Source organism: Streptomyces sp. NPDC050738 (assembly GCF_040654175.1).
GTDB lineage: Bacteria > Actinomycetota > Actinomycetes > Streptomycetales > Streptomycetaceae > Streptomyces.
On sequence record NZ_JBFAHN010000009.1, the window covers coordinates 57,672 to 115,342 of the forward strand.

Here is a 57,671-nt window from a genome sequence, read left to right on the forward strand (position 1 = left end):
GGTGCTCGACGGTCTCGTTCAGCGGCGCGACAAGCCGGACCCGGCCACGTACATCGGCTCCGGCAAGGCGCAGGAGCTGCGGGACATCGTGCTCGAGTCCGGCGCCGACACCGTCGTGTGCGACGGTGAGCTGAGCCCCGGCCAGTTGATCCACCTCGAAGACGTCGTCAAGGTCAAGGTGGTCGACCGGACCGCACTGATCCTGGACATCTTCGCCCAGCACGCCAAGTCCCGTGAGGGCAAGGCGCAGGTCTCGCTGGCGCAGATGCAGTACATGCTGCCCAGGCTCCGCGGCTGGGGTCAGTCGCTGTCCCGGCAGATGGGCGGCGGCGGGTCGAGCGGTGGCGGCGGTATGGCCACCCGCGGTCCCGGTGAGACCAAGATCGAGACGGACCGGCGCCGTATCCGCGAGAAGATGGCGAAGATGCGCCGGGAGATCGCGGAGATGAAGACCGGCCGCGACATCAAGCGCCAGGAGCGCAAGCGCAACAAGGTGCCTTCGGTGGCCATCGCCGGTTACACCAACGCCGGAAAGTCCTCGCTGCTCAACCGCCTCACGGGCGCGGGAGTGCTCGTGGAGAACTCGCTGTTCGCCACCCTCGACCCGACCGTGCGCCGGGCCGAGACGCCGAGCGGCCGGGTCTACACCCTGGCCGACACCGTCGGTTTCGTACGGCATCTGCCGCACCACCTCGTCGAGGCGTTCCGCTCCACCATGGAAGAGGTCGGGGATTCCGACCTGATCCTGCACGTGGTGGACGGCTCGCACCCGGTGCCCGAGGAGCAGCTCGCGGCGGTCCGTGAGGTGATCAGGGACGTCGGCGCGACCGATGTGCCCGAGCTCGTGGTGATCAACAAGGCGGACGCGGCCGATCCGCTCGTTCTGCAGCGGCTGCTGCGCACCGAGCGCCACGCCATCGCTGTCTCGGCCCGTACGGGCGCGGGGATCGCGGAGCTGCTCGCGATCATCGACGCCGAACTGCCGCGCCCGCAGGTGGAGATCGAGGCGCTCGTGCCGTACACGCACGGTGCACTGGTGGCCCGGGCCCACACCGACGGCGAGGTGATCTCCGAGGAGCACACCCCGGAGGGCACGCTGCTCAAGGCGCGGGTGCACGAGGAACTGGCGGCCGACCTGGCACCGTACGTGCCGGCGAAGCACTGACCTCTCCGCTGCTCCTGCACAACCCGAAGGCCCGCACCCTCTCAGGGGGTGCGGGCCTTCGGCGCTTCAGGGCGAGTCCTACTGGTTGGCGAACTTCTGGCTCTCCGCCTCGTAGACGTCCTTGGCTTCCTTGCCGAGGCGAGGACCGGCCAGCCAGCCGGCCGTCACCGGGCCGATCGAGGTGTTCGACACCAGCGTGGGCTGTCCGTCCTGGCCCGTGGTGAGCCAGCCGCCGCCGGAGGAACCGCCGGTCATCGTGCAGCCGAGGCGGTACATCGTCGGGTCGTTCTGCTGGATGGAGAGACGGCCTGGCTTGTCGACGCAGCGGAACAGCTTCTGGCCGTCGAAGGGCGCGGCCGCCGGGTAGCCGTTGGCCGACATGCTGGCGATCTTCGGAACGGCAGGAGCGTTGAAGTCCACCGCGACGGCCGAACCGGTCGTCTCCTCCAGGGACTTGGTGGAGCCCTTCTCCGGGGTCATGTGCAGCACCGCGAAGTCGTACGGAGCGCCCTGGCCGCCGGTCGGGCCGCCACCCTGGATCCACTGGTCGGAGGTCAGGGCTCCGTTCGCCCAGAAGACGCCGTACGGAGCGAGCTGCTTCCGGGTCGCACCCGCCAGCTGGGCGGCGGTCTTGCCGCTGTCGTTGTACGACGGGACGAAGGCGATGTTGCGGTACCAGCCGCCCTTCGCGCCGGCGTGGACGCAGTGACCTGCGGTCCACACCAGGTTGGACTTGCCGGGGTGGGCCGGGTCCTTCACCACGGTGCCCGAGCAGACCGCCGAGCCCTCGGGGGTGTCGAAGAGGATCTTGCCCAGCGCGGGAAGGCTCTGGTGGTACGGCGACTGGAGGGCCTGCGCGTTCACCGGCGCCGGGGTCGGGTCGGTCACACCCTTGTCACCCGAGATGTCGTTGGCGACGGGCTTCTGCGGCTGCTTGTCCGCACCCTTCATCCGGTCCGGGTCCCAGAGGCCGTCGATGATCGGGTTGATGAAGTCCTGGGCCTCACGGAGCCACTTGTCCTTGTCCCAGTTCTTCCAGTCGCCGTTCTTCCACTTGTCCAGGTCGAAGCCGTGTTCCTTCAGCCGGTCCTTGATGTCGTCCGGGATCTTGATCTTCCCGTCCGACGAGGAGGAGGCCGCCGAACTGCTCGGCTCGCCCCCGGCGTTGTCGTCGCCCGGGCCGCACGCGGTGGCGGCCAGAGCCAGTACGGCAGTCAGGCCGACTGCTGCCAAGGCTGGGCGTATCGGTCGCATGTCTTGTTCCCCCTGGGACTTCGTTTCGTCTGAACTCCGGCACCACGATGCCGAATTGCGGGCTCCACTATGCCGTGCCGTTGGGGACGGCGTGCGGCAGGGTCGCGGTTCCGTTGCCGCAAGGATCTTCCGACTTACCCGTGATCCCACGACGCCCGGGTCGTTGGTACGTACGGGGGAGCTCCGGGCTGTGTTCAGGTCGGAGAGCAACGGGTGTACGACAGGACAGTTACAGCGGGAGGACCAAAGCCGTGGCCGTGACCGAGGGGATCGCGCACGAGGGAATCCTGCGGCGGCAGTCGCTGCGCGAGTCGGCTGCGCGCACGTATGCGCGGTCACTGCCCATCGTGCCCGTGCGGGCGCGCGGACTCACGATCGAGGGTGCGGACGGGCGGCGGTATCTCGACTGCCTCTCCGGGGCCGGGACCCTGGCACTGGGCCACAACCATCCCGTGGTCCTCGAAGCGATCAAGAAGGTCATCGACTCGGGCGCCCCGCTGCACATCCTGGACCTGGCCACGCCCGTCAAGGACGCGTTCACCACCGAGCTGTTCGCCACGCTGCCGCCCGGACTCGCCGACAACGCGCGGGTGCAGTTCTGCGGACCGGCGGGTACGGACGCGGTCGAAGCCGCGCTCAAACTGGTCCGTACGGCGACCGGGCACAGTGGACTGCTCGCCTTCACCGGTGCCTACCACGGCATGACCGAGGGAGCCCTGGCCGCATCGGGGGGCGCACCGGATGTCCGGGTGACACGGCTGCCGTATCCGCAGGAGTACCGCTGTCCCTTCGGAGTCGGCGGTGAGCGCGGCGCCGAACTCTCCGCCCGCTGGACCGAGAGCCTCCTCGACGACCCCAAGAGCGGGGTGAGCGCACCGGCCGGGATGATCCTCGAACCGGTGCAGGGCGAGGGCGGTGTCATTCCCGCGCCCGACGACTGGCTGCGGCGGATGCGCCGGATCACCGCGGACCGCTCGATCCCGCTGATCGCCGACGAAGTGCAGACCGGAGTGGGACGCACCGGCGCCTTCTGGGCGGTCGAGCACAGCGGGATCGTCCCCGACGTGATGGTGCTCTCCAAGGCCATCGGCGGCTCCCTCCCCCTTGCTGTCGTCGTCTACCGCTCGGAGCTGGACGGCTGGGAGCCCGGCGCGCACGCCGGTACCTTCCGCGGCAATCAGCTCGCCATGGCGGCAGGCGCCGCCACCCTCGGCCACGTCCGCGAGAACCGCCTGGCCGAACGCGCCGCCACCCTGGGCGCCCGGATGCTCGGCCGTCTCCAGGGACTGGCCGCCGACCACCCCTGCATCGGTGACGTCCGTGGCAGGGGCCTCATGATCGGCGTCGAGCTCGTCGATCCGGAGGCCGAGGATCTGACGGCCGCCGGACCGCCCCCCGCCGACCCGGCTCTGGCCGCCACCGTGCAGCGGGAGTGCCTGGACCGAGGCCTCATCGTCGAACTGGGCGGCCGCCACAGCAGCGTCGTACGCCTGCTCCCTCCCCTCACCATCACCGACGAACAGGCCGAGGCCGTACTGGACCGGCTCGCCGACGCCCTGGCCGCCGCCGAACGCATGCACCGCCGCCACGAGACCGGGCCCTCGCACTGACCCCGGACCACCTCACAAGGAAGCCCTCCGTGAACCCCACCCCCGCACCCGATGCGCCCGAGGCAGACAGCCGCCCCACCGCCCACGGCCCACGCGCGGTCGATCCGGCGGTGGTACCGCGCCAGAAGACGGGGTCCCAGCTGCCGACCGGACCCGGGGATCCGCTTGACGACCCGGATCCGCACCAGGCGGCAGAGGCGGCGGCCGTCGAGAACCTGCTGCGCTGCTGGGTACGGGAGAACGACCTCGCCCGCCCGGACGGCACCACCCTGCGCATCCCGCTCCCCGCCAGCGGCAGCGCACTGCTCGTCCCCGTCCGCTACTGGTCGGCCACCGGATGGCACCGCTTCGGCAGGCCCGCGCTGGAGGGCGCCCCGCACAGCGCCCCGGCCGCCGACGCCGTCACCGTCGCGGCCCTGCTCGGCCGTGAGGCGGGCCAGGCGGAGAGCTCCGATCTGGTGGGCCGGGTCGCCGATTCGGTCAACTGCACCACCGCCTTCATCACCGACCGGCGCGCCGGCCCCTGCCCCGCCGCGGAGGCCGATCTCTTCCTCGCCGCCGAGCAGTCCCTCCTCCTGGGTCACCCTCTGCACCCCACGCCCAAGAGCAGAGAAGGTCTCTCCGAGGCCGAAACGCGCCTCTACTCCCCCGAGTTGCACGGCTCTTTCCCCCTGCACTGGATGGCGGTGGACCGGTCGGTACTGGCGCAGGACTCGGCCTGGACCGAGCGCGGCCGCACCGTCCCCGCCGACCAGCTGGCCGCCCGTCTCGCGGGGGACCTCCCGCTCCCCGCCGGTACCGTGCCGCTCCCTCTGCACCCCTGGCAGGCCCGCGAACTGGCCCACCGCCCCGCTGTGACCGCGCTCCTCGAAGCGGGGCTCCTGCACGACCTCGGCCCGTACGGAGACGACTGGCACCCCACCTCATCGGTCCGCACCGTCCACCGGCCGGGCGGTCAGGCGATGCTCAAGCTCTCGCTGGGCCTGCGCATCACCAACTCCCGCCGGGAGAACCTCCGCAAGGAACTCCACCGGGGCGTCGAGGTGCAACGCCTGCTGCGCGGCGGACTCGCCGAGGAGTGGCAGTCCGCCCACCCCGGTTTCGACATCGTCCGCGACCCGGCCTGGCTCGCCGTCGACACCCCGGACGGAGAACCGCTCCCCGGTCTGGACGTCGTGCTGCGCCACAACCCCTTCGGCCCCGGCGACGACGCCGTCTGCATCGCCGGACTGACCAGCCCCCGCCCATGGCCCGGCCGTACCGCGATGCACTCGCGCCTCGCCGACATCGTGACCGGACTCGCCGCCCGCACGGGCCGGTCCACCGGCGCCGTCGCCGCGGAGTGGTTCCTGCGCTACCTCGACCACGTCGTGCGCCCCGTGCTCTGGCTCGACGGCACAGCGGGCATCGCGCTCGAAGCCCATCAGCAGAACACCCTGGTCATTCTCGACCCCGACGGCTGGCCGGCCGGCGGCCGATACCGCGACAACCAGGGCTACTACTTCCGGGAATCCCACCGCGACTCCCTCGAACAACGCCTCCCCTCCATCGGCGCGGACAGCGACACATTCGTCGCCGACGCCGTCACCGACGAACGCTTCGCGTACTACCTCGGCATCAACAACGTCCTCGGACTGATCGGGGCGTTCGGCGCCCAGGACCTTGCCGACGAACGTCTGCTGCTCGCCGCATTCCGCCGGTTCCTCACCAAGGCGACCGCCCTCGGATCCCCCTTGCCCGCACTCCTCCTCGACAGCCCCGTGCTTCGCACGAAGGCCAATCTGCTGACCCGGCTGCAGGGACTCGACGAACTCGTCGGCCCCGTCGACACCCAGTCGGTCTACGTCACCCTCACCAACCCCCTTCACTCCACCGGGACATGACCCCACCCGACATCAGCACGTGAAATGAGGAACGTCGCCGTGCCTCCCACCGATGCGAGCACCGACACCGGAACCAACCCTCAGCCAGGGGGTCCCGAGGACACCCTGGACCTCAAGCTGCCCGAGGAACTGCTCTCCCTGCTGCGAGACCCGGACCCGGCGACCGCGCCCTGGCCCGCCCGCCCCGCGCCACCCCAGGACGACCTGCTCGACAACCCCTCGGCATGGGGCCCCGTCACCACCACAGCCGGAGTTTTCCGCCTCGCCCCCGTCCAGATCGACCGTGATCTCTCGCTCATCAGCCTCTGGATGAACGATCCCGCCGTGGCCGCCTTCTGGGAACTACCGGGTCCCGACTCGGTGACCGCCGCTCACCTGCGCTCCCAGCTCGACGGCGACGGGCGCAGCACCCCCTGCCTGGGCGTGCTGGACGGCACGCCCATGAGCTACTGGGAGATCTACCGAGCGGACCTCGATCCGCTCGCCAGGCACTACCCGGCCCGCCCCCACGACACCGGCCTCCACCTCCTCATCGGTGGCGTCGCCGACCGCGCCCACGGCCTCGGCACCACCCTCCTGCGCGCCGTCTCCGACCTCGTCCTCGACCACCGGCCGCAGTGTGCCCGCGTCATCGCGGAACCCGACCTCCGCAACACCCCCTCCGTCTCCGCCTTCCTCAGCGCCGGTTTCCGCTTCTCGGCGGAAGTCGACCTCCCCGACAAACGGGCCGCGCTCATGATCCGCGACCGTGCCTTCCGCAATCTGATGTGACGGCCCGCTTCATGTACTCCCCATTGATGTGAGCGATCTGCTTGATGTGAACGACCTGCTGCCTTGGATACACCGCTCGTCCCGAATCGGTTCCACCCCGAGGAGTCCCCGTGCCCACACCCCCTGCCACCCCTGACTCCGCAGAGGAAGCCACGGAGGACCCCGTCCTGTTCGCCCCGCCCGAGCTGAACAGTGAGGTCTGGGACCGCGCGGCCGCCCGCCTTCTCGCCAAGATGCTCGGGGCCTTCGCCTACGAGGAACTGATCGAGCCCGTCCCCGAGCCGACCCCGGCCGGCAGCGGCCGGCACACCTTCCGCCTCGACGACGACAGCGTCCTCACCTTCCGTGCCCGCCGCGGCAGTTACGGCCACTGGCACATCGACCCGGACACCATCGAGCTGCAGGGGAGGCCCTTCGGCGACCCTCTGCAGTTCCTCGTCCGCACCCGCCGTCTCCTCGCCCTGGACGGAGCGACCCTGGGCCACCTCGTCCGCGAACTCACCACCACGCTGGCCGCAGACGCCCGCCTCGACCACACGGCCCTCGCCGTGGCAGAACTCGCCGACCTCGGCTACGCCCAGCTCGAAGGCCACCAGACCGGGCACCCCTGGCTGGTCCTCAACAAGGGCCGCATCGGTTTCTCCGCCACCGACGCGGCGCGCTGGACCCCCGAAGCGCGCCGACCGTCACGTCTTCCCTGGATCGCGGTCTCCACCGAGCTCGCCGCCTACCGCGGGGTCCCCGGGCTCTCCACCCCCGACCGCCTCTACAGCCGCGAACTCGATGCCCCCACCCGCGCGTCCTTCGCCGCCGTCCTGCGTGCCCGAGGCCTCGACCCGGACCGGTACCTCTATCTCCCGGTCCACCCCTGGCAGTGGCACGAGACGATCCTGCCGCTCTTCGCCCCCGCCGTCGCGCACGACCAGATCGTGCCGCTGCACGCCGACACGGACCTGCGGATCCCCCAGCAGTCCATCCGTACGTTCCTCAACACCGGCCGCCCGGACCGCCACACCGTCAAACTGCCCCTCTCCATCCTCAACACCCTGGTCTGGCGCGGTCTGCCGACCGAACGCACCCTCGCCGCCCCCGCCGTCACCACCTGGGTCCAGGGCCTCCGCGACGGCGATGCCTATCTCCGCGAGGAGTGCCGCGTCATCCTCCTCGGCGAGGTCGCGTCCGTCGCCGTCCAACATCCCCTGTACGACCAGCTCCCCGAAGTCCCGTACCAGTACCGGGAGCTCCTCGGCGCGATCTGGCGCGAGCCACTGGAGGGCCACCTCGCCCCCGGCGAACGCGCCCGCACACTCGCCTCCCTGCTCCACACCGACCCCCAGGGACGTGCCTTCACCGCCGAGCTCGTCGAACGCTCCGGCCTGGAACCGACCGTCTGGCTGCGCCGCCTCTTCGCCGCCCTGCTGCCCCCGCTGCTGCGCTTCCTCTACCGCTACGGCACCGTCTTCTCACCGCACGGCGAGAACGCCATCGTCGTCTTCGACGACCACGATGTCCCCGTCCGCCTCGCGATCAAGGACTTCGTCGACGATGTGAACGTCAGCGCGGAGCCGCTGCCCGAGCACGACTCCATGCCCGAGGACGTCCGGGGGATCCTGCTCACGGAGGACCCGTCCTTCCTCACCCAGTTCATCCATTCAGGGCTCTTCGTGGGCGTCTTCCGCTTCCTCGCACCGTTGTGCCAGGACCAACTTGGGGTCCCGGAGGGTGAGTTCTGGTCGCTCGTACGGGCGGAGATCCTGCGCCACCAGGCGCGATTCCCCGAACTGAAGGACCGCTACGAGACCTTCGATCTGCTCACCCCCCGGCTGGAGCGACTCAGCCTCAACCGCAACCGTCTCCACCTCGACGGCTACCGCGACCGCCCCGACCGCCCGCACGCAGCCGTCCACGGCTCCGTCGCCAACCCCCTCCATCAGGTGTGATCCCGATTGTCAGTGCCGCACCGTAGGCTGGCCCCGCTATGACTGCTTCCCCACATGCCTCCCTTCCCGAGCTTCTGCACGCCGCCGTCACCGCCGTCGGCGGCACGGAGCGGCCCGGCCAGGCGGCCATGGCCGAGGCCGTCGCCGGGGCCGTCGACGACAGCTCCCATCTGCTGGTCCAGGCCGGCACCGGCACCGGTAAGTCCCTCGGCTATCTGGTGCCCGCCCTGGCCCACGGGGGACGCGTGGTCGTGGCCACCGCCACGCTCGCTCTCCAGCGTCAGCTCGTGGAGCGGGACCTGCCGCGTACGGTCGACGCGCTGCAGCCCCTGCTCCGCCGCAAGCCCCAGTTCGCGATGCTCAAGGGCCGCTCCAACTACCTCTGCCTGCACCGACTCCACGAGGGTGTGCCGCAGGAAGAGGAGGACGGTCTCTTCAACCAATTCGAGCAGTTCGAGTCGTCCGCCCCGTCGAGCAAGCTCGGCCAGGACCTGCTGCGGATGCGTGACTGGGCCGACGAGACCGAGACCGGCGACCGGGACGACCTCACCCCCGGGGTGTCCGACCGCGCCTGGGGACAGATCTCCGTCTCGTCCCGCGAATGCCTGGGCGCCACGAAATGCGCCTATGGGGCCGAGTGCTTCGCCGAGGCGGCCCGTGAGCGCGCCAAGCTCGCCGACGTCATCGTCACCAACCACGCCCTGCTGGCGATCGACGCCATCGAAGGCGCGCCGGTGCTCCCGCAGCACGAGGTGCTGATCGTCGACGAGGCACACGAGCTGGTCTCCCGGGTGACCGGAGTGGCCACCGGCGAGCTCACCCCCGGGCAGGTGAACCGCGCCGTGCGCCGGGCCGCCAAGCTCGTCAACGAGAAGGCGGCCGACGCCCTGCAGACCGCCTCGGAGACCTTCGAGCGCGTCATGGAGCTCGCTCTCCCCGGCCGCCTGGAAGAGATCCCCGAGGACCTCGGGTACGCGCTGATGGCGCTGCGCGACGCGTCCCGTACGGTCATCTCCGCCCTCGGCTCGACCCGCGACAAGTCCGTCCAGGACGAGGACGTCGTACGCAAACAAGCGCTCGCCTCCGTCGAGACCGTCCACGACGTGGCCGAGCGCATCACCCAGGGCTCCGAGTACGACGTCGTCTGGTACGAGCGCAACGATCACCGCGGTGGAAGCGCATTCCGCCAGAGCGGGGCCTCGCTCCGCGTGGCGCCGCTCTCGGTGTCGGGCCTGCTCCGCGAGAAGCTCTTCACCGACCGCTCCGTCGTCCTCACCTCCGCCACCCTCAAGCTCGGCGGCGATTTCAACGGTGTCGGCGCCTCGCTGGGCCTGGCCCCCGAGGGCACGGAGGGGGAGGACATCCCCGTCTGGAAGGGGCTGGACGTCGGCTCGCCCTTCGACTATCCCAAGCAGGGCATCCTGTACGTCGCCAAGCACCTGGCCACCCCTGGTCGCGAGGGCACGCGTACGGACATGGTCGACGAGCTGGCCGAGCTGATCGAGGCGGCCGGCGGCCGCACCCTCGGTCTGTTCTCCTCGATGCGCGGAGCCAAGGCGGCCGCCGAAGAGCTCCGCACCAGGCTCGACAAGCCGATCCTGCTCCAGGGCGAGGAGACTCTGGGCGAGCTGATCAAGAACTTCGCGGCCGATCCGGAGACCTGTCTGTTCGGCACGCTTTCGCTCTGGCAGGGCGTGGATGTCCCCGGCCCGAGCTGCCAGCTCGTGATCATGGACCGGATCCCGTTCCCCCGCCCCGACGATCCGCTGATGAGCGCCCGCCAGAAGGCGGTGGAGGAGGCAGGCGGCAATGGCTTCATGGCCGTGGCCGCCACGCACTCCGCGCTGCTGATGGCCCAGGGTGCGGGCCGACTCGTACGGGCCATGGGCGACAAGGGCGTCGTCGCCGTGCTCGACCCCCGGCTCGCCAACGCCCGATACGGCAGTTACCTTCGCGCCTCGCTGCCCGATTTCTGGTACACCACGGACCGCAACCAGGCCCGCCGCTCGCTGGCCGCGATCGATGCGGCAGCAAAGGCGGACGGCAAGTAGCGCGGACGCGCCGCACAGCGGACAGCGGACACAGCAGGGCCCCTGGAACCGGCGCAGTGGATTCCAGGGGCCCGGTTCATGACCGGCGGGGAGGGATCAGAGCCGCCGGAGCACTGCCACGACCTTGCCGAGGATCGTGGCCTCGTCGCCTGCGATCGGCTGGTACGCGGAGTTGTGCGGGAGCAGCCAGACATGGCCGTCCTCGCGCTTGAAACGCTTGACCGTGGCCTCGCCGTCCAGCATGGCCGCCACGATGTCGCCGTTCTCGGCGACGGGCTGACGGCGCACCGTGACCCAGTCGCCGTCGCAGATCGCGGCCTCGATCATCGAGTCGCCGACGACCTTCAGTACGAACAGCTCGCCGTCGCCGACCAGCTGGCGGGGGAGCGGGAAGACGTCCTCCACCGACTCCTCGGCGAGGATCGGGCCACCGGCCGCGATCCGCCCGACGAGCGGGACGTACGAAGCGGCGGGCTTGCCCGTGGTGTCCGTGGGCTGGCTGGTCGCCTGGTCCGAGCCGCGGACCTCGTACGCCCGGGGGCGGTGCGGGTCGCGGCGCAGGAACCCCTTGCGCTCCAGTGCCATGAGCTGGTGGGCGACCGACGATGTGCTGGAGAGCCCGACGGCCTGGCCGATCTCCCGCATCGACGGCGGATAGCCCCGGCGCTGCACGGAGTCCCGGATCACTTCGATGACCCGCCGCTGCCGGTCGGTGAGACCGGAGCTGTCCGCCCTGATGCCGGGAGGTCGGCCGGGCAGTGAGCGCGCAGGCCTCGAGGGCACGGCCCCCCCTGTGGATTCAGGGTTCGTGGCTGCGTCATTCATGGCATGCACCGGCTCGAGTCGGTTCTGGGCAGTGATGGTGGCGCTGCCTGCGGTCGTGGTCACGTCGGCCCCTCTCGAGATATTCGCTCTCCCTAGCTGCACAACGGTAGTAGCTTTCGAAAGGTTGCGCCAAACACACGTTCGAGTGAAAAACCGTGGAAACCTTCACGTGTGCGTATTCCTGGGTGTATGAGCGAGGCTCGAACCGAATGGCAATTCGGCCTATTACGGTAACCTCCGCCGCTGGAGCCGCACCCCTCGGGGGGTGTGCCGCGCGGCGGGCCGTGCCGACTTCCCAGTGTGTCATCCCAGCGGTCCGGCGGCCCTGACCGCCGGCCTCTCGCGTGTCTCCCGTAACCTCGTGGCGGACCCTTGGTGTTCCGGACCCGCGCGACACGCGCTGTGGTCGAAAGTCGCGCCAAACCCCAGATCTAGTGGTTGGATTGAACCAGCCACCCAGAAGTAGTGGTCCGTGGTCCTCAAGACCCCGGCCATCGCCTATGCTTGGGGCTGCTTCGAGGGCCCCGTGCGGGCCTGTTGAAGCCATTCAGTCGTGCTGTGAAGGAGGGTTGGGAATCATGCACTGCCCCTTCTGCAGGCACCCCGACAGTCGCGTTGTCGACAGCCGGACCACTGACGACGGCACGTCGATCCGCCGACGCCGCCAGTGCCCCGACTGCACCCGCCGTTTCACGACGGTGGAGACCGCCTCGCTGATGGTGATCAAGCGCAGCGGGGTCACCGAACCGTTCAGCCGTACGAAGGTCATCTCCGGTGTGCGCAAGGCATGCCAGGGGCGGCCGGTCACCGAGGACGCCCTCGCCAAGCTCGGCCAGCGGGTCGAGGAGGCGTTGCGCGCCACCGGGAGTGCCGAGCTGACCACTCACGACGTGGGTCTGGCCATACTCGGTCCCCTGCGGGAACTCGACCTTGTCGCGTACCTGCGCTTCGCGTCCGTGTACCGGGCGTTCAACTCGCTCGAAGACTTCGAGGCCGCCATCGCGGAACTCCGTGAAGGACGGCCCCACACTCCTGACTGCGAGTGCGGCGAGACCCTCGAGGTCCCCGTGCCCGCCACTGCTGCCGACTGACCCCAAGGGTCGGGCAGCGCGAGACCTGCCTGTGGTGCTGATGGCTGCACCTCAGGCACAAGACAGACAGACACACACCGTGCCCCGGGAAGAACTGGGCACTTCTGGGCGTTTTCGCCCGTATATGGGAGGCGGCATGACCGAGACGACGAGCGGCCCCGCACGAGGTTCCCGCGCCAAGGGATCCAAGGGCGGCAAGGGTCTGCGCATCGACCGCATCCACACCACCCCCGGCGTGCATCCGTACGACGAGGTGACGTGGGCGCGCCGTGACGTCGTCATGACCAATTGGCGCGACGGCTCGATCAACTTCGAGCAGCGTGGCGTCGAGTTCCCCGACTCCTGGTCGGTGAACGCGGTCAACATCGTCACCAGCAAGTACTTCCGCGGAGCGGTCGGCGCGGACAACCGCGAGAGCAGCCTCAAGCAGCTCATCGACCGTGTGGTGAAGACCTACCGCAAGGCCGGCGAGGAGAACGGTTACTTCGCCTCCCCGGCGGACGCCGAGCTCTTCGACCACGAGCTGACCTACGCGCTGCTGCACCAGGTCTTCAGCTTCAACTCGCCGGTCTGGTTCAACGTCGGCACCGCGCAGCCGCAGCAGGTCAGCGCCTGCTTCATCCTTTCCGTCGACGACTCCATGGAGTCCATCCTCGACTGGTACAAGGAAGAGGGGATGATCTTCAAGGGCGGCTCGGGCGCCGGCCTGAACCTCTCCCGCATCCGCTCCTCCAAGGAGCTCCTGTCCTCCGGCGGCAACGCCTCGGGTCCGGTCTCCTTCATGCGCGGCGCCGACGCGTCCGCCGGAACGATCAAGTCGGGCGGCGCCACGCGCCGCGCGGCCAAGATGGTCGTCCTGGACGTGGACCACCCGGACGTCGAGGCCTTCATCGAGACCAAGGTGAAGGAGGAGGAGAAGATCCGCGCCCTGCGCGACGCGGGCTTCGACATGGACCTGGGCGGGGACGACATCACGTCGGTCCAGTACCAGAACGCCAACAACTCGGTCCGTGTGAACGACGAGTTCATGAACGCCGTCGAGTCCGGCGCGAAGTTCGGTCTGCGCTCGCGCATGACCGGTGAGGTCATCGAGGAGGTCGACGCCAAGTCGCTCTTCCGCAAGATGGCCGAGGCCGCGCACGTCTGTGCCGACCCCGGTATCCAGTACGACGACATCATCAACCGGTGGCACACCTCGCCCGAGACGGGCCGGATCACCGCGTCCAACCCGTGCAGCGAGTACATGCACCTGGACAACTCGTCCTGCAACCTCGCCTCGCTGAACCTGATGAAGTTCCTGCGCGACGACGACCAGGGCAACCAGTCGTTCGACGCCGAGCGCTTCGCCAAGGTCGTCGAGCTGGTCATCACCGCGATGGACATCTCCATCTGCTTCGCCGACTTCCCCACGGAGAAGATCGGCGAGACGACCCGCGCCTTCCGCCAGCTGGGCATCGGTTACGCCAACCTCGGCGCGCTCCTGATGGCGACCGGTCACGCGTACGACAGCGACGGCGGCCGCGCGCTCGCCGGCGCCATCACCTCGCTGATGACCGGCACCTCCTACAAGCGCTCCGCCGAGCTGGCCGCGATCGTCGGTGCGTACGACGGCTACGCCCGCAACGCCGACGCCCACAAGCGCGTCATGAAGCAGCACGCGGACGCCAACACCTCCGCCAAGCGCATGGACGACCTCGACAACCCGGTCTGGGCCGCGGCGACCGAGGCCTGGCAGGACGTCATCCGGCTCGGCGAGAAGAACGGTTTCCGCAACGCGCAGGCCTCCGTGCTCGCGCCGACCGGCACCATCGGCCTGATGATGGACTGCGACACCACGGGCGTCGAGCCTGACCTGGCCCTGGTCAAGTTCAAGAAGCTCGTCGGCGGCGGCTCGATGCAGATCGTGAACAACACGGTCCCCAAGGCCCTCAAGCGCCTCGGCTACCAGCCGGAGCAGGTCGAGGCGATCGTCGCCCACATCGCCGAGCACGGCAATGTCGTCGGCGCCCCGGCCCTCAAGGACGAGCACTACGAGGTCTTCGACTGCGCCATGGGCGAGCGTTCCATCGCGCCCATGGGTCACGTACGGATGATGGCGGCCGCCCAGCCGTTCCTGTCCGGCGCGATCTCCAAGACCGTGAACATGCCCGCGAGCTCCACGGTCGAGGACGTCGAGGAGATCTACCTCCAGGGCTGGAAGCTCGGCACCAAGGCGCTCGCCGTCTACGTCGAGAACTCCAAGGTCGGCCAGCCCCTCTCGGCCAAGACCAAGGACAAGAAGCCCGAGGAGACGGCGGCGCCGAAGGCCGAGAAGGTCATCGAGTACCGCCCGGTCCGCAAGCGTCTGCCCAAGGGCCGTCCCGGCATCACCACCTCCTTCACGGTGGGCGGCGCCGAGGGTTACATGACCGCCAACTCCTACCCGGACGACGGCCTGGGCGAGGTCTTCCTGAAGATGTCCAAGCAGGGTTCGACCCTCGCGGGCATGATGGACGCCTTCTCGATCGCCGTCTCGGTCGGTATGCAGTACGGCGTTCCGCTGGAGACCTACGTCTCGAAGTTCACCAACATGCGCTTCGAGCCGGCCGGTATGACGGACGACCCGGACGTACGGATGGCGCAGTCGATCGTCGACTACATCTTCCGCCGCCTGGCGCTGGACTTCCTGCCCTTCGAGACCCGTTCGGCGCTCGGCATCCACTCCGCCTCGGAGCGTCAGCGCCACCTCGACACCGGTTCGTACGAGCCGAGCGACGAGGAGATGGACGTCGAGGGACTCTCGCAGTCCGCACCCCGCCAGACGGAGGCTCCGAAGGCCGCACCCGCCGCCAAGGCGCAGGAGCCGGAGGCCGCCAAGCCGGCTCCCCGGGAGGCGCACAACTCCACCGAACTGATGGAGATCCAGCTCGGAATGAGCGCCGACGCACCGCTCTGCCTCTCCTGCGGTACGAAGATGCGCCGCGCCGGCAGCTGCTACCTCTGCGAGGGCTGCGGCTCGACCAGTGGCTGCAGCTGATCGCGGTCGCGTACGACGCGTCTGAGGTGAAGTAGCCGCACAGGGCGGTGGGTCCGGAATTCCGGACCCACCGCCCTTCGGCTTCTCCGGGCCACGGGCCTCCACCAAATGGGCACCGGATACCCTCCTTTCACGCACATTCGGTGCGCGGGGCAGGGCGGGGAGCATGACAGACGGTTTGGCCGAAGACATAAGCGGCAAGAAGGCGGCGCTCCAGGCGTTCGCGGCGGTGGCGGTGCTCGGTGCCATCGCGGGCGCTCTGTGGTTGCAGACCCGGTTCGACGACCAGGGGACCGCGCACAGCGGTCCGGCCGTCTGCTCGAGTTCGCACGAGAAGGTCTTGCGGGGACAGGTGTCCGGGGGTGATCTCTGCAAGGCACTGAACCGGCCGGATCTTCCGACGCTCCTCGGTGCGCCGGGCAGTGAGGTGGAGAGCGCCTCGGGCAGCGCGAGCGAGTCGGCCATCGGCGGGATCAAGACGGTCACGCCCGAGGCGACCGTCGACATCGAGGAATACACCGTCAAGCTCTCGGCGACCTACGACCGGCTCGGGGTATCCGACTTCGCGGATCTGGTGGGTGCGAGCGCGCAGAAGAAAACGGTTCTGGGGCACCCGGCAGTCCTCTACATGGACCGGACCATCTCCATCAGGTTCAATCTCGGCGGCGGCAGCGACAAGGCCGAGACCGGGGCCGGCGGTGTCGCCTGGTGTCTGCTGATCGCCAAGGACGTGAAGGACGGCGGCGGTTACTACGAGATCGACATCTACCGTCAGGACAACGTGACCCCCGATCACACGACCCTGATCGGTCTCGCCGAGCGGGTACTGCCGGCCGTCCCGGGGTGGGCCGCGTGACCATGAGCGAGCCCATGTGGGGCGGTGAACAGGTCGATCTCGAGGCGTACTTCGCCCGGATCGGTCATCAGGGTGGCACGGCGCCCACCGTGGCGACGCTCCGGGCGCTGCACCGGGCGCATGTGGCGGCGATTCCCTTCGAGAATCTCGATGTGGCGCTCGGGCGGAACGTCCCGCTCGACATGAAGTCGCTGCAGGACAAGCTCGTGCGGCAGCGGCGCGGCGGTTACTGCTACGAGCAGAACTCGCTTCTCGCGGCGGTGCTCGAGCGGCTCGGGTTCGCGGTGTCGGCGCGCGGTGCCCGCAATCGCACCCGCGGGCCCGGAAGGCTTCCGGTGACGCACGCGCTGCTCGTGGTCGCCGTCGAGGGCGAACAGTGGCTCGTCGACGCGGGGTTCGGGGCCCAGGGCGTGCTGGAGCCCGTGGCCCTGCGCGACAGTGTGCGGGTCGAGCAGGGCGGCTGGACCTTCGGGATCGGGCGGGAGGACGAGGGGATCACCGTACTGAAGTCGCTGCGGCCCGAGGGGTGGAAGGATCTGTACGCCTTCGCGCCGCAGGCCCTGTATCCGGCCGACTTCACCGTCATGAACCACTACAGCTCGACCCATCCGCTCTCGAAGTTCGTGGGGCAGATCGTGGCGCAGCGGCATCTCCCGGGGGAGCGCGTCACCCTGGTGAGGGATGAGCTGACTGTCGTACGCGCGGAGGGATCCAGCGATCAACGGACCGTTTCAGTAAGGGATTTGCCCGGGATTCTTCAGTCTGTGTTCGGTATTGAGCTGGGTCCGGAGGATTCTGCCGAGCTGGTACGGGTGTACTCCGCCGGAGTGTGACCGGCGCCACGTATCGCGCCGTACGATGGCGCGGTGCTGGTCAAGTGGATTCGCTGCACCGTGACGGACCCCCGGGGGTTCGAACGGGGACAGCGGAAGTGGGCGGGGCTGCTCGGCGAGCCGGGCTTCCGGGGGCAGGGCGGCGGATGGAGCCGGGGACGGCCGGGGGTGGCGCATGTCTTCGCCTTCTGGGAGAGCCGGCCCTTCTACGACTCCTTCATGGCGCGCTCGCACGACCGGCTCGCCGCCGGCCAGTCGGGAACGTACAAGGACATCCAGGTCAAGCTCTTCGAGCACCGCTTCGATGTGAAGACGGGATTCGAGCCGCGGTTCACCGACGCGGACGTGGTGCGGCTCGCGCACTGCCGGGTGCACGCGGACCGCGTCGAGCATTTCGCGCTGCAGCAGGCGAAGGTCTGGAATCCGGCGATGGCGGGCTCGCCCGGAATGCTGCGCGGGGTGTTCGGCGAGGCGCCGGGGCACGAATTCCTGGTGCTCTCCATGTGGCAGTCGGCCGCCGAGCGGGGCAAGTACCGGCCCGAGCGGGTGGAGCGCCTCTCGGTGCGCGCCCAGACCGATGCGGACGTGGCGGCGCTGGCGGGCGACGTCGTACAGCTGGAGCCGTCGTGGACCGTGTGAGCGGCCCGGCGCAGCGGGCCGTGACCGTTCGATCTAGGGTTTTGGCATGGCACGACCACGACGCATCGTTCTCGTCCGGCACGGGGAGTCGGAAGGGAACGCCGATGACACGGTGTACGAACGCGAACCCGACCATGCGCTGAAGCTGACCGAGACCGGGCGGCGGCAGGCCGAGGAGACGGGTGTGCGGCTGCGCGAGCTGTTCGGGGACGAGCAGATCAGTACGTATGTCTCGCCCTACCGGCGCACCCATGAGACCTTCCGGGCCTTCGGTCTCGATCCCGCGCAGGTACGGATCCGCGAGGAGCCACGGCTGCGCGAGCAGGACTGGGGGAACTGGCAGGACCGGGACGACGTTCGACTTCAAAAGGCCTATCGGGACGCCTACGGGCATTTCTTCTACCGGTTCGCGCAAGGGGAGTCGGGGGCCGACGTCTATGACCGCGTGGGGGCCTTCCTGGAGAGTCTGTACCGGAGCTTCGAGGCGCCCGATCACCCGCCCAACGTGCTGCTCGTGACGCACGGGCTGACCATGCGGCTCTTCTGCATGCGCTGGTTCCACTGGTCGGTCGCCGATTTCGAGTGCCTGTCCAATCCGGGGAACGCGGAGACCAGGGTTCTGCTGCTGGGGGAGGACGGGCGGTACACGATGGACCGGCCGTTCGAACGCTGGCGCACCCCGGAGCCGTACGGGGTCACCGGATAGAGTGGATGCGCGATGATGACCGCCGATTCCGCTTTTGAACGTGCTGCGGCCAGCCTGCGTGGGCTGTCCGTGGGAGACGCACTGGGCTCCCAGTTCTTCGTCCCCGACAACTACCCCCTGCTGGGCCGGCGCGAGCTGCCGCCCGGGCCCTGGCAGTGGACCGACGACACCGAGATGGCGGCCTCCGTGCTGGCCGTGCTGGGTTCGTACGGCCGGATCGACCAGGACGCGCTGGCCGCGTCCTTCGCCGAGCACCATGATTTCGACCGGGGCTACGGGCCCGCGGTCAACCGGATGCTCCGCCTCGTCAGGGAGGGCGGTGACTGGCGTGAGCTGTCCAGTGCGCTCTTCAACGGACAGGGTTCCTGGGGCAACGGAGCCGCGATGCGGATCGCGCCCCTCGGCGCCTGGTACGCCGGTGACGCCGAGCAGGCCACCCACCAGGCCGAGATCTCCGCGTACACGACGCACCAGCACCGTGAAGCCGTCATGGGATCCATGGCGGTCGCAGCGGCGGCCGCGCTCGCGGCGGATCCCGCGGGGCCGCCCTCGCCGGGCGAGCTGCTCGACGGCGTGATCGCGCTGGTGCCGCGCAGCGCCGTGGGCGCGGGGCTGCGGCGGGCCAGGGACATGCTGGACTACGACGACGCGGGCACCGTCGCCGCGGTCCTCGGGTGCGGGCGTCGCACCAGCGCCCACGACACCGTGCCGTTCGCGCTGTGGTCGGCGGCCCGCGGGCTCGGCGACTTCGAGCAGGCCTTCTGGACGACCGCCCAGGTGGGCGGCGATGTCGACACGACCTGCGCGATCGTCGGCGGGGTGGTGGCGGCCGCGGGGAAGACGGGTGCGCCGCCGGCCGGGTGGCTGGAGCGGACCGAGGCGCTGCCGGAGTGGGTTCCCGCGCGCTGACGCGCCGTTGGGGTTGTCACGGTCCTGCCACAGGCTCCCTTCGTACGGAGGAAGCCGTGCGGTCCGGAGCTAGCCTTTCGGCCACGCCGCCGGTGATCATGACCGGCGCGTCGACGGAGGGGGTTCCGTGTCCGATGCAGAGCTGAACGATGCCGCGCCGGTGAGGGCGCGGGCCGTGCCGGTGCCCGATCCGCACGCGTGGGCGCACCACACGGCGGAGCCGCCGCAGTGGATCGTCGACGTACGTCCCGATCCGCCTGCTGCGGTACGGAGCGCGACGCTCTGGTCCGTCCTGGCCACCGCGGTGCTCAGCGCGCTGCTGCTCGGCGAGGGGGTCGGCCCGAATCTGCTGATCGTGGCGGTGCCCGCGGCGCTCGGCGCGTACTTCGCCGCCAGGGCCGCCGGGCGGAGGCTGCGCCCCTGGACCGTGCTCTGGGCACTCGGGGGACCCGCGCTGCTGGTGATCCCCGCGCTGCGCGACGCGGGCTGGCCGATCTTCCTGGCCGTCGTCTCCGCGATCGCCCTCGGCTCGCTCGCACTGCACGGCAGCCGCTCCTGGCCGGGGGTGCTGTTCGCGCCGCTCGGGCTTCTCGGGTCGATCGGGACAGGGTTCGGCTGGGCGTGGAGCGGGGTGCGCGAGCGGTCGGGCGGCACGCGGGAGCGCTGGGGGCCCGTGGTGCGCACCGTGCTGGTGGCGGCCGTGCTGCTGCTCGTCTTCGGGGCACTGTTCGCCGGCGCGGACGCGGCCTTCGCCGATCTCCTCGGCGGTCTGGTCCCCGACGTCTCGATCGCGGACGGTCCCTGGCGCACCCTGCTCTTCCTGGTCGGCCTCGTCGGGGCGCTCGCCGCCGCGCGCACGGCCGCCGCGCCGCTGCGCTGGGACCGGATGAAGGTACGGCCCGGCCGCGCACGCGGGCGCGCCGAGTGGGCCGTACCGCTGATCGTGCTCGATCTGCTCTTCGCGGCCTTCATCGCCGTCCAGCTCGCCGTGCTCTTCGGCGGGTACGACAAGGTGCTGAAGGAGACGGGGCTGACCTACGCCGCGTACGCGCGCCAGGGTTTCTGGCAGCTCCTCTGGGCCACTCTCCTCACCCTCGCGGTCATCGCACTCGCCCTGCGCTGGGCCCCGCGCGACCGCGCTCTGGTGCGGTCCGTGCTCGGCACCCTGTGCGTGCTGACGCTGGTCGTGGTGGCCTCGGCGCTGCGCAGGATGGACCTGTACGTCGATGCGTACGGCCTGACCAGGCTCAGGATCTCGGTCGCGGCGATGGAGCTGTGGCTCGGGCTGGTGATCGTGCTGATCATGGCCGCCGGGGTGTGGGGCGTGCGGTGGCTGCCGCGCGCTGTGGCCGCCAGTGGCGCGCTGGCGGTGCTGGTGTTCGGGCTGGTGTCGCCCGACGGCCTGGTCGCCGAGCAGAACGTCCGGCGGTACCAGGACACCGGGAAGATCGACATCAACTACTTCCAGGACCTGTCGGCCGACGCGGTGCCCGCGCTCGACACCCTCCCCGAGCCGGAGCGCTCCTGCGCGCTGGCGGGCATCGCCGATCGGCTGGGCTTCGACGGCAGGGGCGGGACCGACAAGCCCTGGTACGCGACCAGCCTTGCCGAGTCCAGGGCCCGGGACGTGCTGCGCGGGCGGCCCGTCGATGTCGACCGGGCGGCCTGCGAGCGGCTGGGGCTGGAAGCGGACGGCGTGGGGCGCGTCGGTCTCGGCGCGTACTGACCGCGCACCCCACGGCACTCAGACCGCACTCAGACCGCGCCACCTCCGCCGGCCGCTGCCGTACCGCTGAGCGCTTCCAGGTCGCTCTTGCGTACGCGGATGACGAAAATGGCGACCAGAATCGCGACCGAGACCAGACCGACCCCGGCCCAGAAGGCCGTCGAGATCCCCTCGGCGAGCACCGTGTGGCCCCAACTGCCAGGCAGCTGGTGGGTCTTGGCGAGCTGCGCCTTCTCCTGCGGTGTGGACTTGGCGAGGAAGTCCGGCATCTGCCGGGTCGCCTCGTTGCGGCTGGCCGTGCCGAACACGGTGACCAGGATGGAGAGTCCCAGCGAACCGCCCACCATCTGCATGGCGTTGAGCAGGCTGGAGGCCGCACCCGACTCGTGCTGGGCGACGCCCGAGACGGCGGTCAGTGTCGCCGTAACGAAGATCATGCCCATGCCGAAGCCGAAGCAGAGCATCGGGCCGAGGAGCCCGCCGAGGTACGAACTGCCCTGGTCGACCTGGGTCAGCCACAGCATTCCGAGCCCGGAGAAGGACGTACCGGCGATCAGGAAGGGCTTCGGGCCGAGGACGGGGAGCAGCTTCGTGGCGAGACCGGCTCCGGTCATCACCAGGGCGGTCACGGGCAGGAACGCGACACCCGACTTGATCGCCGAATAGCCGAGAACGTTCTGCACGAACAGCACGATGAAATAGAACATTCCGAACATGGTGGCGGCGAGCCCCATCATGATCGCGTACGTGCCGGCGCGGTTGCGGTCGGCGAACATCCGCAGGGGCGTGATCGGGTCGGACGCCCGGCGCTCGATGAAGATGAAGCTCGGCAGGAGGATGATCGCCGCGGCGAAGGCTCCGAGGGTGAGGCCGTCCGTCCAGCCCGCATCGGATGCGCGGATGAATCCGTAGACCAGCGAGGCGACTCCGAGTGTCGACGTGAGTGCGCCGGGGAGGTCGAACTTGCCTCGGTGGCGCTCGGATTCATTGATGAACATCGGGGCGAGCAGGGCGATCGCGATGCCGATGGGCAGGTTGACGTAGAAGACCCAGCGCCAGGACAGCCACTGGACGAGCACACCGCCGGCCAGCAGGCCGATCGCCGAACCGCCTGCGGAGACACCGGCGAAGATGCCGAACGCGCGGTTGCGCTCGGGGCCTTCGGGGAACGTCGTGGTGATCAGGGCCAGCGCGGTGGGTGAGGCGATGGCGCCGCCGACGCCCTGGAGCGCCCGGGCCAGGAGTATCTGCCACGGCTCCTGGGCTATGCCGCAGATCAGCGAGGCGAAGGTGAAGAGCAGGACGCCGAAGACGAAGACGCGCCTGCGGCCGAGGATGTCGCCCGCACGGCCGCCGAGCAGCAGCAGCCCGCCGAAGGTGAGGGTGTAGGCGTTGACGACCCAGGAGAGTTGGGTCGTGGTGAAGTCCAGTGCACCCTGGATGTGCGGGAGCGCGATATTCACAATCGTGGTGTCGAGGACCACCATGAGTTGCAGGGCGGCGATGACGGCGAGAGCGATTCCCGGCTTGCCGGGCCTGCGTGCCGCACCCGCCTTCTGTGGAGCAGTCAACTGAGAGGTTGTCACTATGGGTCCCCCACAAGAGAGTTAGTGAACGCAGCCGTTCACTGTGACGTCAACGGTAGAGAGTCCCCGCCAGTGAACGCAAGCGTTCACTAAAGTCCTGTCCCCGATGGAGAGTTGAAGATGGTTACTTCGCGCTGGTCCGCCGTCCCCGCGGCGCATCAGGTCTCGCTGCGCCGCCGGGGGCCCGTGCTGGAACGGGCCATCCTCGAAGCGGCACTCGAGCAGCTGAGCACGGTCGGCTGGAGCGGCCTCACGATGGAGGGGGTCGCGGCCGTAGCGCAGACCGGAAAGGCCGCGGTCTACCGCCGGTGGCCGTCCAAGGAGGACCTGGTCGCCGACGCCCTCCAGGCCGCACTGCCCGACCTCGACGAGGCGGACGACTTCGGGAGCATTCGCGAGGATCTCTATCAGCTGTGCCGGCGGCTCCGGGACGCGATGTTCTCCAGGCCCGGATTTGCGCTGCGCGCCGTCCTTCACGAGTGCGACAACGTGACAGCGGTGCGCTTCCAGGAGGTGATCCTGCAGCATGTGATCGAGCCGTCCACCCGGCTCTTCAAGGACGTCGTGTACCGCGGGATCGAGCGGGGAGACGTACGCCCCGAGGCGACCGGGGATCTGATCTTCGACGTGATCCCGGGGCTGATGATGTACCGCTCCAAGGTGTGCGCGAGCGAATGGGAGGACGGTGACATCGCCCGGATGATCGACCAGGTGATGGTGCCGCTGCTGGTCCGGCACCCGCGCTGAGGACCCGGGGGTGTCGCGGGCGCCGTCAGGCGGCGTACCCTGTCTGGCGCCATGCCGTACGAACCACCCACACACGCCGTCGAGCGCTCGCTGCGCGCGACCACCGGCGCCAGGACCGTCGCAGGTGTCGACGAGGTCGGGCGCGGAGCCTGGGCCGGACCCGTCACCGTCTGCGCCGCCGTCACCGGCCTGCGCCGGCCGCCCGCCGGTCTCACCGACTCCAAGCTGCTCAGCCCCAAACGCCGGACCGAACTGGCCCCGGAGCTCGAAGGCTGGGTCACTTCGCACGCCCTGGGGCACTCCTCTCCGGAGGAGATCGACGATCTGGGGATGACCGCTGCGCTGCGGCTCGCCGCCGTACGCGCGCTGGAGGCGCTGCCGGTGCGTCCGGACGCCGTGATCCTCGACGGGAAGCACGACTACCTCGGGCTGCCCTGGCATGTCCGTACGGTGATCAAGGGCGACCAGTCCTGCATCGCGGTCGCGGCCGCCTCCGTCATCGCCAAGGTCCGCAGGGACGCGATGATGGCCGAGCTCGAGGCGGAATCCGAGGAGTGCGCGGGCTTCGGCTTCGCCGCCAACGCGGGCTACCCCTCGCCCGTGCACCAGGCCGCGCTGGCGGAGCGGGGGCCCACCGCTCACCACCGGATGTCCTGGTCCTATCTGGACGCGCTGCCCCAGTGGCGCCACCTGAAGAAGATCCGTCCGTCGGCGGAGGCCGTCGCGCTGGAAAGCGGGGGCCAACTCGGCTTCGACTTCTGAACTTTCGGTGGATCGGCGGGGAACTTTTCCGTATCGATCGCACTGATGTACCTACCCGCCGATGTGTTCCGCACCGGCATTTGATAGACATCCATCCATGCCTCTCAGCTCCGAGGAGCCTCAGATTCACGTGAGTGCCCAGGGTCCCCGCGTCGCTCCGGCCGCCGGCCGCCCGACACCGACCCCTCGTCCCGTACCCGGTCCGCGTTCCGCTCGTCCCGGGCCTCCGCCCGCCAGGCCTGCCGAGCGCACGGAGAGTCGCTCCGTGCCGCAGATCCAGTTGATTCCCGCGCCGCTGGACGGTGCGCTCGACGCCGCGGAGGAAGCAGTCGACATGCTGCTCGACTCCGGCCGGGCGCCGGGCGACGTCCTGGTGCTGACCACCGGTGAGCAGCACCCGTGGGCGGCGCACGAGCTGTCCTTCGGCGATGCCGCCTACTGGGCCCAGCACGATGCCCGCGACGACGTGTTCTACGCGGACGCCGCTGTCGCGGAGCGTGCCGCGACCCGGCCCGTGGTGATCGTCGCGGTCAACGGCGGCACCGACGACGCCACGGTGCGGGCGCTGCCCGCGGCGATGGCGCGCGCAGGGGCGCTGCTGATCGTGTGCGGCGACCCCCAGCGGGTCAACGCCGTGCTCGGCGCCGGAGTCTGAGCACCGCACCACACGCTCGTACGCCCGGCTCTTCCTCCTGCGGGGGAGGGGCCGGGCGGTGCGGTCAGCGCGCTGCCACGCGCCGCAGTGCCGTCGCCGCACCCGAACGCAGCGGTGCCGCCCCGGAGTCGGCCGCGGCGTCCGCGAGATCGGCGGGCCTGGACAGCGAGTTGGGACGGCGGCCGCCGCGTCCCTCGCCCAGCACCTGCCAGCCGCCCCGCGTCAGCGTGATGTACGCGCCGCAGCGCAGCCCGTGCAGGGTGCAGGCGTCCCGCAGTCCCCACATCCAGGCTCCGTCCTCCTCGGTCCACCGCTCGTCGCCTTCGCGGCAGTAGAGCAGGACGGCCGTACGCACAGGAGTGCGGCGGCGGAGGTCGTGCGGGATGACCCGGCGCAGGTGGGCCAGGAGGGCGTTGCGGAACTCCCAGCCGTCGGCGGGGGCGGAACGGCGGGGGAACGAGGCGCTGGCCGTGAGCCGTTCCTCGTGATCGAGCACGGCGACGACAGCGGTCGCCGGCGACGGCCGGTGGCGGGAATGCAGGCCGCTGACGACCTCACGGGGATTGCGCAGCAGAGGGATTCCCGCCGCGGACCACTCGGAGGGTTCGAGCAGCCTGCCCAGGCGGTTGACGGAGTCGGCGGCGGACAAAGACGTCGAGGAAGTGGTCGGTGCGGCGGTCGGAACGAATCCGAAGGTCACGGTCCTCCCTTCGCGTACGCGCCCGCGGTGGGATGCGGGCAGGGTCGGGTGAGGGCGCACCGCGGCACAGCCCTTGCGGACCACACGCGAGCCGTGCGGGGAGCGTGCCCAATTCTTCCTGGCGTACGGGCAGGCGGCAACGAGCAATTGGCGATGCTGACTGGAATCTGTAGGTATCGCACTCATATCCCTGCCCAGACGTACCCCGGGCGACGCCTGCGGTCGTGTCGGCGAGTTCGCGTGATGTCAGTGCCGTGAGGTTGCATGGGGTCATGAGCGACGTGGAATTGCGTGCCGAGGCAGATGCTGTGCTGGCCCGTCTGGTGGGGGGCGCGGACGGTGCGGCGCGGCTCCGTGAGGATCAGTGGCAGGCGATCGAGGCCCTGGTGGTGGGGCACCGGCGCGCGCTGGTCGTGCAGCGTACGGGCTGGGGGAAGTCGGCGGTCTACTTCGTCGCCACCTCCCTGCTGCGGCAGCGGGGCGCAGGTCCGACGGTGATCATTTCGCCGCTGCTGGCACTGATGCGCAACCAGGTCGAGTCGGCCGCGCGGGCGGGGATCGCCGCGCGGACCATCAACTCGGCGAACCCGGAGGAGTGGGACGCGGTCAGGGCGGAGGTCGCCGCGGGGACCGTGGACGTCCTGCTGGTGAGTCCCGAGCGGCTGAACTCGCCCGATTTCCGTGACACCGTGCTGCCCCAGCTGGCGGCGACGGCAGGTCTGCTGGTGGTCGACGAGGCGCACTGCATCTCCGACTGGGGGCACGACTTCCGTCCCGACTACCGGCGGCTGCGCACGATGCTGGCCGAGCTGCCCGCGGGTGTGCCGGTGCTGGCCACGACCGCGACCGCGAACGCACGGGTGACCGCGGACGTGGCGGAACAGCTGGGCACCGGAGGCGGCGAGGCGCTCGTTCTGCGGGGACCGCTGGACCGGGAGAGCCTGCGGCTCGGCGTGCTGCAACTGCCGGACGCGGCGCACCGGCTGGCCTGGCTGGGGGAGCGGCTGGGGGATCTGCAGGGCTCGGGGATCATCTACACCCTGACGGTGGCGGCCGCCGAGGAGGTCGCGGCGTACCTGCGGCAGCGGGGCTATCCGGTCGCCTCGTACACGGGCAAGACGGAGAACGCGGACCGGCTGCAGGCGGAGGAGGATCTGCTGGCGAACCGCGTGAAGGCGCTGGTGGCGACCTCGGCGCTGGGCATGGGATTCGACAAGCCGGACCTGGGGTTCGTGGTGCACATGGGCTCGCCCTCGTCGCCGATCGCGTACTACCAGCAGGTGGGCCGTGCGGGGCGTGGTGTGGACCACGCGGATGTGCTGCTGCTGCCCGGCAGGGAGGACGAGGCGATCTGGGCGTACTTCGCCTCGGTGGGCTTCCCGCCCGAGGAGCAGGTACGGCGCACGCTGGCGGCCCTCGAAAGCGCGGGGCGCGCTCTGTCGCTGCCCGCACTGGAGCCCTTGGTGGATCTTCGGCGCTCGCGTCTCGAATCGATGCTCAAGGTCCTGGACGTGGACGGGGCGGTCAAGCGCGTGAAGGGCGGCTGGACCGCCACCGGGCAGCCGTGGACCTACGACGCGGAGCGGTACGCCTGGGTGGCGCGCCAGCGGCAGGCCGAGCAGCAGGCCATGCGGGACTACGTGTCGACCACGGGATGCCGGATGGAGTTCCTGCAGCGCCAGCTCGACGACGAGAAGGCGGCCCCCTGCGGTCGCTGCGACACCTGCGCCGGGCCCTGGCTCGATCCCGCTGTCTCCTCCGGCGCCCTCGCGGGGGCGGCCGGCGAGCTGGACAGGCCTGGGGTCGAGATCGACCCGCGGCGCATGTGGCCCACCGGGATGGCGGCGGTCGGCGTCGATCTCAAGGGGCGCATTCCCGTAGGCCAACAGGGGTCTGTGGGGCGGGCGCTGGGCAGGCTGTCCGACATCGGCTGGGGCAACAGGCTGCGCCCGCTGGTCTCGGAGCAGGCCGTGGACGGTCCGGCTCCTGACGATGTGCTGAACGCCGTGGTGACGGTGGTGGCGGACTGGGCCCGATCGCCGGGCGGCTGGGCTACCGGGGCGTCCGACGCGATGGCGCGGCCGGTCGGCATCGTCGCGATGCCTTCGCGTACCCGGCCACAGCTGGTCTCCTCGCTGGCCACCGGGCTGGCCCGGGTCGGCAGGCTCCCGCTCCTCGGCACCCTTGCCTACGCTCCGGAGGCCGAGGCGTATGCGGTCCACCGCAGCAACTCCGCCCAGCGCCTGCGGTCCTTGGCCGCCTCCTTCACCGTGCCCGACGAACTCGCCGCCGCGCTGGCCGCCACCCCGGGACCTGTCCTGCTGGTCGACGACTACACCGAGTCCGGCTGGACCCTGGCGGTCGGCGCCCGCCTCCTGCGCCAGGCCGGCGCCGAGAAGGTGCTCCCTCTCGTGCTCGCCCAGGCCGGGTAGCAGGGGCCGGGCAGCAGGGGGCGGGCGCCCTGGTTCACTTCGGGCAGTACTCCGCCGTCACGACGGCCTGGCCGTCCCCCGCCCAGTCGCCGTTGAGGTTGAAGGCGAGCGAGTGCTTGCCGTCCGGTGTGGTCACGGCCTGGGTCACCGACCCCTGGATCCCTCCGCCGTGACCCCAGACCGAACCGCCGCAGGGCAGGTCCGTCCTCATCAGCCCCAGTCCGTAGGCGGAGAACGGGGCGCCCGCGACCGGGATCGCGGTCTTCATCTCCTTGAGCTGGGCGGCAGGCAGCAACCGGCCGCCCAGCAGGGCCGCGTAGAAGCGGTTCAGGTCGTCGGAGCTGGAGATCATCGCGCCCGCCGCGCCCGCCTCCGAGGGATTGAGCTCGGTGACGTCATAGGTCGGGCCCTCCGGCTTCGGCTGCAGGGAGAGTTTGGAGTACGCGCGGGAACTGGGCACCGGCAGCGAGGTGCCGGTGCGGGGGACGGACGTGGCGTACAGGCCGAGCGGTGTGATGACGCGCCGCACGATCTCGTCCTCGTACGGGCGGCCCGCGACCTTCTCGACGACCATGCCGGCCAGGACGTAGTCGGTGTTGGAATAGCTCCAGCCCGTGCCCGGCGCGAAGAGCGGCTGATAGCGCATGGCGATACCCACCAACTGTGCGGGCGTGTAGGTGTCGTAGCGGTGCTCCAGGAACTTCTCCGTGAAGCCGTTCGCCAGGAAATCGGGGTCGGAGGTGTAACTGAAGACCCCGCTGGTGTGGTTGAGCAGCTGCCGCACCGTGATCTTCCGGCCGTCGTTGCCATTGCCCTGCACCACACCGGGCAGCCACCTGTCGAGCGTGTCGTCGAGGCTGAGCTTTCCCTCGGCCTCCATCTGGAGGAGCACGGTCGCCACGAAGGTCTTGGTCGTGCTGCCGATCCGGTAGCGGTCGAACGCCGAACGCGGCTGCCCCGTCTTCAGGTTCCCGACGCCCGAGGCGCCCGCCCAGATCGAGTACGTGTCCTTGACCTGCCCGGCGACCCCGGGCACCCCGTTCTTGACCGCGGCGTCCATCGCCGCCTGGGTCTGCCGGTGCCCCGGGTCGTCTGCGGCTGCCGCGGGTGAGGTGAACGATGCGGCGGCCAAGGCCGCCACTGCCGCCAGACCCGCCGCACACGCTCGTACGGTGCGCACTGTCATCTGCTGCCCCTCTCGGTTCTGTTCCGGAACCCCGGAAGCTAGGCCAGCCGACCCGGCCACCGCTTCATCGCGCACGACAACGTCAGGGGACGGGACTCATCCGGGGCCACCAACCAGGGGCCCGAAACCCGACTCGTGGCCCCCGACGAACACAGCCCTCCTGTCTTGTCGGTGACGACGAAGCTGTGGCCGTCCCGGCTGCCCTACCTTCCGGACATCACCGGATCGATGCCTCGGAGGCGGGAGTTCGCATGTTGACGTTGGACGAACACACGGTGCAGACATGAACGGCGCAGTGAGACGTGCGGGCAAGGGCCTTCCGCTGGTGGCCGCCGCCACCCTCGTGGTCAGTGGCTGCGGTGGTTCGTCCGGCTCAGGAACGGCGGGCGGCGGGAGCCAGAAGCTGGCCGACGGCAGGACGTTCGCCATGGCCTACGGATCCGACCCGGGCAGCCTGGACCCGGCGCGCACCGTGATGTCGATCGCCATCGGCATCAACCGCTACCTCTACGACCCGCTGATCCACCTCGACAGCAAGGGCGGGCCCGTCGCCGGCCTCGCGCAGAAGTGGCAGTCGACCAACACGACGGCCACCTTCACGCTGCGCCCCGGCATCACCTGCGCGGACGGTTCGCCGCTGACCGCGAGCGATGTCGCCGAGAACATCAACTACGTGGGCGACCCGAAGAACACCTCACCCCTCACGGGCCTGCTGGTCATGCCCGGCACCACGGCGAAGGCCGACGACACACAGCGCACCGTCACCCTCACCAGCGGAGCCCCCGATGCGTTCCTGCTGCGCAACGCGGGCTCCGTACCCATCGTCTGCCGCAAGGGCCTGGACGACCGTACATCCCTGGCCAAGGGCGGCAACGGGACCGGCATGTTCACCATGACCGAGGCCGTCGCGGGCGACCACTACACCCTCACCCGGCGCAAGAACTACGCGTGGGGCCCGGGGGGCTTCGACAACGGGCAGAAGGGGCTCCCGGACAAGGTGACCGTACGGGTGATCCCGAACGAGACCACCGCGGCCAACCTGTTGCTGTCCGACGGGCTCAACGCCGCCCCGGTGCTCGGACCCGAGAAGCAGCGGCTGACCGCGAAGAATCTGTTCCACGCCGACACCCAGGCCCCGGTGGGCGAGTTGTTCTTCAACCAGAGCGCCGGCCGCCCCGGATCCGACGAGAAGGTGCGCCACGCGCTGGTGCAGGCACTGAACCTGTCCGACCTCGGCAAGGTGATCACCGGCGGCACCGGAAAGCCGTCGAAGGGCATGATCACCCTCGACCCCGCGGTGTGCTCCGGTGACCCGGTGACCGGCAACCTCCCCGCGTTCGATCTGGCAGCGGCGAAAGCCGAGTTGGACGCGGCCGGATGGGCGCCCGGAGCCGGCGGCGTACGGTCGAAGGGCGGCAAGAAGCTGAAGCTGACCGTGCTGCACGCCACCCAGCTCGGCCCCACCATGGCCGCGGGCGCCGAACTGGTCCAGAAGGCGTGGAAGAGCCTCGGAGCCGAGGCCACCCTCAAGCCGGTGGACAGCCCGGCCCTGAACAGCGTGCTGTTCGGCTCCGGGGACTGGGACGTCTCGATGGGTCCGGTCGGGCTCACGGCTCCCAACCAGCTCGTTCCCCTCATGTCGGGACCGAAGCCGCCGAAGGGCGTCAACTTCGCCGGGGTGGACAACGCCGCCTACACGTCCCTCGTGCAGCAGGCCTCGTCCAAGGTCGGCACCAGCGGCTGCCCGCAGTGGCTGCGGGCCGAGTCGGCGCTGATCAAGCAGGTCGACGCGGTGCCGTACTACAACTCCACCGTCCCCCTCTTCGGCCGGGGAGCCCGCTTCCAGGTGAACCAGGGCTCGATCATCCCGTCCACGATCCGCATGTACGCCGGATAGGGGCCCGCATCCATGACGACCGCGGTGCTCGAAGCGCCGGTCGCGCAGCCGGGGGCACCCGCCCCCGGCTGGCGGACCAACCGGTGGCTGCTGTTCGGACTCCGGCGCTCCGCACGCCTGTTGGTGTCGCTGTGGGCGCTGGTCTCCGCAGCCTTCCTCATGATCCACCTCATACCCGGCGACCCCGCGCGCGCCGCCCTGGGCATGACGGCCTCGCCCGAGATGGTCGCCGCGCGCCGGGCGGCGATGGGGCTCGACGACCCGCTCTGGCAGCAGTACGCCGGCTTCCTGGGCGGTGTCTGCAAGGGTGACTTCGGCACCTCGACCGTCAGCGGCCTGCCCGTCGCGCAGACCATCGGTGACCGGCTGCCCGCGACCCTGCAGCTCGCTCTGCTCGCGTTCTGCGCGGCGCTGGTGGTGGCGGTCCCGGTAGGTGTCCTGATGGCGGCGCTGACCAGGGGCGGGCGCCGGCGCGGCGGGGAGCTCGCCTTCACCTCGGCGAGCGTGCTGCTCGCCGTGATCCCCGAGTTCCTGCTCGCCGTCGTACTGGCCTACGTGTTCGCGGTGCGCCTCGGCTGGTTCCCGGTCGCGGGGCGCTCGGGCCCCGGGTCGTACGTCCTGCCCGTACTGGCGCTGGCGACCGGGCCCGCGTCGGTCCTCGCGCGGCTGTGCCGGGTGGAGATGCTGTCCGTGCTCGGCGCCGACTACGTCCGTACGGCACGCGCCAAGCGGCTGCCCGCCCGGCTCGTGTACCTGCGCCACGCGCTGCCCAACGCCCTGACCGCGACGCTCACCGTCGGCGGGCTGCTGCTCTCCGCGCTGGTCGCGGGCACGGTGCTGGTGGAGAACGTCTTCGCCTGGCCCGGCCTCGGCTCGACCATCGTCCAGTCGATCCTGCAGAAGGACTATCCCGTGGTGCAAGGCGTCGTACTGGTCTACGGCTTCGGCGTACTGGCCGTGAACCTGCTGGTCGATGCGGCGCTGGCCCTGCTCGACCCGCGTTCCACGATCAGGGAGGACTGATGTCCGCACGTCGCTCGTCCTCCAGGTGGGCGGCCGTCGCCCGCACCCCCGTCGGTGCCTGCGCCGGGCTGCTGCTGCTCGCCGTGGTGCTCCTGGCGGTCCTCGCTCCTCTCCTGTGGGGCGACCGGGCGTCCGTGGTCGACACCGACGCGATCCAGCAAGCCCCCTCCCACGCCCACCTGTTGGGGACGGACAGCCTGGGCCGGGACATCTTCTACCGGGTGCTCGTCGCCACCCGGCTCTCCCTCCTCCTCGCGGTGACCGCCACCCTGATCGGTGTGACCCTGGGCATCGTCCTGGGCGCCGCGCCCTCGGTGCTGCCGCGCCGGGCAGGGCGCCTGGTGACGTCCCTGGTGAACATCGCCGTGGCCTTTCCCGGTCTGCTGCTCGCCCTGTTCTTCGCGGTGATCTTCGGGGTGGGCACGACCGGCGCGGTCCTGGCGATCGGGCTCGCGATGGCGCCGGCCTTCGCACGGCTGGCCCAGACCCTGGCCGCCGGTGTCGCGGGCAAGGACTTCGTGGCCGCGGCCCGGGTCGCGGGGGTCGGGCGGATGCGTCTTCTCGTACGCCACATCCTGCCCAACATCGGCGAACCCCTCGCCGTGAACGCCGCGATCGGCGCGGGCAGCGCGCTGCTGGCCTTCGCCGGGCTCTCCTTCCTGGGCCTGGGAGTTCAGGCACCGGATTACGACTGGGGGCGGCTCCTCGGCGAGGGGCTCGACCGGATCAGCCTCACCCCCGCGCCCGCGATGGCGCCCTGCGTGGCGGTGATCGTCACCGGTCTGGCGTTCAACCTTCTCGGCGAGTCCGCTGCCGCGGTCCTCGGCGTACGCACCCTGTCGCCCAGGATTGGACCGCGCCGCCCGCCGCCCCCGTCGGAGCCCGAGGTCATGGCGGACGCACAGCCGGCGGGCGATCCTGTGCTGGCCGTGGAGAACCTGAGGGTCTCCTTCCCGGGGCCTTCGGGCTGGACCACACCGGTGCGCGGGGTGAGTTTCTCCGTACAGCCGGGTGAGGCGGTCGGTGTGGTCGGAGAGTCGGGATCCGGCAAGAGCCTGACCGCGCTGGCGGTGTCGCTGCTCGTCGAGCCACCGGCCCATGTCACCGCCGATCGGCTGGAGTTCGCGGGCACGCGGCTGCTGGAGACGCCGGAGCGTGAGCTGCGCGGGCTCCTCGGCACCTCCCTCTCCCTGGTCTTCCAGGACCCGATGAGCTCGTTCAACCCGGTCAGAAGCGTCGGACGGCAGCTCGCCGAAGTCGCCGAACAGCACCAGCAGTTGACGCGGCGCGCGGCCTTCGCGCGGGCCGTGGACCGGCTGCGTGCGGTACGGGTGCCCGCGCCGCAGCTGCGGGCCCGGCAGTATCCGTACGAGTTCTCCGGCGGCATGCGACAGCGCGCGATGATCGGCATGGGGCTCATGGGCGACCCCCGGCTGATCATCGCCGACGAGCCGACCACCGCGCTGGACGCCGCCGTGCAGTGGCAGGTGCTGCAACTCCTCGCCGAGGTGAGGGCGGCACGGGACACCGCCATTCTGCTGATCAGCCATGACGTCGGCGTGGTCGCCCGTACCTGCGACCGGATCCTGGTCATGTACGCGGGACGGATCGTCGAGGACCTCCCCGCCGCCGGTCTGCACACCGCCGCCAGGCACCCGTACACGCGGGCCCTGCTGGCCGCGGTACCGGATCTGGACACCGACCGCAGCCGCCCCCTGGCCGTCATCCCCGGCCGGCCGCCGGAGCCCGAACGGATGCCTGTGGGCTGCGCGTTCGCACCCCGCTGCCCACGGGCGGACGACCACTGCCGCCGTACGGATCCGGGGCTCGTCGCGGAGCGGGACGGGCACCGGGTGGCCTGCTGGCACCCCGTCCAGGAACAGGAAGGGGCCGAACCGGTCAGGGAGTCCACCACGGGAGGCACCGCATGAGCGACCTGGTCTTCGACGCGGTGAGCGTCCACTACGGCCACCGCCGCCACGGGCTCACCGCCGTGGACGGCGCGAGCCTGACCGTGCCGTCCGGTCAAGTCGTCGGCCTGGTGGGGGAGTCGGGCTCGGGCAAGTCGACCCTGGCCCGCTCCGCCGTCGGGCTCGCCCCGGTCAGTGCGGGACGCGTCCTGCTGGACGGGACCGACGTACGGCGGCTGCGCGGGCGCCACCGCCCGCTGCAGATGGTCTTCCAGGACCCGTACTCCTCACTGGATCCGCGGATGAGCATCGGCGACTCCATCGCCGAGGCGATGCCGCGCGAAGCCGGACGCGGTGCGGACCGGCGGCGCTCCGAGATCGCGCGCCTCCTGGAACAGGTCCAACTGGACCCGGACCGCGCTCAGATGCTGCCCGGGCAGCTCTCCGGCGGACAGCGTCAGCGGGTCGCACTGGCCCGGGCTCTGGCGGGCCGGCCGCAGGTCGTCATCGCCGACGAGATCACCTCGGCCCTCGACGTCTCGGTCCAGGGCGCCGTCCTCAATCTGCTCCGTGACGTGCAGCGGCAGCTGAATCTGTCGATGCTCTTCATCTCGCACAACCTGGCCGTGGTGCGTTACCTCAGCGACCATGTCGCCGTGATGTACCTCGGCAGGATCGTCGAGGCGGGCCCGACCGAGGAGGTGCTCGGCGACCCCCGCCATCCCTACACCCGCGAGCTGCTCGCCTCACTGCCCGGCCACGACTCGGCACCGCTGAACGGCACAGGCCCGCCCGAAGCCGCGGACACCGACCCGCACCACCCGCCGTCCGGCTGCCGCTACCACCCGCGCTGCCCCGTCGGCCCGCTGGTCCACGCCGACCGCACCGTCTGCCGCACCCGGGATCCGGCCGAAGGCGCCGCATCGCGACCGCACCTGGCCGCATGCCACTTCGCCGCCACCGATGACCTCCCGTACCCGACCCTTCTGCGAGGAGACCGCACACCGTGACCCGACGCCTGGGCATCGACGACCTGTACGCCATCGAGCTGCCGGAGCAGCCTGCCCTCTCCCCGGACGGCACGCGCATCGTGTACGTACTGCGGACCGCCGACCGCGAACACGACCGGGACGACCGGGCGTTGTGGACGGTACGCACCGACGGGGGAACGGCGCGGCGGCTCACCCGCGGCCCTGCGGACGCGGCCCCCGCCTGGTCGCCGGACGGCCGGTGGATCGCGTTCCTGCGGGGCGGCGACGGTCCGGCGCAGCTGTGGCTGCTGCCCGCCGAAGGCGGCGAGCCCGAGCCGGTGACGGACCTCGCGCTCGGCGCGGGGGCGCCGGTGTGGAGCCCGGACGGCACCGTGATCGCGTTCACGGCGCCGGTCGACGGGCGGGACGCAGGAGAAGGTGCGGAGGGCGCACCGCCACCGGTCGTGACGGGCCGGCTGGGATACAAGGCCGACGGCTCCGGTCTGCTGGATGCCGTACGCAACCAGGTGCACGTCGTCGGCCTCGACAGCCGCGGCGTCCGGCAGATCACGTACGGCGACCGGCACGCCGGCGCCCCCGCCTGGTCGCCCGACGGGCGCAGCCTCGCCTTCCCGGCGGCGCACGGCGCCGACTCCGACCTGACGCTGCGCTCCGCCGCGTACGTCGTGGAAGCCGCGACGCCCGGCGCCGAGCCGACGCAGATCGGCGCCGAGGACTGCGTGGCGTACGCCGTCGGCTGGGCGGCCGACGGCGCGGCTCTGCTGGTCGTGGGGCGCAGGGACACCGCGACGGGCCACGCGAGCCTGCTGCACGTGCCGCTCGACGGCGGCACACCCCGCGACCTCACCGCCGCGCTCGACCGCAATGTGATGCCCGGCGGCGCCGGCTATCCGGGCGCGCTGCCGCAGACCGTGGCCGACGGGCGCAGCGTGCTCTTCTGCGTACGCGACCGTGGCTGCACCCACCTGTACGCGACGGACCGCGACGGCGGCGCACCCCGTCCGCTGGTCGGCGGCGAGGGCCGGGTGGTCTCCGGGGTGTCGGCCGCCGGCTCCACCGCCGCGCTCGTCCTGGCGACCTCCACCTCGTACGGCGAGATCGCGACGGTCGACCTGGAAACGGGCCGCGAGCAGGTGCACACCACACACGGGGCAGGCCTGTCCGAGGTCGAGCTGTTCGCCCCGCAGGAAAGGGAGTTCACCGTCTCCGACGGCACCACCGTGCACGGCTGGCTGCTGCGCGACCCGGCTCGCGGCACGGGACCCGCGCCCCTCCTCCTCGACATCCACGGCGGCCCGCACAACGCCTGGAACGGCGCGGCCGACCCCGTCCACCTCTACCACCAGTCGCTGGTCGTCCGCGGCTGGTCGGTGCTGCTGCTCAACCCGCGCGGCAGCGACGGCTACGGCGAGGAGTTCTTCACCGCGGGTCTCGGCGCATGGGGCGCCGCCGACGCGCGGGACTTCCTCGAGCCCGTCGACGCGCTGGTCGCCGAAGGCACCGCCGATCCGCAGCGCCTCGCCGTGGTCGGCTACAGCTACGGCGGCTTTATGACCTGCTATCTGACCAGCCGCGACAACCGGTTCGCCGCCGCGGTCGCCGGAGGCGTGGTCAGCGATCTGACGAGCATGGGCGGCACGTCCGACGAGGGCCACCCCCTGTCCGTCATGGAACTGGGCGGACCGCCCTGGCAGGACCGGGCGCTGTACGCCGAACTCTCCCCGTACTCCCAGGTGGAGAACGTCCGCACCCCCACGCTCGTCCTGCACGGCGCCGCCGACGAACGCTGCCCGGTCGGACAGGCCGAACAGTGGTTCACCGCACTGCGCGAGCGCGGCGTGCCCACCCGCCTGGTGCTCTACCCGGGAGGCTCGCACCTCTTCCTCCTCGACGGAGCGCCCTCGCACCGCGCCGACCTCTCCCGCCGCATCGTCGACTGGGTCGAGCGCTACGCGGGACCGCCCGGACGCCAGGCCCGCCCGAAGCTGGACCTCGCGCACTGGCAGCGCCGGCTGACCGAGCTGGCGTCCCGCCACCGCGTCCCCGGCGCGGTCCTGGGCATCGCGCGCGGCGACGAACTCGCCCTGGCCGCCCACGGGGTGCTCAACAAGGACACCGGCGTCGGGACGACCGAGGACTCCCTTTTCCAGATCGGTTCGATCACCAAGGTGTGGACCGCGACCCTGGTCATGCAGCTGGTCGACGAAGGGCTGCTCGACCTCGACGCCCCGCTCGCCGAGGTGATTCCGGAGCTCTGGCTCGCCGACCCGCAGACCGCCCACAAGGTCACCATGCGGCATCTGCTCACCCACACCAGCGGCATCGACGGCGACATCTTCACCGACACGGGCCGGGGCGACGACTGTCTTGAGCGGTACGCGGACCTGCTCGGCGACGCCGCTCAGAATCACCCGCTGGGCGCGACGTTCTCGTACTGCAACTCGGGGTATGTGCTGGCCGGCCGGGTCATCGAGAAGCTCACCGGCATGAGCTGGGACAGCGCGCTGCGCGAGCGGCTGTGTACGCCCCTGGGGCTGACCCGCACCGTCACGCTGCCGGAGGAGGCGCTGCGCTTCCGCGCCGCCATGGGTCACACCGCCGCGGGGGACGAGGACCCGCTGCCGGCTCCGGTCTGGGGCCTGCCCCGGTCCGCAGGGCCCGCGGGGCTGATCACCGCGACGGCCGCGGACGTACTGGCGTTCGCCCGTATGCACCTGGCGGGAGGCGCCACCGCCGACGGAACCCGCGTGCTGTCGGAGGCGGCCGCACGCGCGATGACCGAGAAGCAGGTCGGGCTGCCGGACGTCCACACCCTCGGGGACTCCTGGGGGCTCGGCTGGATCCGCTTCGGCTTCGGCGGCCACCGGCTGATCGGGCACGACGGCAACACTCTCGGCCAGTCGGCGTTCCTGCGCCTGCTGCCCGAACAGGACCTCGCGATCACCCTGCTCACCAACGGGGGCGGCGCCCACGACCTGTATCTGGAACTGTTCCGCGAACTGTTCGCCGAGCTCGCCGGAATCGACATGCCCCGGCCGATCGAGCCCCCGGCCGAGCCGGTCGAGGTCGACGCAAGCCGCCACCTCGGGTGTTACGAACGGGCCGGCGCGCGCATCGACATCCTCGACGGCGCCCAGGGTCTGCGGCTGCGGCAGACGGTGACCGGGCCGCTCGCCGCCATGGTGCCGGAGCCCGTCCAGGAGGTCGCCCTGGTCCCCGTGACGGACGAACTCTTCGTGGTCCGCCCTCCCGGCAGCCGGGCATGGACGGCCGTGACCTTCTACAGCCTGCCGACCGGTGAGAAATATGTGCACTACGGCGTCCGCGCGACCCCGAAGGTGTCCTGACGTGGAATCACAGCACGACGCCCGCGCCCACCGGGACGCGCACGGAGTCGAACGGTTTCAGGCCCGGCTGCCCGCCATGCTCGGCGACATCGAGCGCCTGGTCGTCACCGAGTCGCCCTCGGCCGACCTTGCCGCCGTGGCGCACAGCGCGGGGGTGGTCGCCGCCCTGGGCAGGGCCCACCTCGGCGCCGATCCCGAACTGATCGTCCTGGACGGCCGCACCCACCTCCGCTGGCGTCTGGGCAGCGGGCCGCGACGGGTGCTGCTGCTCGCCCACCACGACACGGTGTGGCCCCTGGGGACACTGGCCGCCCACCCGTTCGAGGTGAGGGAGGGCGTGCTCCGCGGGCCCGGCTGCTTCGACATGAAGACGGGCCTGGTGATGGCGTTCCACGCGCTCGCCGTACTCGCCGCACCCGACCGGACGGACGGGGTGACGCTGCTGGTGACCGGCGACGAGGAGCTCGGTTCACCGTCCTCCCGCGAGCTGATCGAGACGGAGGCGCGCGGCTGTGCCGCCGCCCTCGTACTGGAGGCGTCCGCGGACGGCGGGGCGCTGAAGACCGAACGTAAAGGCGTCTCCCGGTACGAGGTGACGGTGCACGGCCGGGCGGCACACGCCGGCCTCGAACCGGAACGCGGGGTGAACGCCACCGTGGAGACCGCACATCAGATCCTCGCGGTCGCCGGCCTCGCCGACGCCGCAGCCGGCACCACGGTCGTCCCCACCGTGCTCGCCGCCGGGACCACCACCAACACGGTCCCCGCACAGGGGCGGTTCGCCGTGGACGTGCGGGTGCGCGACGCCGCCGAGCAGGACCGGGTGGACACGGCCGTACGAGCACTGCGGCCCGTCCTGGAGGGTGCGGCAGTGGAGGTGACCGGCGGCCCCAACCGCCCGCCCCTGCAGCGCACTTCATCGGCTCTGCTCTACCGCCGGGCGCAGCACCGCGCGACAGGGCTCGGCATCGGTCCGCTGTCCGCGGCCGCGGTGGGAGGGGCGTCGGACGGCAACTTCACCGCGGGCATCGGCACCCCCACGCTCGACGGACTCGGCGCGGTGGGAGGCGGCGCTCACGCCGACCACGAGCACGTGCTGACCGCCGAAATCCCGCGCCGCACCGCGCTGTTGGCGGCTCTGATCCACGATCTGACGGAAGGGAGCAACCGATGACCGACACCCCGGCCGTGAGCGCTCCGGCTCCGGACACCGGCCGCCTCCTGGGCGACGACGCGGCCGCCGCTGCCGAGGCGGCGGCCCGCGCGGCCGGCTGCCGTATCCGGCCGATCAGCGCACTGGCCGACCTGGAGGCCGTCAGCCGGCTCTTCGAGGGCATCTGGAAACCCGACGGCGAGAACAGCCTGGTCACCACCGAACTGCTGCGCGCCATGGACAAGGCCGGCAACTACGTCGCGGCCGCCTTCGACGGCGACGGCGACGGCGACGGCAGCGGGGAGGAGGGTGAACTCGTCGGCGCCTGCATCGGGTTCTTCGGCCCGCCGCCGCACGGCGCCCTGCACAGCCACATCGCCGGCGTGTCGGCCCGGATGCGCGGCCGCAGCGTGGGCTTCGCGCTCAAGGCGCACCAGCGCTCCTGGGCGCTGCGACGCGGCGCGCACCAGGTGTCGTGGACGTTCGATCCGCTGGTCAGGCGCAACGCCTACTTCAACATCGGCAAGCTGGCGGCCGTACCCGTCGAATACCTGCCCAACTTCTACGGCCGGATGAACGACGGCATCAACGGTGCGGACGACACCGACCGGCTGCTCGTCGACTGGCAGCTGGCCGCATCCGAGACCGTCGCCGCCTGCCACGGCCGCCACCGCTCCGCCGACGCCGCCGCTGCGCGCGCGGCAGGAGCCGTCGTCGCCCTGGACACCGCGGCCGACGGCCGGCCGGTCCTCGGCCGCGGCGAAGGACCGCAGGCGCTGGTCGCCGTACCCGCGGACATCGAACAGCTCCGCCACACCGATCCGGCAGCCGCGGCGGCCTGGCGCTCCGCGCTGCGGGAGGCGCTCGGCGGCCTGCTCGGCGACGGGTGGCGGGTCACCGGATTCGACCGCGACGGCTGGTACATCCTGACGAGAAAGGACACGCAGTGAAGCTCACCGGAGTCGAACTCCGCCAGATCAGACTGCCGTTGGTGGCACCCTTCCGTACCTCCTTCGCCACCCAGACCGAGCGCACGGCCCTGCTGCTGCGGGCGGTGGGCACCGAATCCGAGGGCTGGGGCGAATGCGTGGCGATGGCCGAACCGCGCTACTCCTCGGAGTACGTCGCCTCCTGCGCCGACGTCCTGAGCCGCCATCTCATCCCCGAACTGGCCCGGTACGAAAGCCTCGACGCGACCACCGTCGCCCCGGCCCTCGAACCGTTCCGGGGTCACCGGATGGCCAAGGCCGCACTGGAGATGGCCGTACTCGATGCCGAACTGCGCGCCAGTGGCGTGCCGTTGGCCCGCGAGCTGGGCGCCGTGCGCGACCGGGTGCCCTGCGGGGTGTCCGTGGGGATCATGGACTCCGTGCCGGAGCTCCTGGAGGCGGTGGCCGGCTATCTCGACGACGGGTATGTCCGGATCAAGCTGAAGATCGAGCCGGGCTGGGACATCGAGCCCGTACGGGCCGTACGCCAACACTTCGGCGACGACCTGCTGCTCCAGGTCGACGCCAATGCCGCCTACACCCTCGCCGACGCACGGCACCTGGCCGGACTCGACCCGTTCGGACTGCTCCTGATCGAGCAGCCGCTCGAAGAGGAGGACATCCTCGGCCACGCCCAACTGGCCAAGCTCATCAGCACACCGGTCTGTCTCGACGAGTCGATCACCTCCGCCCGCGCCGCCGCGGCCGCGATCACCCTGGGCGCGTGCAGCATCGTGAACATCAAGCCCGGCCGGGTCGGCGGCTATCTGGAAGCCCGCCGCATCCACGACGTCTGCGTCGCCCACGGCGTCCCCGTGTGGTGCGGCGGCATGCTGGAGACAGGCATCGGCCGCGCCGCGAATCTCGCGCTCGCCGCGCTCCCGGGCTTCACCCTGCCCGGCGACACCTCCGCCTCGGACCGCTTCTACCGCACCGACATCACCGACCCGTTCGTCCTCTCCGACGGACATCTGCCGGTCCCCACCGGGCCCGGCCTCGGCATCGAGCCCCTTCCCGAGGTCCTCGACGAGTTCACCGTCACCACGGAATGGATCGCGCTGTGACCCACCCCTTGTCGCGACCGACGAATCCTGCGCACAATCCCGTCGAAGCCGATGAACAACGGCTGTGACCACCGCTCCTGGGACCGGGAGCCTGCTGCCGGGGGGCCTTGTGGGCATGAACGACACGCCGCGGGCCAGCATGGCCCGGGTGCTGGACGACCTCGGCACCACGCTGCTCGACCTGGTCTGCGGTGATCCGGACCGGGCCGATGCGATCGGTGGTGTGGTCATCCACGACGTACTGGACGAGCCGGCACTGCCCCGCCAGGCGCTGGTGCTCGGCGTCGGCGTACACGGGGCGGCCGAGACCGCCCGGCTGCTCACGGAGCTCGGTGCGGACGGTGCGGCGGCGCTGGTGGTACGCGCCCCCGCGCCGTCCGATCCCGCGGTCGCCGCGGCGGCCGAGCGCTCCGGGGTCGCGCTGCTCGCTCTGACCCGCGGTGCGTCCTGGGCCCAACTGGCCGCACTGCTGCGCTCGTTGCTCGCGGAGGGCGATGTCGGGGAAGCGGGTCCGCAGACGCTGGGCGGCACCCCGTCCGGCGATCTGTTCGCGCTGGCCAATGCGGTGGCCGCGCTGCTGGACGCCCCGGTCACCATCGAGGACCGCAGCTCCCGGGTCCTCGCGTTCTCCGGCCGCCAGGACGAGGCGGACCCCTCGCGGGTGGAGACCATCCTCGGCAGGCAGGTGCCCGAACGCTTCACCCGCCTGCTGGAGGACCACGGAGTCTTCCGGGCGCTGTACCGCAACGACAAGCCGGTCTACTTCGCGCCCGCCGAAACCGAGGGTCTGCACGTCCCCCGCGCCGCCATCGCGGTACGCGCGGGGGATGAGATCCTCGGCTCCATCTGGGCCGCGGTCCACGGCCCGCTCAGCGCCCAGCGCACCCAGGCGCTGCACGACGCGGCCAAGCTGGTGGCCCTGCACATGCTGCGGCTGCGCGCCGGCGCCGACGTCGAGCGCAGACTCCGCGCCGATCTGGTCTCCACCGCTCTGGAAGGCGGTCCGGGAGCCGCCGAGGCGCTGGGCCGCCTCGGCCTGGCCGACCACACCGGCGTCGTTCTCGCGCTGGCCGCGCCCGACCCGCCCGCGCTGCCCGACTCGACCGACCTGCACGCGCAGCGCACCGCCGAACGCCAGCGTCTGTCCGACGCGTTCGCCATGCACCTCACCGCGGTCCACCCCCGGGCGGCCACGGCCCTGATCGGCGACGTCGCGTACGGCATCCTCCCCGTGGGCCACCACCAGGCCGACGCGGAGGCCCGCGCGGCCCGGGTCGGATCCGACTTCCTCACCCGCGTGGGCGACCGGCTGCACCCGCTGATCGGCGTCGGTCCCGTGGCGGAGAACGGCACCGGTCTGGCCCGCTCCCGCGACGGCGCCGACCGGGCCCTGCGTGTCCTGCGCACCAACGGCGGACCCCGCAGGCTCGCCCGCATGGCCGACGTCCACATCGAGGCACTGCTGCTGGACCTCGCCGACCTCAGCGCCGAACGCGGCCAGCCCCCGACAGGACCGCTGGCCAGGCTGCTCGCGTACGACAGCCGGCACGACGCCCATCTGGTCGACACGCTCCGCGCCTGGCTGAACGCCTTCGGCGACGTCCCCGCGGCGGCCGAGGCGATGTACGTCCACCAGAACACCTTCCGCTATCGGCTGCGCCGCGTCACCGAGGTCGCCGAGACCGATCTCACCGACCCCGACGCCCGCTTCGCGCTCATGCTCCAACTGCGCCTGCTCCGCCGCCCCGAGAGTGCGCCGGGGTGACGCCGGGATGACGCCGGGGTGAAGCGACGGGCCTGTGGACAGAGTTATCCACAGGGGTCGCGGACCTGATCCGCGCAGGGCACCTTCGTGGCTATGAACAAGCACCATGAATCGACCGGTCCTTCGTCCGCCCAGGAGCAGATCACCTTGCGCGGGCCTGCCGAACTGGCGGACTCGCTGCCCTATTTGCTGGGGTTCACGCCGACCGACTCCATCGTGATGATCGCTCTGCACGGCCGCAGGGGACGGTTCGGCGGCCGCCTCAGGCTCGGTATTCCGCGCTCGCCGGAGGAATGGCCGGGCGTCGCCGAGGAGCTCGCCGACTGCCTGGTGACCGGAAGCGAAAGGCGCGGGGACAAACCGGAAGGCATCGTCGTCTTCCTCTGCCAGGACCCGGGCCCCGGCGAGACGGCCGGCCAGGTGCTGGAGCGGCTCCGCCCGCTCGCCCAGAGGCTGCGGACGGCCTGTGGCTCCCTCGACGTCCCGGTCCATGAAGCGCTCTGCATCTCCGACGGCCGCTTCTGGTCGTACTGCTGCCCGGACACGCGCTGCTGCCCGCCCGAGGGGAACGCGCTGGCCATGCCGGGGACGTCGGTGATGGCGGCGGCAGCCGCGTATGCCGGAATCCAAGTGCGCGGATCCCTGCGGGACATGGAGGCCAGGCTGCTGCCCAGGACCGTCGGCACCGAGCAGCAGGAGCGGGCGCTGGATCTGGCCGCGGCGGCACTGGTGCCCAGGATCCTGGACGGAGCCGACGGTGGCGCACTGGTCGGCGAGGAGACGCTCGCACTGGCCCGCGGGCTGATGCGGCGGATCGCCGGGGCGCCGCTTCAGGCGGACCGGGGCGAGTCCGGCACCGACGGCGGGGACGACGCGCTCATCGAGGACAGCGAGGCCGCGGCCCTCGTCCTCGGCCTCCAGGACCGTACGACCCGCGACCGGGCGGCGGAGTGGATGGAGGGGCCCGAAGCCGAGCCCGCTCTGCGGCTGTGGCGTGCGGTGTCCCGTCGGTGCGTCGGCCCGTACGTCGACCACGCGGCAGCGCCGCTCACCCTCGCCGGGTGGGTCGCCTGGTCGACCGGTGACGAACCCGGAGCGCGCGTGGCCCTGGGGCGTGCTCTGCGGCTCGACCCGGAGTACCACTTCGCCCAGCTGCTGCACCAGGCCTGCAATGAGGGGCTCGACCCGGAGGCGTTGCGCGCCTGCCTGCGCAAGGAGCGCGGGAGCCGGGAGGCGGACGGGGAAACCGTACGCGCCGAGAGCAGGCGCAGGCCCCCGCAGTCGCCTGCCACCCGGCAGGACGGCCCTTCCGGCGCGGTGCGCCCGGGAGTTGGTGGACCGCGCGGACGGACCCGCAGGCGCAACGGACAGCGCGGGACGAGGAGCGGGCGTTGAGGGCGTACGGAGAAGCGGCCGTGACCCGCCCGCCCGCGGCGCCGTTCACCTGAGTGGCGCAGGGCAGCGGCTCTCGCCGCGGTATCCGCCGCAGCCTCTTTTCCCCCTGCACAGAAGGCAGACCATGGCCCTCACCGTCCCCTCCCGATCCCGCGGTGCCGGTGCTCATGGCCCGGCGCCCGGCGCGGGCCCCGCAGCTGCGGGCATGCGCCGGCCCGCAGAACTGCCGCCGGTGCACGCCGCGTTGATCTGTGTGGCCATGCCGGGGCTGGTGATCTCCGCGGAGGACGGACAACTCACGGGGAAGGGCCTGGAGGGCTTCTACCAGTCGGGCCGCCGGCTGCTCTCCCGCTGCCAACTGCGCGTCGCGGGACGCGAGCCGGTCGCGTTGCAGGGCAGGCTGCTCTCGGCGGGCCGTGCCAGATTCCTCTCCGTGGTGCGTACGGCCGCCGACAGCGGTCCCGATCCCGAGATCAGTGTCGAACGCCTGCGGTACGCGGACGGAGCCGAGCGGATCACCCTGCGCAGTGCGGCAGGGCGCGTGCTGCGACTCCCCGTGGAGATCGCGCTGGGCACCGACCTCGCCGATCTGGGGGCTGTCGCGGCCGGCCGGGCAGGGCCCGAACTGCCCGCCAGCGTCCACGACTCGGGGATGCGCTGGGTCACGGAGGCGGCCCAGGCCGTCGTCACCGCCGTGCCGCCCCCAGAAGACGCGCTGGCCTCGGCTGGACTGCTCTGCTGGGAGGTGGAACTGGCGCCGGGAGGCACGTACACCATCGAACTGAGGATCCGCAGCGACCGCCCGCCCAGGCCCCCGGGTCAGTCGGGGAGCCATCCACTGTCCCCCGCGCGGACGGAGGGCGACGATCCGCGCGTACCTGCCCTGCTGGGGACCTCGCTCGACGACCTGCGGGCCCTGCTGGTCAGGGACCCGCGCCACCCGGCGGACATGTATCCGGTGGCCGGGGTGCCCTGGCGCTGCGGATTCGCACCCGCCGAGATGCTCTGGGCAGCGCGGATGACACTGCCCCTGGGCACGCGGCTGGCCGCCTCCGTGCTGCGCACCCTCGCCCGCACCCAACTCACCGGCCCCGGACCGGATGCGGGGCGCGTCCCGGGACCGCTCAGGGACGCGGGCCCCCATCTCCCGCCGTCCTGTTCGGGTGTGGAGGCGACGCTCCTCTTTCCCGCCCTCCTCGCGGAGGCCCGCCGTTGGGGGATGCCCGAACAGGAAGTGGCAGAGCTGCTTCCCCCGGCGGAGCGCGCCCTGAACTGGCTGCGCGCCGCCGCAGGTGAGGACGGGCTGCTCCCCGACGCGGGGCCCGGCGGGTTCCGCCGCAGTGAGACGCAGGCGCACGCCCATCGTGCCGCGCTGCTGGGAGCGGCGCTCCTGCAGGAGTGCGGCCGCCCCGGAGGTGACGGCTGGCGCGAGTGGGCCGGCGCGCTGCGGCGCAGGTTCCGGGAGGACTTCTGGGTCGAGGACCGAGGCGGAGGCCGTCCCGCGGCCGCAAGAACGGCCGAAGGCCGGCTCGTGCCGCACCTGGGATCGGGCGTCGCGCATCTGCTGGACACCGGACTGCTGGGAGCCGGCCGGCTCGCCCCCGGCCTGCTCGACAAGGTGCAGACCGAGCAGCTGGCCAGGCTTCTCGGTGGCCCGGCGATGGACTCCGGCTGGGGGCTGCGCAGCCTCGGGGCGAGGGAGCCGGGGTACAACCCGTTCGGTCATCGCAGCGGTGCGGTGCGGGTGCACGAGAGCGCGGTGGCGGCTGCGGGCCTGGCGGCCGCCGGATACGAGAAGGAGGCGAGCTCCTTGCTGCGCGGCGTTCTCGACGCAGCCGATGCCTTCGGCCACCGGCTGCCCGAGATGTACGCGGGCGAACAGCGGACCGGGTCCGGAGTCCCGTCGCCTCATCCGGCGGCCTGCCGGCCGGCCGCGGTGGCCGCCGCGGCCGGGATTCATCTGCTCACCGCGCTCGCAGGTATCCGACCCGATGCTCCTGCCGGTACGGTCGCGCTGCATCCGGTGAGCTGTGCCCCGCTGGGCGCCCTCCAGTTCTCGGGTCTGCGTGTGGCGGGGGAGCCCTTCGCCGTGCGCGTCAGCAGGCTCGGACTCGGGATGGTGGAGGAAGCGGCGGGTGGACTGCAGCTGGGGGTGTGAGGCGGGTGGACGACGTACGAGCGGAGAGCACTGTGGATGACAAGGGGCGTGCTTATCGTCAAGGAGACGACTATGATCGCTCCATGCCCCCCTACGACCCGTCGGCCTTCCCGCCCTTCGCCGTCACCGTCGATCTGGTCGTGCTGACCGTGCGACGTCATGCGCTCTGCGCACTGGTCGTACGCCGGGGGGAGTCCCCGTTCCAGGGCCGGTGGGCGCTGCCGGGCGGCTTCGTCCGGGCGGACGAGGACCTGGGAGCGGCGGCGGCACGGGAACTCGGCGAGGAGACCGGGCTGCGTGCGCACGACCCCGAGGCGCCGACGCCGGACAACGGAGCCCATCTCGAACAGCTGGGCACCTACGGCGGCCCCAAGCGCGACCCCCGGATGAGGGTCGTCAGCGTGGCGCATCTCGCGCTGGCCCCCGATCTGCCGGCCCCCCGCGCCGGCGGAGACGCCAACAGCGCACGCTGGGCACCGGTGGAGGCCCTGCTCCATCACGAGACCGACGCAGGGCGCGAGGACGAACAGCCGGCCCCGCTCGCCTTCGACCACGCCCAGATCCTCGCGGACGGCGTGGAGCGCGCCCGGTCCAAGATCGAATACTCCTCGCTCGCCACCGCCTTCTGTCCGCAGGAGTTCACCGTGGGCGAGCTGCGCCGGGTCTACGAGGCGGTGTGGGGCGTGGCCCTCGACCCCCGTAATTTCCACCGCAAGGTGACCGGCACTCCCGGCTTCCTCGTCCCCTCGGGCGGGACCACCACCCGGCAGGGCGGCCGCCCCGCACAGCTGTTCCGTGCGGGCGGCGCAACGCTGCTGAATCCTCCGATGCTCCGCCCCGAAGTCTGAGCCGCTGCACAAAAAGTCCTAAATGTCGCGTTATCTTGCTGCGGTACCCACCCCTGCCGCCGAAGAGATGCGATGCTCCAGGCCATCGGACTGACCAGCACCCCCCGTCGGGACCTCGCGCCCGCCGTGGACGATCTCACCTTCGAGGCCGGGTCCGGACAGGTCACGGCCCTGCTCGGCGACCCGGGCTCCGGGAAGACCACCGTCCTGCGGCTGATGCTCGAACTCGAACCGGGCCGCGGCGTCACCTGCTTCCGGGGCCGCCCCCTGCACCGCATCGCCAACCCGGCACGCGAGGTCGGAACCCTCCTCGGCGACGTACCCGGCCACCCCGCACGGACCGCCCGCAACCAGCTCCGGATGCTCTGCGCCGCCGCCGGCGTACCCGCCTCCCGCGCCGACGACCTGCTCGAAGTCGTCGGCCTGGCAGGGCTGGGCGGCCAGCGCCTGGGCACGCTGTCCCTCGGCATGGACCGCAGACTCGGCCTCGCCGCCGCCCTGTTGGCAGACCCCCACACCCTCCTGCTCGACGCGCCCTCCGAAGGGCTCTCGCCGCGCGAGAACAGCTGGCTGCACGGATTGCTGCGCGCACACGCCTCCCAGGGCGGCACCGTCCTGTTCACCACCAGGGACCCCAAGGAAGCGGCTCGTACCGCCGACCGGATCGTCACCGTCGACGCCGGGAGACTGGCGGCCGACCAGGACGCGGCGGAGTTCGCCCGTACCCGGCTCCGCCCCCGCGTCGCCGTCCGTACCCCGCACACCACGCGGCTCGCCGCGCTGCTCGGCCGCGAATCCCGCGAGGCACGGCGCTCCGTGGAGATCGTCCCCGAGGGGGGCAGCCTCCTGTCCGTGTACGGAAGCAGCTGCGCCGAGATCGGCGACACCGCCTTCCGGCACGGCGTCCTCATCCATCAACTCGCCGACGAGACCGGACCGGCGCCCGCCCCCTCGGCCCCCGAAGCCCCCGCCGCCCGCGAGGTCCGCCCCGGCAACGCCGCTCCGCCGCTCACCCGCCACCCGGCCCGCGGACCGCTCAGGCCGGTCCGATACGAACTCCGCCGGCTCCTGGGCGTACGGACAACCCCCTTGATCGTGGCCGCGGTTCTTGTCGCCTCGGCTGCCATCTCCCTGCTCCTCGCCCGTACAGGTCAGACCCCGCCCTCCGGCCTGCTCGCCGCCTGGCCTCGCTATCTCCCGCTGCCGCCCGCCGCCTTCGGAGCGGGACTTCTCGGCGCCCTCGCCTTCGGCGACGAGTTCCGCTACCCCGCACTCGCGGCGGGCCGTGGCACGGTCCCCCGCAGACTCGGACTCCTCACGGCCAAGCTCGCGGTCTCGGCCGCCACCGCGCTGCTCCTCGCCGCGGCGGCCGCTGTGACCGACGCCCAGGTCCTCCGTCTCGTGTACGGAGGCGATTTGGCGAACGTGCCGCCGGACTGGCCGGTCCTGTCGGTGAGTTGGGGCGCCCTCGCGATCGGCTGCTCCTGGGCCGGGCTGCTGGCCGCCGGGGTCTTCAGAAGTACGTCGGCCGGGCTCGCGGCGGTTCTGGCCGTACCGGTACTGATCGTTCCGCTCCTGCAGAAGGTGCTCGCCGGACCGTCCGCACGCACCGTCGAGGGACTTCCGGGCAGACTGCGCGATCTCGCCTGGATCTCCTGGCCGTACCAGACCGACCGGTGGCTGGCCGGTCTGCTGCGACTCGTTGCCCAGCCGGTCGGAGCGGCACTGGCGTTGTCACTCTCGGGCCTTCTCTGCGCATATCTGCTCACCGGCCTTCGCGGCAGGGCCCGTTGGTGACCGTCTTCCAGTACATCCGCTCCGACCTGCACACAACTCCTTTGAAGACGCCCACTTCTTTCCGATAAGGCGTCAATTGCGAGGGGGGCGGCGATCACCCTTTCGTGTGCTTTTCACCAAAGACCTCAAGGGGCGCAGGAGCCACGCCGACAAAGGATGCGTGACTACCCTTGCGCACTCCATGATGACCGCCGCCCGTTCCGCCGAGTCCGGCCTTGCGGGTCCGGGCGAACTCGACCGCTACCCCTACTCGGAGGCGCCCGGCGCCGGCCGTGTCGGTCCCCCCTCCTGGGGCGGGGCCGATGCGGAACTCGGCCGGGTCGGCCGTCGCGCCGCAGGCAGCCGCGGTCGCGGGCTGCACGGCCAACTTGTCCAGCAGCTCGGACAGATGATCGTCTCCGGCGACCTCGGCGCCGACCGCCCGCTCGTTCCCGAGGAGATCGGCCAGCGCTTCGAGGTCTCGCGCACGGTCGTACGCGAATCGCTGCGTGTGCTCGAGGCCAAGGGCCTGGTCAGCGCGCGTCCCAATGTCGGTACGCGGGTCCGCCCGGTCAGCGACTGGAACCTGCTGGACCCCGACATCATCGAATGGCGCGCCTACGGCCCGCAGCGCGACGACCAGCGCCGTGAGCTGGCCGAGCTGCGCTGGACGATCGAGCCCCTCGCCGCCCGCCTCGCGGCGCAGAACGGACGCGAGGACGTACAGCAGCGGCTCGCCGACATGGTGGAGATCATGGGCCACGCCCTTGCTCAGGGCGACTCGATCACTTTCTCCCGCGCCGATGCCGAGTTCCACTCGCTGCTCATCCAGCTGGCGAGCAACCGGATGCTGGAGCACCTCTCGGGCATCGTCTCGGCGGCGCTCCAGGTGTCCGGCGGCCCCGTCACCGGTTGCGACCGGCCCACGGAGATCTCCCTCGCGCACCACGCCAGGATCGTGGACGCCGTCACCGCGGCGGACCCCCAGGCCGCCGAGTCCGCCATGCGTCAACTGCTCGTCGTCCATCCGGAGGTGGAGCGCGTGGTCCCCGCGCCGCGGGAGCACTGACCGGCCGAGAGCCGGCGCCTGCGTACGCACCGTGTGTCGCCGGATCCCTCGGGGTCCGGCGACATGCTTGTGGGTGAACGCCCGCACTTGTCGTTTACGTCGCAATTGAGGTGTGACTCGGGCCACGCAGATTGGGCGTAACACTCCTTGAAACAGCGCGATGACTTAAGAGGCGACAGTCGAGGAGGGAATGCAGCAGCCGTTCGCGGCGCTGTGCAGCTCTGAGGTTCAGCCCGCGCCGCCGGTACATCCCCAGCCGGCGGTCGTCGGTTCCGGCCCCATCAGGGGCGGAGCCGGAAGCCGTTTCCATCGTTCCGAGAGGTTGTTCGTGTCGGCCAGCACATCCCGTACTCTCCCGCCGGAGATCGCCGAGTCCGAGTCTGTCATGGCGCTCATCGAGCGGGGAAAGGCTGATGGGCAGATCGCAGGCGACGACGTGCGCCGAGCCTTCGAGGCTGACCAGATTCCGCCAACCCAGTGGAAGAACGTTCTGCGCAGCCTCAACCAGATCCTCGAGGAAGAGGGTGTGACGCTGATGGTCAGTGCCGCGGAGTCGCCCAAGCGCCCCCGTAAGAGCGTCGCAGCGAAGAGCCCGGTCAAGCGCACCGCCACCAAGACGGTTGCCGCCAAGACGGTCACGACCAAGACCGTCGCGGCCGCTGCGGCTCCCGCGGCCGAGTCCGTGGACGCCGTCGCCGACGACACCGAGCCCAAGAAGGCAGTCGCCAAGAAGGCGGCCGCGAAGAAGACCGTCGCGAAGAAGGCGACGGCCAAGAAGACCACGGCGAAGAAGACCGCCTCCAAGAAGGACGCCGACGAGCAGCTCGACGGCGACGAGGCCGAGGAGACCCCGGCCAAGGCCGGCGAGGGCGAAGAGGAGGAGGGCGGCGAGGCCAAGGGCTTCGTTCTCTCCGACGACGACGAGGACGACGCGCCTGCGCAGCAGGTCGCCGTCGCCGGTGCCACCGCCGACCCGGTCAAGGACTACCTCAAGCAGATCGGCAAGGTCCCGCTCCTCAACGCGGAGCAGGAAGTCGAGCTCGCCAAGCGCATCGAGGCGGGTCTCTTCGCCGAGGACAAGCTGGCGAACGCCGACAAGCTCGCACCGAAGCTCAAGCGCGAGCTGGAGATCATCTCCGAGGACGGCCGCCGCGCCAAGAACCACCTCCTGGAGGCCAACCTCCGTCTGGTGGTCTCGCTGGCCAAGCGCTACACCGGTCGCGGCATGCTCTTCCTGGACCTCATCCAGGAGGGCAACCTCGGTCTGATCCGCGCGGTCGAGAAGTTCGACTACACCAAGGGCTACAAGTTCTCCACGTACGCCACCTGGTGGATCCGTCAGGCGATCACCCGCGCCATGGCCGACCAGGCCCGCACCATCCGTATCCCGGTGCACATGGTCGAGGTCATCAACAAGCTCGCGCGCGTCCAGCGCCAGATGCTCCAGGACCTGGGCCGTGAGCCCACCCCGGAGGAGCTGGCCAAGGAGCTCGACATGACCCCTGAGAAGGTCATCGAAGTCCAGAAGTACGGCCGCGAGCCGATCTCCCTCCACACCCCCCTGGGTGAGGACGGCGACAGCGAGTTCGGTGACCTCATCGAGGACTCCGAGGCGGTCGTCCCGGCCGACGCGGTCAGCTTCACGCTCCTGCAGGAGCAGCTGCACTCGGTCCTGGACACCCTGTCCGAGCGTGAGGCGGGCGTGGTCTCCATGCGCTTCGGCCTCACCGACGGTCAGCCGAAGACCCTCGACGAGATCGGCAAGGTCTACGGCGTGACGCGCGAGCGCATCCGTCAGATCGAGTCCAAGACCATGTCGAAGCTGCGTCACCCGTCGCGCTCGCAGGTTTTGCGCGACTACCTCGACTAGGCCGTACGAAGCACCGCACACCGCAGGCCCGGGTTCTCGTCCATGAGACCCGGGCCTGTGGCGTGAGCGGGTGCGGGCCGCCACCGGCTGGCCGACTCTGGGTGAATCGTGTTCACCGGAGAGTCAGGAGCCCGTATGCGTCCTCCTATCGCCCGAGCGCTGACAGGGGCGCTGGCACTGTTCGCAGTGGGCGCCGCGCTGCCGCTGGCCGCCCCTGTGCCCGCCGCGGCCGACGGCGTGGTCATCGGCGGATCCCCCGCACATGCCTCGGACAGCCCCTGGGTGGTGGCGGTGTCCAGCCGTGACCGGTTCGGGGGTACCAGAGCGGGTCAGTTCTGCGGGGGAGTGGTGGTGGCCCCGGACAAGGTGGTCACGGCCGCCCACTGCCTGAGCCAGGAGGTGCTCGGAGTCCCGCTGGGCGAGGTGCACGACCTCAAGGTCATCGCGGGCCGCGACGAGCTGCGGGGCACGGACGGCCAGGAGATCCGGGTGAGCGGCGCCTGGGTCGACCCGGACTACAACCCCTCCACCAACGCCTACGACCTGGCCGTACTGACCCTGTCCCGGGCGCTCCCGGAGGCGTACGCGCTCCAGGTGGCGGAGCCCGGCGACGTCGCGGACCTGCCGGGCACGGGCGCCGAGGTCTACGGCTGGGGCGATACGACCGGCACCGGGACCTATGCGAGCGCGCTGCGCTCCTCCAGCGTGCAGGTGCTGCCCGACGCGCTGTGCGAGGAGGCGTACCCGGGGACCGCGGACGGCACGTACGAGGCCTCCAGCATGCTCTGCGCAGGAGACCCGGACGGCGGGCACGACGCGTGCCAGGGCGACAGCGGAGGGCCGCTGGTGGCCAGAGGCCGCCTCATCGGGCTGGTCTCCTGGGGGGTCGGCTGCGGACAGGCCGCCACTCCCGGGGTCTATACGCGGATCTCCGAGCTGCTTCCGGTGGTCGCGGCGCACGAATGATTCAGGCCATCTCGGCCTGCGAACGAGGACGGGCGGTGACCCCCTGTGGTGCAGGGGGTCACCGCCCGTCGACCGGTCTGGACCGGTCTCTGGCTCGTCGTGGGTGCGAGGTGTCAGCGTTCCTCTTCGGCGGAGGTGGCCGGTACGGCGGTGAGCCGCTCGGTCTCATCCTGGATGTCCGCGGCGATCTTCTTGAGTTCCGGCTCGAACTTGCGCCCGTGGTGTGCGCAGAAGAGCAGGTCACCGCCGCTGACCAGGACAACGCGCAGGTATGCCTGGGCGCCGCATCGGTCGCATCGGTCGGCGGCCGTCAGGGGGCTCGCGGGGGTCAGAACAGTAGTCACGTCGCCTCTTCTCTAGCTCGACGAGCTGTCGTACCAGGGTCAACATCCAACCAGGCCTAAAACGTTCCCGCTCGTGGCTTTTCCTTGAAACTTTTTGTCAAGGTGGCTGTCTGCTGCCGGTTGGCGGCGAATGTGCCGTATTGCGGTGGCTTTACGGTTTCGCGTCGATTGTCTTGGTCTTGCCCTCCCGACGGGTTCGCCGGTTGTTGATGAGGACGTGCCCGGAGCCTAAATGGTTCATGCCTGGAAGGGAACGTGATGTGCGCTTCACTCCAACGAGCTATCGAACGTGTGTACGGTGATGGTTTGGAGTCCCGCGTTGTCTAGGGTGGTGCAACAACGGCTCTACCAGGGCTCGGTACCCTCTGACAGGCGACCGACGCCCGGCCTGTACCCACTGGGCCCCAAAGTAAATTCAGCGAGGAGCGAACTGCGTGACCGCCGATACGTCCGTGCAAAGGGACAGCTCGAACTACACCGCGCGGCACCTGCTCGTCCTCGAAGGGCTCGAAGCGGTCCGTAAAAGGCCCGGCATGTACATCGGGTCCACCGACAGCCGCGGTCTGATGCACTGCCTCTGGGAGATCATCGACAACTCTGTCGACGAGGCCCTGGGCGGCCACTGCGACCACATCGAAGTCATCCTGCACGACGACAGCTCCGTCGAGGTGCGGGACAACGGCCGCGGCATCCCGGTCGACGTCGAGCCCAAGACCGGTATGTCCGGCATCGAGGTCGTGATGACCAAACTGCACGCCGGCGGAAAGTTCGGTGGCGGCTCGTACGCGGCCTCGGGCGGTCTGCACGGCGTGGGAGCCTCCGTCGTCAACGCGCTCTCCGCCCGGCTCGACGTCGAGGTCGACCGCGGCGTGACGCACTCCGTCAGCTTCCGGCGCGGTGTGCCCGGCATGTTCACCGAGTCGGGCCCCGACAGCCCCTTCGACCCCTCCAACGGTCTCCTCAAGGGCAAGCGCGTGCCCAAGGGCCGCACCGGTACGAGGATCCGCTACTGGGCCGACCGGCAGATCTTCCTCAAGGACGCCAAGCTCTCGCTGGAGCACCTGTACCAGCGTGCCCGCCAGACGGCCTTCCTGGTGCCCGGACTGACGATCGTCGTCCGGGACGAGCGAGGTCTGGAGGGGGAGGGCAAGACCGAGGAAACCTTCCGCTTCGACGGCGGCATCAGCGAGTTCTGCGAGTACCTCGCGCAGGACAAGGCGGTCTGCGACGTACAGCGGCTGACCGGGTCGGGCACCTTCAAGGAGACCGTCCCCGTCCTCGACGACCGCGGTCACATGACCCCCACCGAAGTGACGCGCGAGCTCGCCGTGGACATCGCACTGCGCTGGGGCACCGGGTACGACACCACGCTCAAGTCCTTCGTCAACATCATCGCCACCCCGAAGGGCGGCACCCATGTGACGGGCTTCGAGCGGTCCCTCACCAAGACCGTCAACGAAGTGCTCCGCTCGGCCAAGCTGCTGCGCGTCGCCGAGGACGACATCGTCAAGGACGACGCCCTGGAGGGGCTCACCGCAGTGGTGACCGTGCGGCTCGCCGAGCCGCAGTTCGAGGGCCAGACCAAGGAAGTCCTCGGCACGTCGGCGGCCAACCGGATCGTCTCCAACGTCGTCGCCAAGGAGCTCAAGGCGTTCCTGACCTCGACGAAGCGCGACGACAAGGCCCAGGCGCGGGCGGTCATGGAGAAGGCCGTCGCCGCGGCCCGCACCCGTATCGCGGCCCGCCAGCACAAGGACGCCCAGCGCCGTAAGACCGCGCTGGAGTCCTCCTCGCTGCCGGCCAAGCTCGCCGACTGCCGCAGCGACGACGTGGAGCGCAGCGAGCTCTTCATCGTCGAGGGGGACTCCGCACTCGGTACGGCCAAGCTCGCCCGGAACTCCGAATTCCAGGCGCTGCTGCCGATCCGGGGAAAGATCCTCAACGTACAGAAGGCGTCCGTCTCGGACATGCTCAAGAACGCCGAGTGCGGGGCGATCATCCAGGTCATAGGAGCAGGGTCGGGGCGGACCTTCGACATCGACGCGGCGCGCTACGGAAAGATCGTCCTGCTCGTCGACGCCGACGTCGACGGCGCGCACATCCGGATCCTGCTCCTGACGCTCTTCCAGCGCTACATGCGCCCCATGGTCGAGGCGGGGCGGGTCTTCGCGGCCGTGCCGCCGCTGCACAGGATCGAGCTCGTCCAGCCCAAGAAGGGGCAGGACAAGTACGTCTACACGTACTCGGACAACGAGCTGCGGCAGACGCTGCTGGAGTACCAGCGCAAGAACATCCGCTACAAGGACTCCATCCAGCGGTACAAGGGTCTGGGCGAGATGGACGCCGATCAGCTGGCGGAGACCACGATGGATCCGCGGTTCAGGACGCTGCGGCGGATCAACATCGGTGATCTGGACGCTTCGGAGCAGGTCTTCGATCTGCTGATGGGCAACGAGGTCGCGCCGCGCAAGGAGTTCATCACCAGCTCCGCGGCGACCCTGGACCGCTCCCGCATCGACGCCTGAGGGTTCTCCACCCGTGGGTGGAGCGCAAAGCTCCACCCACGATCCACCCCTGCTCCGATCTGCTGACCAGGGCATTTCCGTAACTTCGAAGGCATAGAACTTCGTCGTCCACCGGAGGCCCTCATGTCCACGCTCACCAATGTCCTGGTGATCGCCGCTGTCGTCGTGCTGGTGCTCGTGCGGCAGTTCAGGACACAGGAGATCGCCCATGACCGGCGGTGGTGGGTCCTGCCCGCCGTGCTGGTCTTCTGCGCGGTGCGCCAGGACGGACTGCTCGACGCGCACCACCGCAGCGCTTCCGTGGTGCTCATAGCCGCAGAACTGCTGGTCGGTCTGGCCCTGGGCGCGGCATGGGCCTGGACCACCAAGGTGTGGACCGAGGCCGACGGCACGGTCTGGGCGAAGGGCACCGGGGCGACGGCCGCCGTGTGGGTCGCGGGGATGCTGGTGCGCCTGGGCCTGATGGGCGTGGGGGCGCTGGCCGGGGTGCGGCTGGGCAGCGGGGCCCTGCTGCTCGCGCTGGCGGCGTCGCTGCTCGTGCGGGCGGGATTGCTGGCATGGCGGTCCGAGCAGATGCGGTCGTCGTACGGTATTGCTGCCGTCGGCCGGGCCCGGCCGGTGCGGAAGGACCGTGTGTGACGCCCAGTACGTGGACCAGCTGGCCCTCGCGGGAGGCTCTCTCCCGCGAGAGTCTGACCCCTGCGCGGCGGGCGCTCGCCTGGACGGTGCGGCTCTTCGCATGGGTACTGCTGCTGTGGAGTACGTTCTCGCACACCACCGCGCCGGTCTGGGGGATGGCCGTTGCCGGGGTCGGTCTGGTGGGGTGCGTCGCCGTCGGCTGGGCGTTCTTCCGGACCAGCCTGCAGCACCGGTTGTGGCCCTCGGTGGGCCTGATGGCGGTGCTGATGGGCGCGGCTCTCGCCGCGCAGCAGACCGGCTTCCGGGTTCCGGCCGCGGTGATCTGGTGCGCCTGTGCTGTCACCGCCATGGAGCGGCTGCCGCTGGTCACCGCGCTGCCCTGTACGGCACTGGCCCTGGGCGCCTATGCGCTGGTCAACACGGACGGGTGGCTGACGACCGCGGCCACCACGGCGGGGCTCGGGCTCGCGGGGTACGTTCTGCGGCTGGACGCGGAGGCCCGGGGCAGCGCCCAGCGGCTGCTGGCCCAGGAGAGGGCCGCGCGGGTCGCCGAGGCGGAGACTGCGGCGCTGGCCGAGCGAGGACGGATCGCCCGGGA

43 protein-coding genes (2 of these 43 cut by a window edge) are annotated in these 57,671 nt (G+C 70.9%); 37 read left to right on the forward strand and 6 right to left on the reverse strand.

Annotated features, from left to right (window positions below; all coding sequences use genetic code 11):
* Positions 1 to 1,165: the 3' portion of a GTPase HflX gene (gene hflX, locus AB0H78_RS23260; protein ID WP_363236443.1), read on the forward strand. It extends 323 nt beyond the left edge of the window; only the last 1,165 of its 1,488 coding nucleotides appear in the window; the start codon falls outside the window, past its left edge; it ends in the stop codon at positions 1,163 to 1,165.
* Between the two features lie 78 nt (positions 1,166 to 1,243).
* On the opposite strand, the gene AB0H78_RS23265 is transcribed toward hflX, so the two are convergent.
* A complete protein-coding gene (locus AB0H78_RS23265; protein WP_363236444.1) occupies positions 1,244 to 2,419 on the reverse strand; it encodes a hypothetical protein in 1,176 nt (391 codons plus the stop codon).
* A gap of 251 nt (positions 2,420 to 2,670) precedes the next feature.
* Between AB0H78_RS23265 and AB0H78_RS23270 the strand changes: the two genes are divergently transcribed.
* The 5 genes from AB0H78_RS23270 (at position 2,671) to AB0H78_RS23290 (ending at position 10,674) form a co-directional block, all read left to right on the forward strand.
* Positions 2,671 to 4,029 (forward strand): diaminobutyrate--2-oxoglutarate transaminase, encoded by a 1,359-nt coding sequence (locus tag AB0H78_RS23270; protein WP_363236445.1) that lies wholly within the window; start codon positions 2,671 to 2,673, stop codon positions 4,027 to 4,029.
* Between the two features lie 29 nt (positions 4,030 to 4,058).
* Positions 4,059 to 5,912 carry an IucA/IucC family protein gene (locus AB0H78_RS23275; protein ID WP_363236446.1) on the forward strand — a complete coding sequence of 618 codons (1,854 nt, stop codon included), beginning with the start codon at positions 4,059 to 4,061 and terminating at the stop codon, positions 5,910 to 5,912.
* Between the two features lie 39 nt (positions 5,913 to 5,951).
* Positions 5,952 to 6,683, forward strand: a complete 732-nt coding sequence (locus AB0H78_RS23280; RefSeq protein WP_363236447.1) for a GNAT family N-acetyltransferase — start codon at positions 5,952 to 5,954, stop codon at positions 6,681 to 6,683.
* 110 nt (positions 6,684 to 6,793) lie between these two features.
* Positions 6,794 to 8,623: an IucA/IucC family siderophore biosynthesis protein gene (locus AB0H78_RS23285; RefSeq protein ID WP_363236448.1), complete on the forward strand. Its 1,830-nt coding sequence runs from the start codon at positions 6,794 to 6,796 to the stop codon at positions 8,621 to 8,623.
* A 38-nt stretch (positions 8,624 to 8,661) separates the two neighbouring features.
* Positions 8,662 to 10,674 carry an ATP-dependent DNA helicase gene (locus AB0H78_RS23290; protein WP_363236449.1) on the forward strand — a complete coding sequence of 671 codons (2,013 nt, stop codon included), beginning with the start codon at positions 8,662 to 8,664 and terminating at the stop codon, positions 10,672 to 10,674.
* Between the two features lie 96 nt (positions 10,675 to 10,770).
* Here AB0H78_RS23290 and lexA read toward each other — a convergent pair whose 3' ends face one another.
* On the reverse strand, positions 10,771 to 11,562 hold the full coding sequence (gene lexA, locus AB0H78_RS23295) for a transcriptional repressor LexA (protein ID WP_363236450.1): 792 nt from the start codon (positions 11,560 to 11,562) through the stop codon (positions 10,771 to 10,773).
* Between the two features lie 515 nt (positions 11,563 to 12,077).
* Here lexA and nrdR point away from each other — a divergent pair.
* From nrdR to AB0H78_RS23335, 8 genes are all read left to right on the forward strand, one after another.
* Positions 12,078 to 12,590 carry a transcriptional regulator NrdR gene (gene nrdR, locus AB0H78_RS23300; RefSeq protein ID WP_363236451.1) on the forward strand — a complete coding sequence of 171 codons (513 nt, stop codon included), beginning with the start codon at positions 12,078 to 12,080 and terminating at the stop codon, positions 12,588 to 12,590.
* Positions 12,591 to 12,726: 136 nt separating this feature from the next.
* The gene (locus tag AB0H78_RS23305; RefSeq protein ID WP_363236452.1) at positions 12,727 to 15,606 is read left to right on the forward strand and encodes a vitamin B12-dependent ribonucleotide reductase; all 2,880 of its coding nucleotides are present in this window, start codon (positions 12,727 to 12,729) and stop codon (positions 15,604 to 15,606) included.
* 178 nt (positions 15,607 to 15,784) lie between these two features.
* The gene (locus tag AB0H78_RS23310) at positions 15,785 to 16,462 is read left to right on the forward strand and encodes a DUF6215 domain-containing protein (RefSeq protein WP_363236453.1); all 678 of its coding nucleotides are present in this window, start codon (positions 15,785 to 15,787) and stop codon (positions 16,460 to 16,462) included.
* Between the two features lie 2 nt (positions 16,463 to 16,464).
* A complete protein-coding gene (locus AB0H78_RS23315) occupies positions 16,465 to 17,295 on the forward strand; it encodes an arylamine N-acetyltransferase (RefSeq protein WP_363236454.1) in 831 nt (276 codons plus the stop codon).
* A 33-nt stretch (positions 17,296 to 17,328) separates the two neighbouring features.
* The gene (locus tag AB0H78_RS23320; protein WP_363236455.1) at positions 17,329 to 17,934 is read left to right on the forward strand and encodes a YdbC family protein; all 606 of its coding nucleotides are present in this window, start codon (positions 17,329 to 17,331) and stop codon (positions 17,932 to 17,934) included.
* Between the two features lie 46 nt (positions 17,935 to 17,980).
* Positions 17,981 to 18,640: a histidine phosphatase family protein gene (locus AB0H78_RS23325; protein ID WP_363236456.1), complete on the forward strand. Its 660-nt coding sequence runs from the start codon at positions 17,981 to 17,983 to the stop codon at positions 18,638 to 18,640.
* Positions 18,641 to 18,655: 15 nt separating this feature from the next.
* Positions 18,656 to 19,549 (forward strand): ADP-ribosylglycohydrolase family protein, encoded by an 894-nt coding sequence (locus AB0H78_RS23330; protein ID WP_363236658.1) that lies wholly within the window; start codon positions 18,656 to 18,658, stop codon positions 19,547 to 19,549.
* Between the two features lie 181 nt (positions 19,550 to 19,730).
* On the forward strand, positions 19,731 to 21,275 hold the full coding sequence (locus AB0H78_RS23335) for a DUF4173 domain-containing protein (RefSeq protein WP_363236659.1): 1,545 nt from the start codon (positions 19,731 to 19,733) through the stop codon (positions 21,273 to 21,275).
* 29 nt (positions 21,276 to 21,304) lie between these two features.
* Here the strand turns inward: AB0H78_RS23335 and AB0H78_RS23340 are convergent, their stop codons facing one another.
* Complete coding sequence (locus tag AB0H78_RS23340; protein ID WP_363236457.1) at positions 21,305 to 22,861, reverse strand: MFS transporter; 1,557 nt, start codon at positions 22,859 to 22,861, stop codon at positions 21,305 to 21,307.
* 120 nt (positions 22,862 to 22,981) lie between these two features.
* Between AB0H78_RS23340 and AB0H78_RS23345 the strand changes: the two genes are divergently transcribed.
* The 3 genes from AB0H78_RS23345 to AB0H78_RS23355 all read left to right on the forward strand — a co-directional run bounded on the left by AB0H78_RS23345 (position 22,982) and on the right by AB0H78_RS23355 (position 25,025).
* Positions 22,982 to 23,608 (forward strand): TetR/AcrR family transcriptional regulator, encoded by a 627-nt coding sequence (locus AB0H78_RS23345; protein ID WP_363236458.1) that lies wholly within the window; start codon positions 22,982 to 22,984, stop codon positions 23,606 to 23,608.
* A 51-nt stretch (positions 23,609 to 23,659) separates the two neighbouring features.
* Positions 23,660 to 24,370 carry a ribonuclease HII gene (locus tag AB0H78_RS23350; protein WP_363236459.1) on the forward strand — a complete coding sequence of 237 codons (711 nt, stop codon included), beginning with the start codon at positions 23,660 to 23,662 and terminating at the stop codon, positions 24,368 to 24,370.
* A gap of 97 nt (positions 24,371 to 24,467) precedes the next feature.
* Positions 24,468 to 25,025, forward strand: a complete 558-nt coding sequence (locus AB0H78_RS23355) for a hypothetical protein (RefSeq protein WP_363236460.1) — start codon at positions 24,468 to 24,470, stop codon at positions 25,023 to 25,025.
* 64 nt (positions 25,026 to 25,089) lie between these two features.
* On the opposite strand, the gene AB0H78_RS23360 is transcribed toward AB0H78_RS23355, so the two are convergent.
* Entirely contained in the window at positions 25,090 to 25,725 is a 636-nt protein-coding gene (locus AB0H78_RS23360; protein ID WP_363236461.1) for a hypothetical protein, read from the reverse strand.
* A 272-nt stretch (positions 25,726 to 25,997) separates the two neighbouring features.
* Here AB0H78_RS23360 and AB0H78_RS23365 point away from each other — a divergent pair, with 272 nt between their 5' ends.
* Complete coding sequence (locus AB0H78_RS23365) at positions 25,998 to 28,157, forward strand: DEAD/DEAH box helicase (RefSeq protein ID WP_363236462.1); 2,160 nt, start codon at positions 25,998 to 26,000, stop codon at positions 28,155 to 28,157.
* Between the two features lie 34 nt (positions 28,158 to 28,191).
* Here the strand turns inward: AB0H78_RS23365 and AB0H78_RS23370 are convergent, their stop codons facing one another.
* Positions 28,192 to 29,343 carry a serine hydrolase domain-containing protein gene (locus AB0H78_RS23370; RefSeq protein ID WP_363236463.1) on the reverse strand — a complete coding sequence of 384 codons (1,152 nt, stop codon included), beginning with the start codon at positions 29,341 to 29,343 and terminating at the stop codon, positions 28,192 to 28,194.
* Between the two features lie 283 nt (positions 29,344 to 29,626).
* Here AB0H78_RS23370 and AB0H78_RS23375 point away from each other — a divergent pair, with 283 nt between their 5' ends.
* The 16 genes from AB0H78_RS23375 to AB0H78_RS23450 all read left to right on the forward strand — a co-directional run bounded on the left by AB0H78_RS23375 (position 29,627) and on the right by AB0H78_RS23450 (position 53,565).
* The gene (locus tag AB0H78_RS23375) at positions 29,627 to 31,240 is read left to right on the forward strand and encodes an ABC transporter substrate-binding protein (protein ID WP_363236464.1); all 1,614 of its coding nucleotides are present in this window, start codon (positions 29,627 to 29,629) and stop codon (positions 31,238 to 31,240) included.
* A 12-nt stretch (positions 31,241 to 31,252) separates the two neighbouring features.
* Positions 31,253 to 32,263, forward strand: a complete 1,011-nt coding sequence (locus tag AB0H78_RS23380) for an ABC transporter permease (RefSeq protein ID WP_363236465.1) — start codon at positions 31,253 to 31,255, stop codon at positions 32,261 to 32,263.
* Positions 32,263 to 34,194, forward strand: a complete 1,932-nt coding sequence (locus tag AB0H78_RS23385) for a dipeptide/oligopeptide/nickel ABC transporter permease/ATP-binding protein (protein ID WP_363236466.1) — start codon at positions 32,263 to 32,265, stop codon at positions 34,192 to 34,194. Before AB0H78_RS23380 ends, AB0H78_RS23385 begins: the two co-directional genes overlap by 1 nt.
* Positions 34,191 to 35,183: an ABC transporter ATP-binding protein gene (locus AB0H78_RS23390; protein WP_363236467.1), complete on the forward strand. Its 993-nt coding sequence runs from the start codon at positions 34,191 to 34,193 to the stop codon at positions 35,181 to 35,183. Before AB0H78_RS23385 ends, AB0H78_RS23390 begins: the two co-directional genes overlap by 4 nt.
* Positions 35,180 to 38,512 (forward strand): serine hydrolase, encoded by a 3,333-nt coding sequence (locus AB0H78_RS23395; protein WP_363236468.1) that lies wholly within the window; start codon positions 35,180 to 35,182, stop codon positions 38,510 to 38,512. The genes AB0H78_RS23390 and AB0H78_RS23395 overlap by 4 nt, the downstream gene beginning before the upstream one ends.
* A 76-nt stretch (positions 38,513 to 38,588) precedes the next feature.
* Positions 38,589 to 39,686: a M20 family metallopeptidase gene (locus AB0H78_RS23400; RefSeq protein WP_363236660.1), complete on the forward strand. Its 1,098-nt coding sequence runs from the start codon at positions 38,589 to 38,591 to the stop codon at positions 39,684 to 39,686.
* The gene (locus AB0H78_RS23405; RefSeq protein WP_363236469.1) at positions 39,683 to 40,615 is read left to right on the forward strand and encodes a GNAT family N-acetyltransferase; all 933 of its coding nucleotides are present in this window, start codon (positions 39,683 to 39,685) and stop codon (positions 40,613 to 40,615) included. The genes AB0H78_RS23400 and AB0H78_RS23405 overlap by 4 nt, the downstream gene beginning before the upstream one ends.
* Complete coding sequence (gene menC / locus AB0H78_RS23410) at positions 40,612 to 41,718, forward strand: o-succinylbenzoate synthase (protein WP_363236470.1); 1,107 nt, start codon at positions 40,612 to 40,614, stop codon at positions 41,716 to 41,718. Before AB0H78_RS23405 ends, menC begins: the two co-directional genes overlap by 4 nt.
* Before the next feature lie 115 nt (positions 41,719 to 41,833).
* Positions 41,834 to 43,483, forward strand: coding sequence for a helix-turn-helix domain-containing protein (locus tag AB0H78_RS23415; protein ID WP_363236471.1), 1,650 nt, complete (start codon positions 41,834 to 41,836; stop codon positions 43,481 to 43,483).
* Positions 43,484 to 43,576: 93 nt separating this feature from the next.
* Positions 43,577 to 44,878, forward strand: coding sequence for a DUF4192 domain-containing protein (locus AB0H78_RS23420; protein WP_363236472.1), 1,302 nt, complete (start codon positions 43,577 to 43,579; stop codon positions 44,876 to 44,878).
* Positions 44,879 to 45,083: 205 nt separating this feature from the next.
* The gene (locus tag AB0H78_RS23425) at positions 45,084 to 47,036 is read left to right on the forward strand and encodes a glycogen debranching N-terminal domain-containing protein (RefSeq protein WP_363236473.1); all 1,953 of its coding nucleotides are present in this window, start codon (positions 45,084 to 45,086) and stop codon (positions 47,034 to 47,036) included.
* Between the two features lie 83 nt (positions 47,037 to 47,119).
* A complete protein-coding gene (locus AB0H78_RS23430; protein WP_363236474.1) occupies positions 47,120 to 47,884 on the forward strand; it encodes an NUDIX domain-containing protein in 765 nt (254 codons plus the stop codon).
* A 72-nt stretch (positions 47,885 to 47,956) separates the two neighbouring features.
* Complete coding sequence (locus AB0H78_RS23435) at positions 47,957 to 49,681, forward strand: ATP-binding cassette domain-containing protein (RefSeq protein ID WP_363236475.1); 1,725 nt, start codon at positions 47,957 to 47,959, stop codon at positions 49,679 to 49,681.
* Between the two features lie 106 nt (positions 49,682 to 49,787).
* A complete protein-coding gene (locus AB0H78_RS23440; protein ID WP_363236476.1) occupies positions 49,788 to 50,729 on the forward strand; it encodes a FadR/GntR family transcriptional regulator in 942 nt (313 codons plus the stop codon).
* A 328-nt stretch (positions 50,730 to 51,057) separates the two neighbouring features.
* Positions 51,058 to 52,599 carry an RNA polymerase sigma factor gene (locus AB0H78_RS23445; RefSeq protein WP_363236477.1) on the forward strand — a complete coding sequence of 514 codons (1,542 nt, stop codon included), beginning with the start codon at positions 51,058 to 51,060 and terminating at the stop codon, positions 52,597 to 52,599.
* 135 nt (positions 52,600 to 52,734) lie between these two features.
* Positions 52,735 to 53,565 carry a serine protease gene (locus AB0H78_RS23450; RefSeq protein ID WP_363236478.1) on the forward strand — a complete coding sequence of 277 codons (831 nt, stop codon included), beginning with the start codon at positions 52,735 to 52,737 and terminating at the stop codon, positions 53,563 to 53,565.
* 113 nt (positions 53,566 to 53,678) lie between these two features.
* On the opposite strand, the gene AB0H78_RS23455 is transcribed toward AB0H78_RS23450, so the two are convergent.
* Positions 53,679 to 53,909 (reverse strand): hypothetical protein, encoded by a 231-nt coding sequence (locus AB0H78_RS23455; protein WP_363236479.1) that lies wholly within the window; start codon positions 53,907 to 53,909, stop codon positions 53,679 to 53,681.
* A gap of 434 nt (positions 53,910 to 54,343) precedes the next feature.
* Here AB0H78_RS23455 and AB0H78_RS23460 point away from each other — a divergent pair, with 434 nt between their 5' ends.
* From AB0H78_RS23460 to AB0H78_RS23470, 3 genes are all read left to right on the forward strand, one after another.
* The gene (locus AB0H78_RS23460; RefSeq protein WP_363236480.1) at positions 54,344 to 56,434 is read left to right on the forward strand and encodes a DNA topoisomerase IV subunit B; all 2,091 of its coding nucleotides are present in this window, start codon (positions 54,344 to 54,346) and stop codon (positions 56,432 to 56,434) included.
* A gap of 123 nt (positions 56,435 to 56,557) precedes the next feature.
* Positions 56,558 to 57,073 carry a DUF1453 domain-containing protein gene (locus AB0H78_RS23465; protein WP_363236481.1) on the forward strand — a complete coding sequence of 172 codons (516 nt, stop codon included), beginning with the start codon at positions 56,558 to 56,560 and terminating at the stop codon, positions 57,071 to 57,073.
* Positions 57,070 to 57,671, forward strand: the 5' portion of a protein-coding gene (locus AB0H78_RS23470) for a histidine kinase (RefSeq protein ID WP_363236482.1). Its footprint extends 556 nt past the window's final position; the window shows 602 of its 1,158 coding nt (coding positions 1–602); its start codon is at positions 57,070 to 57,072; its stop codon lies beyond the right edge, outside the window. The genes AB0H78_RS23465 and AB0H78_RS23470 overlap by 4 nt, the downstream gene beginning before the upstream one ends.

Coding starts and splice junctions, on each gene's coding strand:
- AB0H78_RS23400 (WP_363236660.1), top strand. CDS start 38,589: ATGCTCGGCGACATCGAGCGCCTGGTCGTCACCGAGTCGCCCTCGGCC.
- AB0H78_RS23375 (WP_363236464.1), top strand. CDS start 29,627: ATGAACGGCGCAGTGAGACGTGCGGGCAAGGGCCTTCCGCTGGTGGCC.
- AB0H78_RS23415 (WP_363236471.1), top strand. CDS start 41,834: ATGAACGACACGCCGCGGGCCAGCATGGCCCGGGTGCTGGACGACCTC.
- AB0H78_RS23425 (WP_363236473.1), top strand. CDS start 45,084: ATGCGCCGGCCCGCAGAACTGCCGCCGGTGCACGCCGCGTTGATCTGT.
- AB0H78_RS23265 (WP_363236444.1), bottom strand. CDS start 2,419: ATGCGACCGATACGCCCAGCCTTGGCAGCAGTCGGCCTGACTGCCGTA.
- AB0H78_RS23350 (WP_363236459.1), top strand. CDS start 23,660: ATGCCGTACGAACCACCCACACACGCCGTCGAGCGCTCGCTGCGCGCG.
- AB0H78_RS23365 (WP_363236462.1), top strand. CDS start 25,998: ATGAGCGACGTGGAATTGCGTGCCGAGGCAGATGCTGTGCTGGCCCGT.
- AB0H78_RS23305 (WP_363236452.1), top strand. CDS start 12,727: ATGACCGAGACGACGAGCGGCCCCGCACGAGGTTCCCGCGCCAAGGGA.
- AB0H78_RS23290 (WP_363236449.1), top strand. CDS start 8,662: ATGACTGCTTCCCCACATGCCTCCCTTCCCGAGCTTCTGCACGCCGCC.
- AB0H78_RS23370 (WP_363236463.1), bottom strand. CDS start 29,343: ATGACAGTGCGCACCGTACGAGCGTGTGCGGCGGGTCTGGCGGCAGTG.
- AB0H78_RS23325 (WP_363236456.1), top strand. CDS start 17,981: ATGGCACGACCACGACGCATCGTTCTCGTCCGGCACGGGGAGTCGGAA.
- AB0H78_RS23420 (WP_363236472.1), top strand. CDS start 43,577: ATGAACAAGCACCATGAATCGACCGGTCCTTCGTCCGCCCAGGAGCAG.
- AB0H78_RS23465 (WP_363236481.1), top strand. CDS start 56,558: ATGTCCACGCTCACCAATGTCCTGGTGATCGCCGCTGTCGTCGTGCTG.
- AB0H78_RS23355 (WP_363236460.1), top strand. CDS start 24,468: ATGCCTCTCAGCTCCGAGGAGCCTCAGATTCACGTGAGTGCCCAGGGT.
- AB0H78_RS23345 (WP_363236458.1), top strand. CDS start 22,982: ATGGTTACTTCGCGCTGGTCCGCCGTCCCCGCGGCGCATCAGGTCTCG.
- AB0H78_RS23330 (WP_363236658.1), top strand. CDS start 18,656: ATGACCGCCGATTCCGCTTTTGAACGTGCTGCGGCCAGCCTGCGTGGG.
- AB0H78_RS23450 (WP_363236478.1), top strand. CDS start 52,735: ATGCGTCCTCCTATCGCCCGAGCGCTGACAGGGGCGCTGGCACTGTTC.
- AB0H78_RS23405 (WP_363236469.1), top strand. CDS start 39,683: ATGACCGACACCCCGGCCGTGAGCGCTCCGGCTCCGGACACCGGCCGC.
- AB0H78_RS23385 (WP_363236466.1), top strand. CDS start 32,263: ATGTCCGCACGTCGCTCGTCCTCCAGGTGGGCGGCCGTCGCCCGCACC.
- nrdR (WP_363236451.1), top strand. CDS start 12,078: ATGCACTGCCCCTTCTGCAGGCACCCCGACAGTCGCGTTGTCGACAGC.
- AB0H78_RS23430 (WP_363236474.1), top strand. CDS start 47,120: ATGCCCCCCTACGACCCGTCGGCCTTCCCGCCCTTCGCCGTCACCGTC.
- AB0H78_RS23435 (WP_363236475.1), top strand. CDS start 47,957: ATGCTCCAGGCCATCGGACTGACCAGCACCCCCCGTCGGGACCTCGCG.
- AB0H78_RS23315 (WP_363236454.1), top strand. CDS start 16,465: ATGAGCGAGCCCATGTGGGGCGGTGAACAGGTCGATCTCGAGGCGTAC.
- AB0H78_RS23390 (WP_363236467.1), top strand. CDS start 34,191: ATGAGCGACCTGGTCTTCGACGCGGTGAGCGTCCACTACGGCCACCGC.
- AB0H78_RS23380 (WP_363236465.1), top strand. CDS start 31,253: ATGACGACCGCGGTGCTCGAAGCGCCGGTCGCGCAGCCGGGGGCACCC.